Origin of the sequence: Exiguobacterium sibiricum 7-3 (genome assembly GCF_000620865.1) — a bacterium.
In the GTDB taxonomy this organism is placed as follows: domain Bacteria; phylum Bacillota; class Bacilli; order Exiguobacteriales; family Exiguobacteriaceae; genus Exiguobacterium_A; species Exiguobacterium_A sibiricum_A.
Map to the genome: position 1 here is coordinate 57672 of NZ_KK211190.1, position 57671 is coordinate 115342.

Here is a 57671-nt window from a genome sequence, read left to right on the forward strand (position 1 = left end):
GAACGCGAAGACGGAAGACTGGGATGTCGTCGTTGCCGGTCAACGGGTTCAGGTCATCAAAGATACACCGCAAGGCAAGGGGACACTTCAGTTCGGAACGGAAGTCGTCAGCGCGGCAGATGGTTCGGTTGCAGCGTTGCTCGGCGCGTCACCAGGCGCTTCAACTGCCGTACCGGTCATGCTAGAAGTGCTGGCCAAGTGTTTCCCGGATCAACTACCCGGCTGGGAAGCAAAAATCAAAGAAATGATTCCGTCGTACGGGACGTCACTCGTCGCGAATCCGGAACTCTTTGATCAAATCCACGCCGAAACAACAAAAACACTTGAATTAACGGAAGCACAGCCGATTCGTTAAACACATCATAGGAAGCAAAAAAAAGCCCCGTTCTCTTGAAGAGAACGGGGTTGTTTGTGTGAAATCAGCCGCGTTGACGGAAGAAACGTGTTTTCTTTAGGGCAATCCCGACTGGAATCGCGACGAGAATACCAACAACGTTTTGTGTGATGTTTCCCGGGATTGAACCAACTGGAGCCGCCCAACTGCTGAAGGCAATTCCTTCATGAACAAAGTAGACAAGCAACATGACCGGTACGGAAGCGATCATCCCGATCAAATTGAATGCGACATTCGTTCCTTTTCGACCACCGGACCAAGCGATGTAACCAACGATCAATCCTTGAAGTCCGCGAGCGATAATGGTACCAGGTGCCCAAATCGTATAGCCCATCAGAATATCAAATAATCCCATTCCGACAGCGCCGGCAATAAGTGCTGTACGTGGTCCGAAAAGAATCGCAATCAGGAATAACATCGCTGTTCCCATGTGGATCAGTCCACCATTCGCTGCGATTGGCAACTTGATATTGATGAACATTGTTGCGACAAGAACAAGTGCAATCGACATTGAAGTGATGACGAGTTGCCGGGTACGAGTGCTTGAATACGGTGCTGCTTTTTGCATGTGTCAGACCTTCTTTATGATAGATTTTGAATACTCTCAATCTATCAGATAGCTGGACTAGCTGAAAGTGTCAATTTCGAACAATTTATAGGGGTCAGTTCGAATTTGAATCTTTACTAATGAAAGTATCGACCTAAAAGAGGATTTTCCGTGACTTCTACGGGAAAAAGCGCGTTTACGCGCTGTCGAGGCAGGCGAGACCCGGCTTTAAGACCTGTGGTCGCAAAAGCCGCGGCTTGCGCCTCACCCGAGAAAAGCACGGGAAAAATTCTCTTTTGTTCGTAGCGATTCTGTTTATACTAGATTTTACAATCAAAAAACGCCTTGCCGAAGCAAGACGTTTCCATGATCAGTTACGAATCATATAATCGAAAGCACCGAGTGCTGCTGTAGCACCTGATCCCATCGAGATGATGATCTGTTTGTAAGCACTGTCCGTACAATCGCCGGCTGCAAAGACACCCGGGATGTTCGTTGCGCCATGACGGTCAACAAGGATTTCACCGAACTTGTTGCGTTCGATTGTTTCGCCGAGCCAGTCTGTGTTTGGCACAAGACCGATCTGGACGAAAACGCCTTCGAGCTCGACATGGTGCTCAGCACCTGTTTCGCGTTCGACATACGTGATGCCGTTCACTTTATCCGTACCCGTGATTTCCTTCGTCTGGGCGTTGGCAACGACCGTGACGTTCGGAAGACTCGCGAGACGGTCTTGTAAGACCGCATCCGCTTTCAGTTCCGGTGCAAATTCAAGCACCGTTACATGTTTGACGAGACCGGCAAGATCGATTGCGGCTTCAACACCGGAATTCCCGCCGCCGATGACCGCAACGCGTTTTCCTTCGAAGAGTGGACCGTCACAGTGAGGACAGTACGCAACCCCTTTGTTCTTGAATTCAAGTTCGCCCGGCACACCGATGTTGCGCCAGCGTGCTCCTGTTGAGAGAATCAAACTCTTTGTTTTCAAGACCGCACCGTTTTCAAGCTCCAGTTCAACGAGGTCTTTTTTCTCAAGACGTGTCGCCCGTTGAAGGTTCATGACATCAATCCCGTACTCTTTGACGTGTTCTTCAAGACTCGCCACGAGTTTCGGACCTTCCGTATACTTCATGCTGATGAAGTTCTCGATACTCATCGTATCCATGACTTGACCACCAAACCGTTCCGCGACGATTCCCGTCCGGATGCCTTTACGTGCCGCGTAAATCGCAGCACTGGCACCGGCAGGACCGCCACCGACGACAAGAACGTCGTACGGGTCTTTGTCCGCGAAGTCAGAAGCGTCGACACCTGTACCGAGTTTCGCGAGAATCTCCTCGAGGGACATCCGACCGTTTCCGAACGCTTCGCCGTTGACGAAGACTGTCGGGACAGCCATGATTTCTTTTGCTTCGACTTCTTGTTTAAAGGCACCGCCGTCAATCATCGTGTGGCTGATGTTCGGGTTCAGGACACTCATGACGTTTAGGGCTTGAACGACATCCGGGCAGTTGTGGCAGCTGAGACTGATGTACGATTCGAAATGATACGTCTCTTTGATGCCTTTGATCTGTTCGATCAGTGCGGCGTCGACTTTCGGCGCGCGACCGCTGACTTGGAGTAACGCCAAGACGAGGGACGTGAACTCGTGACCGAGTGGAATCCCGGCAAACGTAATGCCGCTCTCTTCCCCGACACGGTTGACGCTGAAGCTTGGTGTCCGCGGCAAGGCCGCCTGTTCGATGCTGATGCGTGGTGACATGCTCGCGATTTCTTCGACGAGCTCGCTCATCTCAAGAGAAACGGAGTCTGTCCCGGCGCTGACCGCGAGGACAAGATCTCCTTCCAATAAATCGAGGTATTGAGCGAGTTGTGCTTTAATATCTGCTGCTAAAGCCATCTCAAATCCGCTCCTTAAATTTTTCCGACGAGGTCAAGGCTCGGTGTAAGTGTTGCAGAACCTTCTTCCCATTTCGCTGGGCAAACTTCGCCTGGGTTGTTGCGTACATATTGTGCTGCTTTGATTTTGTTGACGAGTGTGCTTGCGTCACGGCCGATTCCTCCTGCGTTGATTTCAACAGTTTGGATGACGCCGTCCGGATCGATGATGAACGTTCCGCGGTCTGCAAGTCCGTCTTGCTCGTTTAATACTTCGAAGTTACGTGAGATGACGTGTGACGGGTCACCAATCATGACGTACTCGATTTTACCGATTGTTTCTGAAGTTTCGTGCCATGCTTTATGTGTAAAGTGCGTGTCTGTTGAAACCGAGTACACTTCAACGTCAAGCGCTTTGAGTGTTGCGTATTGGTTTTGAAGATCTTCGAGCTCAGTCGGGCAAACGAATGTAAAGTCTGCTGGGTAGAAACAAACGACACTCCATTTTCCACGAAGGTTGGCATCTGTAAGATCGACGAACTCTCCGTTGTGGAATGCTGATGCACTAAATGGTTTTACTTCACTTCCGATTAAAGACATGATAAAAATCCTCCTGTTGGGTTCTATTTAAGAATCTGTTCTAGTAGAAAGTATAAACTGTATCTATCACACTAGAATAATTCTAATCTAATACTAATTTCATATAGACGCTTAGTTTTGTCAAGACATAACCTGCAATTTCCTATTCTGATAAACAAAGTGTGAACAAAAAAAGAACTTCCATTTCCTTAAATGAAACAGGAAATGGAAGCTGTATAAGTTACTGCCAGTCCGTATGGAACGTCCCTTCGCGATCGGTCCGGGCATACGTATGGGCTCCGAAATAATCACGTTGGGCTTGCAGGATGTTCGCATTGGAGTTAGCCGTCCGGTAGCTGTCGTAATAAGTCAGCGATGTGCTGAGACACGGAGCAGCGAGTCCGGATAATGAACTTTCAGCGACCACCTGACGCAGTGCCGTTTGATAATCTTGCACTTTGTCCGCGAAGTACGGTGCAAGCATTAAGTTCGCAAGCGACTCGTCTTTCGCAAAGGCCTCACTGATGACATTGAGGAACTCGGCCCGGATGATACAGCCGCCGCGGAAAATCAATGCGATTTCTTCAAGACGTAAGTTCCAGTCATACAGCTCGGATGACGTCCGGTACTGTGTGAATCCTTGCGCGTATGCAGCGATTTTACCCATGTAGAGCGCTTGGCGGATCCGTTCGATCCAGACGTCTTTATCGAGTGTCTCACGGGCTTCCGGTCCACCGAGGACGGAAGCAGCAGCGACACGTTCTTCTTTGACAGCCGAGAGATAGCGGGCGAAGAGGGCTTCCGTGATGATGGACGAAGCGATCCCGTTATCAATCGATTGCATACTCGTCCATTTTCCTGTCCCTTTTTGACCGGCTTGATCCAAGATGACATCGATCAACGGAAGTCCTGTCTCGTCATCTTTTTTCCGGAGAATATCGGCTGTAATCTCGATCAGATAACTTTTCAGCTCGCCTTCATTCCAAGACGCGAAGACATCCGCGATTTCTTCAACGTCGAGTCCAAGACGGACCCGGAGGAAACTGTACGCTTCCGCGATCAGCTGCATGTCGGCGTATTCGATCCCGTTATGGACCATCTTGACGAAATGACCGGCACCTTTTGGTCCGATGTAGACGCAGCACGGCTCACCGTTCACTTTGGCGGCAATCTTCGTCAAAATCGGTGCGACTTGCTCGTACGCTTCTTTTGTTCCGCCCGGCATGATGGCAGGGCCGGTCCGCGCACCGACTTCACCGCCGGAGACGCCGACACCGATGTATTCGATTCCGTGTTGTTGCAACTGATCAAAGCGGCGTTCCGTATCATGGAAATGCGAATTTCCGCCGTCCATGATGATATCGCCTGCTTCAAGGTGTGGAATCAGCGACTCGATGACTGAATCAATTGCGCTTCCCGCCGTGACCATGACGAAAATTTTCCGTGGACGGGCAAGGGATTGAACAAAATCAGCCATCTCGTAATAAGGATGCACCGGCAATCCTTCGTTATGTGCCATTAAGTCATCCGTCAAATCACGTGTGTAATTGTAGACGGCGACGTCTTCCTCATGGCTTGCCATGTTCAAGGCAATGTTGCGCCCCATGACGCCGAGCCCGATGACTCCGATTGAATGTAGCATAGTGTACCGACTCCTTTTTTAGACGACGAGACTGAGCAGAAGGACGAATCCAAGTCCGAAGACGGAAATGATTGTCTCAAGCAGGGTCCACGTCGCGAAAGTTTCTTTCATGGTTAATCCGAAATACTCTTTAAACATCCAGAATCCGGCGTCGTTGACGTGTGAAGCGATCAAGCTGCCGGCTCCTGTTGCGAGGACGACAAGTGCGAGATTGACATCCGATTGACCGAGCAGCGGAATGACGAGGCCGGCTGTCGTCAGTGAAGCGACAGTCGCCGAACCGAGTGAAATCCGTAAGATGGCCGCAATGATCCAGGCCAGTAAAATCGGTGATAATGTCGTATCTTCAAACATTTGAGCGACGAATTTACCAACACCGCCGTCAATCAGGACCTGCTTGAAGGCACCGCCGCCGCCGATGATCAGTAGCATCATCCCGATTTGTGTGATGGCTGTCGTACAAGAATCCATGACGGTTTTGATCGGAATCTGACGTGCCAGTCCCATTGTGTAAATGGCGACGAGCAGGGAAATCAACATCGCTGTCGATGCATTTCCGATGAATTGAACAGCAGATAAAACAGAGTTACTTTCCCAACCAAGCGTTTTTTGCAATAACGTTAAAATCGTTGCAATCGACATCAGGAGAACCGGCAGCATCGCTGTGAAAACACTGATCCCGAATCCTGGTGTCTCGTCTAGATTAAATTCTTTTTGTTCCCCGAGTGAAGCAATGTTGCCGGTTTTTTTAAATGATTCCGGAACAATTCGTTTCGCGATTTTCGTGAAGATCGGACCGGCGATGATGACGGTCGGCACGGCAACGATAAAGCCGTATAGAAGAACTTGTCCGAGATCGGCCCCGTACTCCCCGGCGATGACGGTCGGGCCCGGGTGTGGCGGAAGAAAACCGTGTGTGACGGAAAGAGCAGCGACCATCGGAATCCCGAGATACAGGATCGAGACACGCAACTGACGTGAGATCGCGAAGACGATTGGAATCAATAAAACCAGTCCGACTTCAAAGAATAACGCGATCCCGATGATAAACGAAGCGACAACGACAGCCCATTGGATGTTCTTTTCCCCAAACTTCGCGACAAGCGTCATCGCGATTCGTTGCGCACCACCTGCGTCGGCAATCAATTTTCCCAGCATGGCACCGAGTCCGAAGATCAAGGCGAGGTGACCAAGCGTTCCGCCGAGTCCGGCTTCAATCGTCGTAACGATTTGATCAAGCGGCATTCCGAGCAGTAAAGCGACGACAAACGAGACGATGATTAATGAAACAAACGTGTTTAATTTTAACCCCATAATTAAAACGAGTAACAGAACAATCCCGATGGCAACAATGACTAATGGCATGTGACTTCCCCCAAAAACGTTAAATTAAATTTCTTTTTGAATCAAACCCCGTTGATACGTAGCGATGCGTCGGTAATCGGTTTCGAGAACGCGCGCCAAACTGATGAAGATCGGCAGTAACTGACGGTATTCGTGCATCGCTTCCTCATTCGGTACATGACGATGTGTATCGCCGATCATATCTGCTGCCACCTCGAACGAATCGACTTCCCCTGTCGCATACAATCCGAGAATACAGGCTCCAAGACATGAACTTTCAAAACTTTCCGGAATGACGACTTCTGATTCGAAGATATCCGCCATCATCTGACGCCACACTTCAGAACGGGCAAACCCCCCGGTTGCCTGAATCCGTGTGACCGGACCGTCCATACATTCGATTAATGCCAGGAAGACAGTGTACAAGTTGTAAATGACACCTTCCAGCGCTGCCCGAATCATATGTTCTTTTTTGTGCGACAGCGTCAATCCGAAGAAAGAACCGCTGACATCCGGATTCCAAAGCGGAGCCCGCTCGCCGGACAGATACGGATGGAACAGTAAACCGTCTGATCCCGGACGGACGCGTTCGGCGATCTTCGTCAAGACGGCATACGGATCAATCCCGAGTCGTTTCGCTGTCTCGACTTCCGCCGAGGCCAGTTCGTCGCGAATCCAGCGTAAGACCATGCCGCCGTTATTGACCGGTCCACCGATGACCCAATGGTTCTCGGTTAAGGCGTAACAAAAGATCCGGCCTTTTTCATCGGTTTGCGGACGGTCGATGATCGTCCGGATGGCACCGCTCGTTCCGATCGTAATCGCGATTTCTCCTTTCCGGATGGCGTTAACCCCGAGATTCGACAGAACGCCGTCACTTGCCCCGATTAAAAATGGTGTCGAAGCGCTTAATCCGATTTGTTTGGCATATTCCGGTGCCAAATCGGTAAAGGACGTCGTCGTCGAAACGGGACGCGACAGTTTTGACGCATCGATGCCTGCGACCTGCAACGCTTCCGCATCCCAGTCGAGCTCGTGGATGTTGAACAGGCCGGTTGCTGAAGCGAGAGAATGGTCGATGACATATTGTCCGAACAGACGTTGGAAAACAAATTCCTTGATCCCGATATATTTTTTCGTCCGTGCCGCAATCTCCGGATGCTCTTCGACGAGCCAACAAATCTTGCTGAGCGGCGACATCGGGTGAACCGGAGTTCCGGTCCGGTGATAAATCGAGTACCCGTACTGCTCCTTGATCCGGTTCGACCAGACTTCGCTCCGGCTGTCGGCCCACGTGATGCAGGCGGTCAACGGTTGATCGTGTTCATCCATCGCAATCAAGCTGTGCATCGCACTGCTGAAGGCGACGAACTTTGGTTGCTCCGTCGGATGTTGTTTCGTCATCAGCCGGATGCTTTCGAGCACGGCATGAAAAATTTCTTCCGGATCCTGTTCTGCCGTCGAGCGATTCGGCGTGTGGAGCGGATAACCGACATTCGTTTGTCCGATGACTTCCCCTTTTGTCGTAAAGAGCACTGCTTTTGTACTTGTCGTTCCGATATCGATTCCTAACATGTATTCAGTCATGTGGTTCTACTCCCTTCGTCATCAGTTGTTGCGATTTCCATAAATCCTCAACTTCCTGTACATCATCAAAGTTCTGATGCAGGGAAGCGATCATCCGTTTACGATCGCCGGTCTCGATGGCTTCGATATAGAGTGCATGGTTCTCGAGAATCCGTTCGAAATCTTCGATATCATCGTCCAGACGCTGACGCATCGACAATAAGATGAAGCTTTCCATGACTGGTTTGAGATTCTGCCACATCATGCTGACATATCCGTGATCAATCGATCGGATGATCGTTTCATGGAACAAGACGTCTTGATAAGAAAATTCATCCGCATCCTTATACTTGATGGCAATTTTCATCATTTCGAGCACCTTGCTCAGTTCACGAACCAGGTCCTTTCGATCCATCTTAACGATCCGCTCAAAAACGAATGTTTCGATTAACAGCCGGACGTCATAAATTTCCTGGATGTCTTGTTTGGATAGTCCGACGACGACGGCGCCCATCCGTTCCAGCCGGATGATGCGTTCTGACGCCAATACTTTCAGGGCATCCCGGACAGGAGATCGGCTGACGGAAAAATCAGCGGCTAATTTGTTTTCAGATAGGACGGTACCGCTCTCGATCTTGCCGGAAATGATCCGCATGCGCAGTTCATGGGCGACACGATCACCGGCGGATGCTTTTGATAACCATTTAATCGGGTATAAAAGATCAGACATAAAAAAACACCCTCTTTGTTAGATAAGTATACTTGTATACAAGTAGTATAAACGACGGAAAACAAAATGCAAGCGCTTTAATTAAATTGTCATCTTTCCTGAATCACAGCTTTCTGATGTGATAGGCTAAAGAACGAAAGCATGTAAAAGAGATGAATGAATCAGTCAGATGGAGGGGATGAAATGAAGATTTTAGTGGTTGGTGCCGGTGCAGTTGGTGGATATTTTGGGGGACGCCTGGCAGAAAAAGGGGAAGACGTCACATTTTTAGTCCGGGAACGAAGATTGCGGGAGCTGAAAACATCCGGACTCGTAATTAACAGTCTGCATGGTGATATCGATCTTACGCCGCGCTTAATTGAAGCAGGGGCGGATGAAACGTTCGACGTCATCATCTTGTCGACGAAAGCCTATCACCTGGAACAGGTGTTGCAAGATATCGAACCTTTTGTTTCGGAACATACATATATCCTGCCGCTTTTAAATGGCATGTCACATCTGAAACAGTTAGTGGACCGGTTCGGAGAACAGCGTGTGCTGGGCGGACTCTGCTTTATTGAATCGACACTTGATGCACAAGGGCATATCCTTCAGACAAGTCCGTCACACCATCTGTTATTTGGTCCATTGCCGGGAACACGCACAGACCGCTTGGAAGAATTGAAACAGCATTTGACCGGAACAGCAGCTCCAATCAACTATTCAGATACAATCACCCGCGATATGTGGAATAAGTATCTATTCATCACGACGTTTTCCGGTGTGACATCGCTCTTCCGCTCAGCAATTGGTCCAATTCGTTCGCGGGAGGAAGGGATGACGATGATTCGCCGCCTGGCAACGGAAGCCAAAGAAGCAATGGAACGGCAAGGCGCCGTATTCAGTGATGAGATTGAGCAGGTACAACAGCAACAGATCGCACAAATGGCTGAAACGATGAAATCCTCCTTACAACGTGACATGGAGAAAGGAAGCGAAGTCGAGTCGGCCCATCTATTCGGAACACTTCTTTCGAAAGACGGGCCGACGCAGGTGTTGTTACCGGCAATTTATGCGAATCTCGAAATTTATCGTTTATCTAGAAAAGACGTTTAACTAGTTTCTATATAGGGAATATTTATCAGGTTGTATTTAGTTTTTTATAATCCGCAATAATGTGTAATTTTCAGCTATTCGTTGACTTGCTGAATTGCATTCAACTATTCTTGAAAAGACAAGATGGTTAAAAACCAAAATATATTTTATATTTTTTAAAATGAAAACAGAAGCGAGAGGGGAATTATTTTACATGAAACGTATTATTATCCGTGCGGGTATGACACCGTTTGAACAGTTCGACGCAGAATATTTGATGAAGCATAACTCAATCGGAGGGAACGTCGGAAACCTGATTTATCAATACAGTATTTTCCGCACCTTGATGACAGAGGGCACGACGATTACACCAGATTACTACTACTATGAAGAAGAGCGTGCAGATGAGATCAACGCGAACTTCGATTTATATGTCATCCCACTCGCTGACGCATTCCGTAAAGAATTCGTTCCGACACTTCGTAAATATACAAAATTGATTAAAAAATTAAAGATTCCGGTCGTCGTCATCGGCGTCGGTTTACGCGCACCGTTTGAGGCGAATTTAAACGACGGTTTCTCATTCGATGAAGATGTTAAAGCGTTTGTCAGCGCAGTCCTAGAGCGCTCAAGCATGCTTGGACTTCGCGGCGAAATCACATCAAAATACTTGACGCGTCTTGGTTTCCGCGAAGGAATCGATCACAAAGTCATCGGTTGCCCGTCGATGTATGCCTTTGGTCGTGACTTGAAAATTCGTGAAACGAACATCACAAAAGATTCGATGATCGGTGTCAACTCGTCACGTCTCGCACCACAAAACGTCCTTAACTTCATCACACGCGGAATGGAAGAGTACCCGAACCATTACTTCATCCCGCAATGGATGAAAGAGTTACGTTTGACGTACACAGGCACACATCCGATTGCTGACTTATCTGTCACGAACTATCCGGTCAAAATGTCGGATCCGACTTACATGAACGACCGTGTCCGCTTCTTCTTGAATGCACAGACATGGATCGACTTTTTAAAAGAAGCTGACTTCAGCTTCGGAGCACGTCTTCACGGTAACATTACGGCAACACTTGCCGGAACACCAAGTATCCTGATTCCGAAAGATGCACGGATGCGTGAATTAACGGATTATCACCAATTGACACACATCTGGGCAAATGACATCACAGACAGCACACGTTTGTCAGATGTAATTGAGTCGGCTGACTTCCAGAGTCCAACACGTGTTCAAGCACGTAACTTCGATAACTTCGTTGATTTCTTGAACACAAATGATTTAGAGCACATTTATAAAGAAACGAACTACCCTGAGAACGTTCCGTTTGACCGTGAAATGGCAAAAGCAGAGTTGCTCCCAGTCGTTAAACCAATCACAGGAATTAGTATCGAAGAAGCTGTTTCACGTTTTGAATCATACTTCCCAGCAGAAGAGCAAAAAATCGTGGCAGCTCAAAAACGCGATAAAGCAAAAATGGCTGAAAAAGATAAAAAAATCAAATCGCTTCAAGGCAAGTTGAACAGTCAAACAAAAGAAATGAAGCATCAACAAGGCACATTGAACCGGAAAGCGGTTCGGATGGCATTGAAGACAGCTGATTTGTTTGCGAAGAAATAAACCACGGACGTCTTATACCATTTTGGTGTAAGGCGTTTTTTTTACATGATAAATTCTGAATTGTGTTGACAATTCAAAACAGGGTTGGTACTGTTATGAAAAATTACATTCTTATCCAGAGAGGTGGAGGGACTGGCCCTTTGAAGCCTCAGCAACAGGTCGAAAGATACTGTGCTAATTCCTGCGGGTGTCGTACCCGATCGATAAGCTTCTTTTGATTGTCGACCGACGCACCCATGTATGTGGGTGCGTTTTTTTATTTTATGAGAGAAAGAGGAGTGTGGAGGAGCAATGAAAGAAGGAACGTTTCGTCGGAAAATGGAATCCCGGCATATCGTCATGCTGTCACTTGGCGGTGTCATCGGGACGGGATTATTTTTAAGTACAGGTTATACGCTGGAGCAGGCGGGGCGTGTCGGAACGATTTTATCGTACTTGGTCGGAGCACTGGCCGTTTATCTCGTCATGCTGTGTTTGGGAGAGTTAGCAGTACATATGCCGGAAACTGGCGCCTTTCATAGTTATGCGACGAAGTACATCGGATCCGGAACCGGTTATACGGTGGCATGGCTCTATTGGTTGACGTGGACGGTCGCCCTCGGGTCGGAATTCACGGCAGCCGGCTTGTTGATGCAACGCTGGTTCCCGGACGTTCCGGTCTGGCTGTTCAGCGCGCTATTCGTCGTTATGATTTTAGGAATCAATGTCTTGACGGTTCGGTTGTTCGCAGAAGTCGAATTTTGGTTTTCCGCCGTCAAGGTGCTGACGATTTTAGTGTTCATCGTCCTGGGGACAGCGGCGATCGTCGGATTTTTACCACTTGTCGATGGATCGCAGGCTCCGATGCTTGCTCCTTTGACGGAGGGTGGACTGTTTCCAAACGGAGCATTCGCCATCCTGATGACCATGCTCGCCGTCAACTTTGCCTATTCCGGAACAGAGTTGATCGGGATTGCGGCAGGTGAAGCCGTTGATCCGAAACGAACGGTGCCGCTGGCCATTCGAACGACTGTCTTCCGGCTCGTGCTATTTTTTGTCGGAACGATCATCGTTCTTGCGATTCTGTTACCGAATGATTCAAAAGGAGTGCTTGAAAGTCCGTTTGTTGCCGTGTTTGAACGGATCGGTCTTCCGTTTGCAGCCGACATCATGAACTTCGTCATCCTGACGGCGATTTTGTCGGCAGCGAACTCCGGTCTGTATGCCGCATCACGGATGCTCTGGTCTTTATCCGATCAACGGATGATTACGCCGTTCTTTTCTAAATTAAATGCAAGCGGAGTCCCGACACGTGCCGTTCTCTTCAGTATGATCGGCGGTCTGCTTGCCCTGTTTTCCAGTGTCTATGCCCCGGGTTCCGTCTACATCGCGCTCGTCTCAATCTCGGGACTGGCAGTCGTCGTCGTCTGGATGAGCATCAGTGCCTCACAGTTCATGTTCCGCAAACGGTATCTGCAAGAGGGACATGATGTCAGCGATTTGGTCTACCGGACACCGTGGTATCCGTTTGTACCGATTTTATCCTTTTTGATGTGCCTGGCTTCTTTAATCGGCATCGCCTTTGATCCGACGCAACGGGTCGCCCTTTATTTTGGTGTTCCTTTTATCGCAGTCTGTTACATCATTCATCATCTAACGAAAACATCATGGAAACGGAGTGTGGAAGATGTCAAAGAACAACAATCCAGTTGAGGAATTATTAAAAAAACAGCCTTATATTTTATTGGACGGAGCATTAGCGACGGAACTCGAGCGTCACGGGAGTAATCTCGACGACCCGCTGTGGTCGGCACGGGTTCTGCTTGAAGAACCGGAACAGATTCACCGGGTCCATGCGGATTATTTTAAGATTGGAGCAGATTGTGCCATTACGTCGAGTTATCAAGCAAGTGTCACCGGATTCGGCAGTCGGGGAATTAAAGAAGGGGAAGCGGTTGAACTGATCAAACAAACGGTGTACTTGGCACAACAGGCGCGTGCGGAAACCGGACAGGCAGCGGATCACGCTCTGATTGCAGGATCGATTGGTCCTTATGGTGCCTACTTATCGGACGGATCTGAGTATGTCGGTCATTACGGAGTCGACGATGCGCAGCTCGAAGCATTTCACCGTCCACGGCTTGAAGCGTTGAGTGAAGCAGGGGCGGACGTGTTAGCATTTGAGACGATTCCGTCCTTGCAGGAAGCAAAAGTGCTGTTCCGACTGCTCGAAGAATTTCCGGAACAATCGGCCTGGCTCGCTTTTTCCCTGCGTGACGCAACACATATCAGTGAAGGAACGCCGTTAAGTGAGTGTATCGAGGCGTTAGGGGAGCATCCACAACTGGCAGCAATCGGCGCAAACTGTTTTCCGGCATCGATTGCGACGGAGTTCATCATGACATTAAAACAACTGACCGATGTGCCGATCATCGTTTATCCGAATTCCGGTGAACAGTATGATCCGGTCAGCAAGACCTGGTCCGGTGAAGCGGTCTGCACGGCGTTTGAAGACATTGCCCCGGAGTGGTATGCGGCAGGTGCCCGGTTGATTGGCGGATGTTGTCGCACGACACCGGAGCAGATTGAGCGGATTCAACAGAAGGTGACAATTGCTTAACGGGCAGTCATGTCTGATGAAGAACAAAAGGGATTGACTCAAAAAGGAACCACTCTTTCTTTCACGCACTTTCCTCAGGCGAGACACAAGCCAGCTTTCCTGCCCTATCCAGGCAGGGAAGCTGGTCTTGTTTCGCAAGCAGGCTTGCGCTTTTTCCTGTAGGAGTAGCATGAAACGGGTGGTTCCTTTTAAACGAGACGAGGGTGACAGAATTGTAATCTGCCACCCTCGTCTTTGTAGAGACTAACTTTTGAATCAGCCGTTATACTGATCGTTCGTATTTGCAAGAACTCACCGTTCCCGTAATGCTTGGTTAAATTGTTTCAGCAATCGGCCAAATGATTCGGCATCTTCATCCGGCCAGTCGTTTACTAGTCGTTCGATACTCGTTAAACGGGCCGTCCGGTAAATCTCGAGCTCCTGTTGACCGTAATCTGTGATGTTGTAAAAGAAGGCCCGGCCGTCTGTCGGGTCTTTTATTTTTTCAACTAATTTTTTCTGATCGAGCGCAGCCGCTTGCCGGCTGACGGTCGAGACGTCAAGTTGTAACTCACGGGCAAGGGTTTTGACACCGACTTGACCAGAATCCGATAACTGGCGTAAGAGTAAATAGGAAGCACGGTCCAAGTTCCGATTATCCGCCGTCGCCGTCGTTAGACGACGAATAAGAATCGCCAGTTCCAGTTCGATTGTTTCCAGGGATTGATTCGACATATTGTCACCTCTCATTAGCATTCATTGCCCTCATCATTACGCACAGGCTGTCCTCTGTCAATCAAAGGCAGGCTTCTTGACAGGGTTATAGTTGTATTATACAATCATAAATGTTATTTAATTGTATCGTGAAACTTATTGTTATGAACTTATTTTAATTACAGCGTCTGATGAAGGAGAATTCCGATGAAAGCTTATCAATCGATGAAAGAAACCGTCATTACAGTCAATGAAGAGGATACGATCCGGACGGTAGTGGAACGTTTTATCACTTCCGGTATCAGTGGAGTCCCGGTCGTCAACGGCCAGCAGGAAGTCGTCGGCTATATCAGTGACGGGGATATCATGCGGGCTATCGGCAAACATAAAGACATCATTGTCGATACGTTTTTATATGTCGATGTCATCAAAGGCGATGACGAAAACTATGAAGAGCGTGTCCGTCAGATCCTGACACGTCCCGTCATGGACATGGCACGCCGAAAAGTCGTGACGGCGACGACAGAAACAGAAATGGAAGAAATTGCGGCTACGCTCGGTTCAAAACGAATTAAAAAATTACCGATTCTAAAAGACGGCAAGCTCGTCGGAATCATCAGTCGCGGTGACGTCATCCGTCACTCCTTTAAACAGTTTATTTAAGAAAGAAGGATTTATATGGCTCTTGCTGAAAAAACAACGACACTTGCGCCTGAGACAGTTTTATCGGAAAGCAAACATGGTTTACTGCACCAACCGATCGCTGTTTGGGCGGTATTCTTTGCCAGTATCACGGCATTCATGGGAATGGGACTCGTCAATCCGGTCCTACCGACGATTGCCGAAAACCTTGAAGCATCAAAAAGTGAAGTTACGCTACTATTTACAAGCTATAACGCCGTCATGGCATTTGCGATGCTGATTACCGGCGCGATTTCTTCACGGATTGGTCAAAAGGGGACATTGATGCTCGGGATTGCGGTTATCGCAACCGTTGCCGGTTTTGCGTCACAGGCCGACAGTATTTGGACACTTGTCGCGTTACGCGGCGGTTGGGGACTCGGAAATGCACTGTTCGTCGCAACAGCGCTCGCAGCGATCGTTTCCCTGTCATCCGGCGGAACAGCGAAAGCAATCATCTTATATGAAGCAGCAGTCGGTCTCGGGATTTCAATCGGTCCACTGCTCGGTGGAACACTCGGTTCGATCACATGGCGCGCGCCTTTCATGGGTGTTGCGACGATCATGGTCATCGCGTTCCTCGTTTTATTATTCCTAATGCCAAAACCGGTCGCAACGGCGACGCCTGCAAAAAAGATTTCGTTGATTGCACCGTTCCAGGCCATGAAACACCGGTCTTTACTGACACTTGGAATCGTTGCAGCCTTGTATAACGTCGGCTTCTTTACGATCATGGCCTATGCACCGTTCGTCATGAAATTACCGGCAAAAGGACTAGGCTTCGTCTTCCTCGGTTGGGGGATGTTGCTTGCTCTGACATCCGTTTTAACAGCGCCAAAATTAAAACAATGGCTCGGAACAATCAAAGCAATGGTACTGATGCTGCTCTTGTTCGCCGTCTTATTGTTATTAATGGGGATCTTTACCGAAACACCAGCTGTCGTCATCGTCTGTGTTATTCTTGCCGGGGCAGTGCTCGGGAATAACAATACGTTGATTACGACGGCAGTGATGGATGCAGCACCGGTCGAACGTTCGACGGCATCCGCTGCATACAGTTTCTTACGTTTTCTCGGGGCAGCCATCGCGCCATTCATGGCCGGTAAATTGGCTGAAATCTATAATGCTAACCTGCCGTTTTATGTCGGCAGTGCGTTCGTCTTACTGTCTGTCGTCATCATCGGGGTCAATCTCAAACACATTCGTCACATCGACACAGCAGATAGTGGACATTGATTTAAACAGCAAACGTCCCTTCTTTCGCCAAATCAGCGGAAGAAGGGACGTTTTTTTAGTGGTCTCAGGGTTTTGGATACGTCGTTTCCAGAAAAGCGACGGAATGGACGATCAGTTCCCTTAAGACAAGCAGGTCGACATCTGCTAGTTTATTGATATAGACACAGCTTTTTCCGCTCTTGTGTTTACCGAGACGCACCAGGAACTGCTCGCGCTCCGGACCTGTTGCGAAGTATAGACTGATGTTCGCTTTGCGGGGCGAGAATCCGACAAGAAATGAATCGCCTTCATGTCCGGAAGAATACCGATAATGATAGTGACCAAATCCGATCATCGTGTCCCCCCACATAACGGCCGGATACCCGGTCATCTCTTCAAAAATCTGTCGTAATTGCTCGCAGTCTGTCCGTTTTGACAATGGTGTGATCGTATTCAAAAAGCCATCGACGCTTTGATCCGTCGGTAACGTCTTTTGCTGATTAGTCATAAGAAAACCCCTTTCGCGAGTGGGCGACAGTCATTTCGATTCGATACAAACCCATTCCCTGTCTAACGGGGATTCATTCAAAAAGAGGTGATTCTATTGAAACATATAATCTCGTTTGCAGGATATGATGAGACGATTGACTGGCACATCGTCGAAGTGAATCAAGCTTTGGCTACATTGCAACTGGAAGTATGGCATCAAGAAATCAAGCTGCATCAAATGACGTTACCCTTTTCGGAGTATGACCGATTTGCCCGTGAATTTCGGATCGTTCATGAACAGTTACCGGGAATCGTTTTTTTTGAAAAAGGTGATTTTACATTTGAGCTGATCTACGACCGACTCGGACACGTCCGGATTGAATGGCGTCTTGTCGGTGAACCGAAACACGTCCTGCCGTCTGATCAGAGTTATATTGGGCAAGCACTCGCTCTAATTGGTGTCTACACTTAAAAATCCTCCATCTGTCCCTGAAACAGATGGAGGATTTTTTCAGTCATAGGAATGTAGTGCAAGGCGCATACACAACTCGATCGTTTCCGCATATTCCGACAGGGGAATCGACTCATCGATTTGATGGGCCAGCCGGAAATCGTGGAACGAAGCCACCGCGATCGGGAAGCTTCGTGCCGCCTGGCTGAACATGGCACCGTCTGTCCCGCCAGGAATCGCGACGCGCTGTGTCGGCTGCTGTCGGATTGATTCCATCGTGTCCGCGACAATTTTTAAGAACGGATTGTTCCGGTCCGTCTCACAGGAGGGGATGTCCTTGATGACCGTGACTTCCATCGAGAAGCTGTCGTCCTGTTGACGCAGGCGTTGGTTGACTTCTTCGAGCGCCTGCAAGACCTGCTCCCGTCCGAATCCCGGAATCGTCCGGATGTCCATATAAAATGCAGCCCGGCTCGGAATGACGTTTGGTCCTTCACCGCCTGTGATTGATGTGATGGAAGCGACGACCGGACCAAGGTCCGGGTGACTGTGATTGGTGATTGTAAATCGGTCGGATTTCACTTCGCGGATAACCCGATATAAATCATCGATGGCATTTTTACCAAGTTGGGGCGAAGAGCTGTGAGCACTTTTTCCCGTACACGATACCTCAACACCGACGACACCTTTTTGGGCATAGCCGAGATAACCGCTCGTTGGTTCCGTGATCAAGAGGGCGTCTAAATCATCGGCGTCACCACGTTCCGTTAAATGGCGGGCTCCGGTCATGCCGTTTTCTTCATCGGATGTAATCAACAATTTCAGATGGTTCGGCAAGTCATCGCGTTGATTTAATTCAATCATCATACTGACCATCGCCATGACGCCGGACTTCATGTCGGAAGCACCGCGTCCGTAAATCCGTCCCTCCTCGATTGCACCGCCGAACGGATCTTTTGTCCATTCACTAATTTTAACCGGCACCGTATCCAGGTGACCGGAGAAACCAATCGTTTTCGGATGAGTGGCGGAAGCACCGGCTTGAATCGTGGCGACGAGACAAATCCGTTTCGGTGATACTTCAATCCAGTCGGTTTTGATGCCGTGGGATGTCAATAACTCATAGACATAGGTTGCGACGTTCTCTTCCCCGTCGAGTGGATTGGTACTTGGGATTTGTAAACAGCGTTGCAAATAAGTAATCGGTTCTGTAAGCATATTTTCTCCTCCTTTACTGTTCTGTTCCCGTTTCCAGGCAGTTGCGTGAGGTAAACGAATGCCCAAAATATTTAAAAGAACTGAATTTCTTAAACTTCAATCGTTTGAAAATGAACAAAAAAAACACGATTCCTGATTCAGGAACCGTGCTGAACAGAAAACCGAAGCCGTTTATTCCGCGTCTGTTTTCCATTTGTCGTCGATTAACATTTCACCCGGCCACGTATAGGCCATGATGCCGCCGTCAGCCGTGATGTCTTCACCCGTGACGTAAGAACTGTCATCTGACGCCAGGAACAGGGCAACCGTCGCCATCTCACGCGGTTTACCGAGACGCCCGAGTGGTGTAATCCAAGCATTGGCGTCGCGGAACTGTTTTCCTTGTTCTTCTTCTTTTCCGCCAACAAGCGTATCGATGAGCGGTGTTTCGATCGTTCCCGGTGAAAGCGAGTTGACGCGGATGCCGTCGCGGGCATAATCAATCGCCATCGCGCGTGTGAAGTTGGCGATACCGCCTTTTGCCGCGTTGTAGCCTGAACGATTCAAATCGGCTGCACGTCCCGACATCGATGATGTATTGATGATCGATCCGCCGTTTTTCAGCATCAATGGAATGACGAATTTACTCGTTAAGAACGTCCCGCGTAAATCGACTGCAATGATTTGATCAAACAGTTCGATTGGATATTCATGGACTTTCCCGCCTTGTTGGTCAATCCCGGCATTGTTGAACAGAACATCAACCGTTCCGTATGTAGATTGTAGGTGGTCTGCGAGTTGCTTCACGCTGTCGACTTGTGAGACATCGACATGAACTGCTTCTGCTTTTCCGCCTGCTTGCTCAATTTGTTCAACAGTTCCTTGTACTTTTTCAAGATTGACGTCCGCACAGACGACGGTCGCTCCTTGTTCTGCAAAGACAAGTGCTGTCGCTTGACCGATTCCTGTGGCTGAGCCGGTAATGACGGCTACTTTGTTTTCAAGTCGTTTCATAAAAAATCTCCTCCTAAAAATAATATCCGATGTTGTGCTTCACCTTATGAAATATTCCCTACGTCAATCGGACTAAACCCATTAAACTGTCTAACGTTTTGGAGGAACGGGAACAACTCAAACAGGAAAGCGCAACACGAAAGGAATGAGAACGCTGACATCAGAACAACTCAAACTAGCAAAAAAACTCTTAACAGAAGCCGTTCAGCATCAAATCGAGTTAGCAAATGGACCGATGAAAGAGGAATTAATTGAAGGAACGACACCCGTCTTATGGTTCGGTGATGCAACAAAAAAGAGTTGGTTGACGGTTGCGACGAATCCGTCAGCGGGACAGTTTTTAAAGAAGGATGGAACGCTGCGTTTTGATTCGACGGGTCCATTCTTTTTACTCGAGTCGGATATGTCTTTAGAGACCTATCTAACGGAGCAACACGTTGAACAAACAATCCACAAGTTTAAGCACTATTTTCAACAAAAGGATGTCTATAAGACATGGTTCGGAAAAGAACAGGGTGGAAAACTGGAAGGGTTCCTAAATGGATTCGGTGCGTCCTTTTATGATGACGCTCTCCTTCCGGTCATTCATACGGATTTTTTTCCGTTTCCGACCAGACGCTACATGGGGACAATTGCGATGCGACAGGATCTCGAACAGACGGACTTTGGACAAACTTTCTTGAAAAAGCTGCTGCCGTTGTTTTCCCTGCATGGCATCATTTTGCTCGGACGCGAGCACACGGACCGTTTTCGGAAACTGGATCCAAGCATCACGTGGCAAGACCCCGTCGCTTTGACCGATTATCCGGATGCCTTCGTCGAAATTGGTTACTCCGCTGAATTCGGGATTCCGGTCATCGGACTTCACTTTAAACCAAGCGAACAGTTCCTTGGTCTCGGCAGTCGTCCTGACGAAAAGGGCAGGAGTCACGGGACATACGGTTCGACAAAAGGATTGCGTGATATCGGGCGGCAGGTGCGGCAAAAACTTGATGCACTATATGAATTGGAGGATTGACAGCCGTTTTTGTATCCGTAATAATGGAAATGAATTAGCACTCTATCTTATAGAGTGCTAAAAAACAGGGGGTATCGAAAATGGAAACGAAACAATTCAAAGCAGAATCAAAACGATTGCTCGAAATGATGATTCATTCCATCTACACACATAAGGAAATCTTTTTACGTGAGTTGATTTCGAACGCCAGTGACGCCATGGATAAGATTTACTACAAAGCGTTGACGGACGAGACGATTACGTTCGACAAAGAAGCCTACAAAATTACGATTGAACCAAATAAAGAAACACGCCAGCTGATTCTACGGGATACGGGAATCGGGATGACAAAGGACGAGCTGGAAGAAAACCTTGGAACCATCGCGAAAAGCGGATCGCTCGCTTTTAAAGCAGAAAATGAATCAAAGGACGGTCATGACATCATCGGACAATTCGGTGTCGGTTTCTATTCCGCGTTTATGGTCGCCGACACCGTGACAGTCGTGACGAAACCGTTCGGCAGTGACGTCGCCTACAAGTGGGAGTCGCGCGGAGTCGACGGCTATACGATTGAAGAGGTTGAAAAAGAGACGGTCGGAACAGACATCACCCTTCACATCAAAGCAAACGAAGAGGACGAGAACTACGATGAGTACTTAGAACCGTCTCGTCTCCGGAGTATCGTCAAGAAATACTCGGACTTCATCCGGTATCCGATTGAGATGGCGGAAACAGAACAGCGTCCGGTTGACGGATCAGACGAAACAGAGACGGTCACGGTCATGAAAACGGTCAATAGCATGGTGCCGATCTGGCGGAAAAATAAGCGGGAGCTGACGGATGAAGATTACCGTAACTTCTACCAGGAGAAACGTTACGGATTCGATGCACCGATCAAACACATTCACATCAGTGCCGACGGAGCCGTCCGCTACCAGTCGATCCTGTTTATTCCGGAGCAACCGTCGTTTGATTATTATTCAAAAGAGTTCGAGAAAGGACTTGAACTGTATGCGAACGGTGTATTGATCATGGAAAAATGCAGTGATCTGCTACCGGATCATTTCAGCTTCGTCAAAGGAATGGTTGATTCAGAAGACTTGTCGCTCAACATCTCGCGTGAAATGCTGCAACACGACCGCCAGTTGAAATTGATTGCGAAGAATATTCAAAGCAAAATCAAGACACAGCTGGAAGCATTACTGCGTGACGACCGGGAAAAATACGAGACGTTTTACCAAGCGTTTGGCCGTCAATTAAAGTTCGGCATCTACAACGATTACGGCATGCAAAAAGATACGGTAAAAGATCTTGTTCTGTTCCATTCGGCAAAAGAGAAAAAACTAGTGACACTCGAAGAGTACGTCGCTGCCATGCCGGAAGAGCAGAAATACATCTATTACGCGTCAGGTGAAAGCACAGACCGTTTGGATAAGTTACCGCAATCCGAGCTCGTCAAAGATAAAGGATTCGATATCCTCTATTTCACGGAAGAAATTGATGAGTTTGCGATTCAAATGCTTCTCAACTATGACGGAAAAGAGTTTAAGTCCGTCACGAGCAGTGACCTTGGCATCGAGCAGACGGAACAGGCGGAAACGACCGAGACACAAGTCGAGATGTTTAAAGCGATGCAGGAGGTACTCGCGGGAAAAGTCAAAGAAGTCAAAGCCTCGACCCGCTTAAAATCACATCCGGTCTGCTTTGCAACGGATGGTGCGGTCTCAATCGAAATGGAGAAAATCCTCAAAGCGATGCCAAATAACCAGGACATCGCAGCCGTCAAAATCCTGGAATTGAATACATCGCATGATGTGTTCCAGGCAATTGAGACGGCTTATGCAGAAGACCGTCCGAAATTCGAACGGTACACGAAGTTGATGTATCAACAAGCCTTGTTGATGGAAGGTTTACCGATTGAAGACCCGGTTGCGTTTGCGAACGAAGTCTGCGCATTGATGGTCTGATCTTTCATAAAATGAAGAAATCCCAGTGCATCAATTGTGCACTAGGATTTTTTTAGCTACCGAAATAGGAGGACAACTGCTTCATCAAATAATCTTTATTTTCTTCAAACTGTCGCTTCCGATGTCCATTTGCACCAGAAGGATGCGGGAAACCGAACAATACGGTATGTTTTTTGATCCGTCCCTGATGAAGCAATGTCCGGACAGTTGACTCGACGACACGTCCGAATGGGACAAGAATGACAGGGGCGGTTAACTGATTCAATTCCGCTGCGAAATGCTCATAAGCGTAATGTTGCAACAGCGGTGTCCGGTCAATTTTTGGTTGATGTCCCGTATAGTTTTTATCCCGGTAAAAAACAGGATGTCTCAGAATTGAAGTGGTGTGCAACAGTTCCTGATTTGTATGAAATAACGTGGCGGTTGAAGCAATATTCAGCAGACGATGTAGTTCAAGTTCATCTAACATCGCTGTCAAATTACGCCGCATGGGACCGGCGAAACTGGCACTGTATTTGACGAGTTTTGATGTTTCTTCGATTGTGGCACCATGGTGGAAGGCATCAGCCGCTTCTTCATAAGCAAGCCGCATCTGTTCAAATCCTGGTGTGATACCAATGAAGACTATTTTGGCAGAGCGATTGATATATTCTCCGATCGGTGAATAGTAAACGGATAATTCCTGCTCCTGTTGTAATAGGAAACCGTCTATGAACAAGTCCTGGCGCGTCAAGGATCGATCAATCGGTAAGGCCCGGATGGCCTGTTCAAAAATCGATAATGAATTCAGCATGATAAGTCCTCTCTCTTTCTGTATTGGACCTATGATAACAAATAATGGTATTATATACAATTTCAACCCATATCAATATAGTAAGGGGTCTCTTAAGGTTTAAAAAAACCTTGCGACCAAATTGGAGGCAAGGCTGTTCTAAAATGAGTTATGAAGAAGTGCGTTCTTTGACAGAAGCTACTTCATACGTGATGATTTCACTGCCGAGCATCGGTGATTCCTCTTGTTTACCGTCTTTTTGTTCCGGACGTTTGTGAGAAGCTTTAAAGTCATCGCTGTTGCGCCAAGCTTCAAAATGCTTCATGTCTTCCCAGTACATGTTGACGTTCATTTCATCATGTTCGTCGAGTCCTTGCGTCAAGAGAACCTCGACACGGACAAACCCCTCCATCGTATCAAGACCACTTGGACGAGTGAAACGTGGTGCGAGTGCTGCTGCCATTCCTTTTTTGACTTTAATCCGATTCGTAACGACGATCATTGGATAGTCCCCCTTTAGAATGAAATGCGTACATCCATAGTATAGTACGATGAAACCAACAATGCTTGAAAGAAGGAATCAAATATGAATGAAAAAGAGTACGAAGAACGGTTACGCATCGAGACGATTGATATTCAGCACCTTTACAATGCGTTCAGCCATTACAACCGGTATGAACCGACACCTTATGCGGCGCTAGAAGAATTGTGTGCTGTCTATCCATTCGATTATACGGATACGGTAATTGATTTTGGATGCGGAAAAGGGCGATTGAACTTTTATCTGCATGACCGGTTTGATTGTTCCGTCATCGGTGTTGAGATGAACGGACAATTTTATGAAGATGCCCTTATGAATCAAGTCACCTACATGAAAAAGATGAAGAGACGGCGGGGAAGTATCCGTTTTGAACATACGTATGCGGAAGCCTATCCGATTCCGGATGATGTCACGAAATGTTACTTTTTTAATCCGTTTTCCGTCCAGATCTTTATGAAGGTCGTTGATCAAATCTTAGCATCCGTTGAACGGCATCCGCGTCCGGTGGATTTGATTCTCTATTACCCGGCAGACGAATACCGATATTATTTAGAGAATCAAACGATTTTTGAACAGGTGGAAGAAGTCCGTCTGAAAGAACTTTTTGAAAAAAATCATGACGAACGATTCGTGATTTATCGGGTGGATCTGTCCCAAGAAGTACCAAAACGGGTATAAGGTACTAACGGCAAGCACCCCAAAAAGTGAGGCGATTCGGATGATTCATTTACAGCACGTGACGAAAGAATTTGCGCCGAAACGAGGTTTATTTGATGTCAGTTTCACGGTCGAACCGGGTATGGTGTTTGGTTTTATCGGACCGAACGGAGCCGGGAAATCAACGGCAATCCGTCAATTGATGGGCCTGATTCAAGCAGATTCCGGTCATGCGACCATCGGTGGATATGACTGTTGGAACCAATCACAGGATGTAAAACGAATTGTCGGCTATTTACCGGGGGAGATTAATTTGCCGGGTGATTTTACAGGCGAACAGGTCCTGCATTTGATGCAACAACTCCATCAAAGCAAACCGGAACGTCAATCGGCGTTGCTGGAACAGTTTCCCTTCGAGACGAAAACGAAAATTCGGAAGATGTCGAAAGGAATGAAACAAAAGTTGGCCTTAGTGGGCTGCTTCATGAAGGATGCTCCGGTCTATCTGCTTGATGAACCGACCAGTGGACTCGATCCCTTGATGCAGGAACATTTTTTAAGCTTGATTGACAACGAACGGCAGCGCGGAAAAGCGATTTTGATGAGTTCACATCATTTTCCGGAGATGGAAAAATCGTGTGATCGGGCAGCATTGATTAAAGAAGGGCGAATCATCATCGAGTCAGACATCCATGAGTTGGTCCGTTCGAGCCGGAAACAGTACACGATTGAATTTGGTCTGGAAGCACATGCGGAACGGTTTGCACTTCAAATCGGAAGTCAACGCGTTCAAAATCATGTTTCTTTTTTCACGAGCAACGAACAGACGCTGAATCAAATCATCCGTCTTTTAACCGAATATGATGTACGGGCGATTCAAACTTCAGCAGATGATTTAGAACATGTCTTCTTACATTATTATAGTGAGGAGGAACCATCATGATGACGATCGTTTGGTCCTTACTCAAGCATAACGGGAAACCAATCACCGCATACGCGGTCGGGACGAGTCTGTATCTATTGATGCTTGCCGCACTTTATCCCTCGATGATGAAGACGGGATTGCTGGAAGCAAAGCTCCAAGCACTGCCACCGGAAGTTTTAAAAGCCTTCCAATACGATAAAGTGACAGGTTTTAATAACGTGCTCGATTTACTGGGCGGGAATTATTACGGACTGATTTTTCAAATCATCGCGTCCCTGTTCTTATTATCGCTTGCTGCACGACTGCTCGCACGGCCGATTGATAACGGAGAATTGATTTTATACCTCGCAGCTCCGATTACGCGTCACCAATATACAGCATCGGCGATGATTGTGATGCTCGTCGCGAGTACATGCCTAGTGTTATGCAATACGTTCGTTTTACTGCTCGCTGACTGGTTTGTTTCCGGGGTTTCAATTGACGGTATGACGCTGGTCCGCTTTCAAGTAAACGCACTCTTCCTACTGTATGCCATCGGAGGGTTCACGTTGTGTATCGCCACGTTATTTGATGATGAACGACGTGCCTTTTCGATTGCCGGCAGTGTACTCGTGCTGTCGATTGTCCTGACGATCGGAGCCGGTCTCAGTGAAAAAACGGACTGGATGCGTTACGGCTCGATTTTCAGCCTGTTTAATACACAGCAATTATTAGAAGGAACCGAGCACTTCTTTTTACATCTCCTGCTGTTAGCGAGTATCAGTGTGTTGTTCCATCTCGGAGCCTTTGTCAGTTTTCGGAAACGAAGTTTGTCGATTTGACACGACTAGACCAAAAAATAAGCCAAAGTGGACAAGAAAATTTACAGAAAGTGAACATTTAGGATTTGAACGTTGCGTAAGCGGCTGATTTTTACTAAGATAAAGGAATGTTATAGTTCTGGAAAAAGAAATGAGGTCTCACTAATGAATAAACCATCCATTTATGGATTAACACTTGAGCAGATGACTGAATGGTTATCGCATCAAGGTCACAAACCGTTCCGAGCAAAACAAGTCTGGGATTGGTTGTATCGTAAACGTGTCACTACTTTCGCAGAAATGACGAATGTCAACAAGGATTGCCTTGAGTTGTTAGATCAGAGTTTTGCGATTAATTCAATGACGGAAGCCGTCAAGCAAGAATCAGCAGATGGAACAATCAAGTTCCTCTTCAAATTATATGACGGCAGCTTGATCGAAACGGTCTTGATGCGTCATAAGTACGGTTTGTCTGTCTGTGTCACGACACAAGTCGGCTGTAACATCGGCTGTAGCTTCTGCGCAAGTGGCTTGATCAAGAAGAGCCGTGATCTCTCGGCTGGAGAAATCGTCGAGCAAATCATGAACGTTCAGCATCACCTCGATGCTGTCGGTAAAGAAGAGCGTGTCAGCCACGTCGTCGTCATGGGTATCGGTGAGCCGTTTGATAACTTCGACAACATGGTCGATTTCTTGAACGTCATCAAAGATCATAACGGTCTTGCGATCGGTGCGCGTCACATCACGGTTTCGACAAGTGGACTCGCAGACAAAATCTACAAATTCGCAGATTTAAAACTTCAAGTCAACTTGGCGATTTCATTACATGCGCCAAACAACGAACTTCGGACACAAATCATGAAAATCAACCGTGCAATTCCGCTCGAGAAATTGATGCCTGCCATCGATTACTACGTTAAGACGACGAACCGGAAAATCACGATTGAGTACATCCTTTTACGTGGTGTCAACGACCAGAAAGCCCAAGCAATCGAGCTTGCGAAATTGTTCGAAGACAAACGTCATTTGACGTACGTCAACTTGATTCCGTATAACCCGGTTGACGAGCACGGTCAATACCAACGCAGTACGTCAGAAGATATTTCAGCATTCTACGACACGTTGAAAAAGAACGGTCTCAACTGTGGTGTCCGTCTTGAACACGGTACGGATATCGATGCGGCATGTGGTCAGCTCCGCAGTAAACAAATCAAAAAAGATACAGTCGCAGCAAAATAAGCAAGTGGAGCTTCCTGTCACTCTGACGGGAAGCTCTTTTGACGTTCTGTCGAAAGTAGCGCATAATGAGAGGTCACGTCTGATTCATTCATCGAACCAACACATAAACTATAAAATAAATGAGGTATTCTTATGTCTAAAAAACCATTCACTGATTTTCAGCTCAGTACACCGATTCTAGAAGCAATCGAACAGCTCGGCTACCATACACCGACCGATGTCCAACAAGCAGTCATTCCGGTCGCTTTGTCGGAAAAAGATATCATCGTCAAATCACGGACCGGCAGCGGGAAGACGGCATCGTTCGGGATTCCGCTCTGTGAGCTCGTCGAGTGGGAAGAAAACAAACCACAGGCGTTGATCTTGACACCGACGCGCGAACTGGCCCTGCAAGTCACGGAAGATGTCATGAACATCGGTCGTTATAAACGAATTAAAGCGACAGCTGTGTTCGGGAAACAACCATTCCGCGGACAAGTCGCAGAATTAAAACAGAAGACACACATCGTTGTCGGAACGCCGGGACGTGTGCTCGATCACTTGGAGCGGGGCACGTTGTCGCTTGAAAAAGTGAAATATCTGGTCCTTGACGAGGCGGACGAGATGCTGAACATGGGCTTCCTCGATCAGGTCGATACGATTTTAAAACAATTGCCGAAACAGCGGACGACGATGCTGTTTTCGGCAACGTTCCCGCAGGACATCCATCAGTTGAGTGACCGTTACATGCAGTCACCGAAGGAAGTCGAAATCATGACAAAGGCAACGGAAATCGCAGAAATTGAACACAGTTACATTACGGTAACCGATAAAACGAAGTTTGCGGTCCTCAAAGACGTTACGGTCGTCGAAAATCCAGACCGATGCATGATTTTCTGCCGGACGAAAGAACACGTCGATTTCGTCGCACAAGGGTTGGCCTCGATGGATTATCCGGTTGAAAAAATTCACGGTGGCATGGAACAGGATGAGCGTCTCGCCGTCATGAAAGCCTTCCGTGCCGGTGAGTTCCGTTACCTCGTCGCGACAGACGTCGCAGCACGGGGCATCGATATTGAAAACATCACACACGTCATCCAGTATGACATGCCGGTCGAAAAGGAAAGTTATGTCCACCGGACAGGCCGGACGGGACGTGCCGGAGCACTCGGAAAAGCAATCAGTTTAGTGACGGAGTCGGATATGCGTCGTCTGCGTGAAGTCGAACAGTACCGCGGTGAGGCCATTGAAAGACGCCAAGCACCGACTGAAAAGGAACTGATTCGGACAGCGGATGCGTTTGAAGAGAAAATAACGACAGCTGACGTCCGGGCTTCGAAAACGGAACAGCTCAATGCCGGCATCATGAAATTGTATTTTAACGGCGGGAAGAAAAAGAAACTGCGTGCCGTTGATTTCGTCGGAACGATTGCGAAAATCGAAGGCATGACCGCGCAAGATATCGGAATCATCACGATTCAGGATACCGTCACGTACGTGGAAATCCTGAATGGAAAAGGTCCGCTTGTCTTACGCGCGATGAAGACGACAAAAGTCAAAGGCAAACAGTTGAAAGTGTACGAAGCGTTCAAAAAATAAATGGCAGCAGCCGTCTAAAGAGATATCACTCTCTTAAGACGGCTGTTTTTGTGTCAGGTGCTGTCCGAGATGAAGTCCGCTCGCAGCTGCTTGCGACAGCGAGTGTGTCACACCGGAGCAATCACCGATCGCATACAATCCTCGGATATCCGTTTCAAAGACAGGAGACGTCGACAACACCGGGGCATAAAATTTTCCATCCATACCGTACAGTAACGTATCCGGAGAGAGTGGCGTCTCGAGAAGGTGTTCAAGTCGGTCCAGAAATTCCAACAAGACCGTGATGTCGGTATCGGGCACTTCCTCGATCAGATTTCCGGGTGTCGCTTCCAGGGTCGGTCTGACTTTATTTTCAACGAGAGCATGTGGCTGTGTAGAGTGACCGGCACGCAAATCATCAAGCCGTTGCACGACAATCCGGTCCGTCCCTTGGTTGATGCGTCCGATGACGGAAGCGGCATAGTGATTCGCTTCTCCGAGTGTCGCAAAATAACGCGGTAAAAACAGCGTGAAGTTCAAGTTGGTCGTTCCGGACTCCTGTTCGCGAAAATTCTGACCGTCCGGCATGACGAGACCCTCCTGATGTTTGCGTATGATTCGTCCTTTCGGATTCATGCAGTACGTGACCGCCGTTCCGGCTGCTGACGCATAGGCCAATTTTGTTTCGAATGTATCCTGTAACAGTGTCCGGAATGCCGTTTCCTCCATCTCGATCCGGATGCCGAGGTCGAGACGGGTTTTATTTTGAACTAATCCAAGCGTTTGCAGTTGTTGCTGCATCCAGGTCGTACCGGAACGTCCGGTCGCGAAGACGACGCGTTGACTCGAAAATGTTTCGTGTTCAGTCGTGAGCAGAAATCCGTCCGCTTGCTGTTCGATTGTCGCAACAGCCGTCTCAAAACGAAAGGTAACGTATTGGTGAAGTGCGGCTTCGAGCTGTCTTAAAATCCGTTCCGATAGTGATGTCCCTAAATGCCGGACCGTCGTTTCGATTGTCTCAAGACCGGCAACTTTTGCCCGATTAGCTAAAACGGGATTAGACGTGGAGTACGACTCGACTTCATCTGCTCCGTAGCGGCAAAGGAGCGCATCGACTTGTTGCATCAGGCGGAGCGTCGTCTCTGCTCCAAGTTTCTCGGCGAGTTCACCTCCGAATCCGGCAGAATAGTTGTATTTTCCTTCTGATTTACCGAGTCCGCCAAAACCGAGGTAGGCTTCCTGTTTCGTCCGTTGCGCAAGTGGTTTTCCGGCATCAATCAATAGAACCGTCTGTCCCTGTTCCATCAGTTCATGGGCTAAAAAGATTCCAGCGATACCGGCACCGATAATCGTGACATCATACATCATTTGACCAGCTCCTTTTGGTCAGTATACAAAAAAACCGAATTCCTGTTGAGGAATCCGGTCGGTTGCTTGTGATTATTTCCAGTCTGTGATGTCGTTGATTGGCAGACGAACCGATGGGTAACCAGCGTCAACTGCTTTCCCGATGGAAAGAAGCATGACAGGAAGGTAACGGTCTTTATCCATACCGAAGGCTTCGGCGATTTGATCTTTTTCATAGCCGCCGATTGGGTTTGTATCATAACCGTGCGCACGTGCCACAAGCATCAATTGCATTGAGACGAGACCTGAATCGATCAAGATGCTGTCACGAAGTGTATCTGTATCTTCCGGGCTGTAGAAACCTTTGATGGCAGGGACTTGGCGGTCACGGACTTCTTGCGGCATCAAGCCTTTTTCAACAGCCATATCATAGATTGTATCGATGCTGTCGACTGCATTCATATCACCGAAGACAGCGATGACAGCAGATGATGTCTCGACTTGGACTTGGTTGAATTTAGCGAGTGGAGCAAGCGTCGCTTTTCCTTCTGCACTGTCGATGACAAGGAAACGCCATGGTTGCATGTTGACAGAAGACGGAGCAAGTGTTGCTTCTTCAAGGATTTGTGTCATTTCTTCTTTTGAAATCTTGACGTTTGTGTCGTAGTTGCGGATTGAGCGGCGTCCTTTAACGATTTCCATAAAGTCTGTAGTTGTTTGAGTTGTCATAGTAATAATCTCCCTTTTTGTTTGTTCTCTATTTTTGGTTAGTACGGGTACTGCTTATTTCCAGTCTGTGATGTCGTTGATCGGCAGGCGAACCGACGGGTATCCTGTGTCGACTGCTTTTCCGATTGATAACAGCATAACTGGTACGTAACGGTCTTTTTCCATGCCGAATGCTTCCGCGATTTGATCTTTTTCATAACCACCGATTGGGTTTGTATCATAACCGTGTGCACGGGCAACAAGCATCAATTGCATCGAGACAAGACCTGAATCAATCAAGATACTGTCTTTGAGTGCGCTAGCTGGTACGCTTTCGTACATGCCTTGAATCGCCGGTACTTGACGATCACGGACTTCTTGCGGCATGAGCCCTTGTGCGACTGCTGTATCATAAATATTTTCGAGTTGATCAATCGCGTTCATGTCACCGAAGACCGCGATGACAGCAGATGATGTCTCGACTTGGACTTGGTTGAATTTAGCGAGTGGAGCAAGCGTCGCTTTTCCTTCTGCACTGTCGATGACGAGGAAACGCCATGGTTGCATGTTGACAGAAGACGGGGCAAGTGTTGCTTCTTTAAGGATCTGTGTCATTTCTTCTTTTGAAATCTTAACGTTTGTGTCATAGTTACGGATCGAGCGGCGTCCTTTAACGATTTCCATGAAATCAGTTGTAGTTTGTGTAGTCATTTGAAAGTCTCCTTTTTAGTTAACGGTTGTTTTAGGTAAGGTGAGGGCATTCGTTTCAATTCGTTGCATCATCTGTGCCAACTGGTGTTGTTCGTCTGTCGTGAATCCTTCAAGCAACTGCTCGAGGAATTCGTCTTTTTGTTCGCGTAACCGTGTAATCCGGGTTGCACCTTCTGGCGTCAGTGAAACGAGAATGACGCGGTTATCTGTTGCGGAACGGACACGTTCAATCATACCGTTCGTTTCAAGATGTTTTAAATGTCGTGTCACAGCTGCATTATCAACATTGACCCGTTGTTGCAACTCTTTTTGACTGATTGTCGTATCGACCTCGAGTTGGGCTAATAAGTCCATCCGGGTTTGACTGAAGCCGTCCGTACAAAGATCAAATTTTTGAGCAATCGTCTTATTGACGGAGACGAGTGCATAAATCAGTCGTCCCTTTTCAGTACAGGAAATACTCAATTCATCACATCCTTCCCTTCGTTCGAAAAATCCTTGACGTATCAAAGATTGATATGTAAACGAATATAACGTGTCTACTTTCATGCTGCAACTAATATGCTTCATCTGTACAAAAAAGATACCATTTCGCGTGAAATGGTATCGAGTCAGACGACTTAACTGATTTTTTGTTGTTTGCGGGGAATCGTTCCGGCATCAATCGCAGCAATCATCCGACGGAAATGACCCAGCCAAAACTGAAGGAACGGACCAATCAAGAAAATCGATAAAATCGTTCCGAAGAATACCGGTCCTCCGAGCAGCCAACCGATGCCGCAAGCGGTGATCTCCATAAATGTCCGCATCATCCGGATGGACGTACCGAACCGTTCAGCGAGCGTCAGGGTCAGTCCGTCCCTTGGTCCGGCTCCGTAGCCGACAGCGACGTACAGTCCTGCGCCCATCCCGATGATGAAGATGCCGGCAATCAGCCAAAGCGTATTCTGCCACAGGGAAGAAAATGAGGGCAGGAGGCCTGAACCGAGAACGAGGTTCATGAAAACCCCGACAAAAATCGCGTTGACGAGTGTGCCGACCTGCGGTGTAATCCGGTCGATTAAATATTTGACAAACACCAACAACAGACCGACGAGAAGGATAATCGTCCCGACGGAAAACGGCGTTTTATTTTGAAGACCAAGGTGAAGAACGTCCCAAGTCGAAACGCCGAGTTGTGCCGTGATCATCATCGATGAACCGACAGCGAGTAAAAAAAGACCGAATAAAAATAATGCCCATTTCAGGACAGAACGTAACAGCCAAGATGTGTGAATGGTCTGCTTCATGAATGGAAGACACCTCGTTTCAAAATCAAATTGATTCATTAACTGTACCATGTTTGATGGATGAAACTAAAGCGAATCCGCTATTTTCCATCCTGAGATGGAGGGAATCCGTCCTGCTTATTCGTATACTAATGAAAAGGAGGTCAGTCGATGCGAAAAATCCGCCATTTGATCCGTTTTACATATCTTGAAGCCATCTGTTGCGTGTTCCCGGTCGCGATTTTCCTGGCACTTGCTGCATCCCGTTATTTACCGGCGGAACCGATTGCCCGCTATGATCTGCTTTTAATCTGGTGTCTCCTCGTGCAAATCGTCCTACTTGTCACGCATTATGAATCAAAGGAAGAGTTTAAATTGATTTTAATTTTTCATGCGATTGGACTCGGACTTGAGCTATTTAAAGTCCAGGTTGGGTCCTGGAGTTATCCGGAAGCTGCCTTCAGCAAAGTATTTGGTGTTCCGCTCTATGCCGGCTTCATGTATGCGAGTGTCGCTAGCTACATCTGTCAGGCATTCCGTCGGTTTGATCTCCGTATCACACAGTTTCCCCGGCCTCTGTTTGCTTTAGCGACCGGTCTGCTCGTGTACGCCAACTTCTTTACCCATCATTGGTTGTTTGATTTCCGTTGGATTTTGATGGGACTTGTCGCTCTCGTCTTTTATAAGTCCTGGGTCTATTTCCGTCTGGATGAGACTGTCTACCGAATGCCGCTCGTTCTTTCGTTTGGTTTAATTGCCTGGTTCATCTGGCTGGCGGAAAACATCGTGACCTTTTTTAAGGGATGGGTGTATCCGAATCAGCAGGATGGATGGGAGCTGGTCGACTTCGGGAAATTATCGTCCTGGTTTTTACTGGTCATCATCACGATTTTGATTGTCTCCGTCGAAAAGTACCGGTTGGGTGACCGGTCAATCGAAATAAAATCCTAACCATATACAAAAAATAACCCGGTCTTTTTTTGAGCAACCTAACCGACAGCCCCTTGCTATAGTTGAAAAAAAGCAAAGGGGTTGTTGAAGATGATGCAACAAATCGTGGAACGGGCGAAGACGCTAATCGCCGGTAAAATGCAAGTAGTCGAAACGGTGGAAGAATGGGACTTACTGCTCGAGGAAATCCGAGGAATCGATGAATGGGTGCAGTTATCGCGTTACTATACACATTCCGTAAAATCAGACATCGCGTGGAGCGAACCAAAAGAAGACGTATCATTCGAGCAACCTGTCGTTCCGCCGGTGAAAATCACTCCTGTCATCGAACAACGTTACGCCTATACGTTTGTGCGTGAACTAAAAGGTGGTTCTTTACGGGAATGGCCGAACAGTCATATTTCGGAAACAGAAATCCGGCAATGGAACCTCGAACATGGAATGGAAATCCGTGTCCAAGTCGTACAGCAAGATGCACGCCGGACGACACTAGAAGTGATGGCCGTTGTCGCGACCGACCAGATGAAGCCACTGGCCGAACGAATCGTTTTTGAAAGATGTATCGTTAAAAATCATGGCATCATTGAATCGACGGTCGAAGGACCATTAAAGGATGAGACGGGTAAACCCTTTTACTATGCGACACCGGTTGAAGACATGCGCTTCTTCCATTTAAAAGAAGGGCAGCTCGTCGATCTCGTCATGTGGAAAGGTCGTCCGGAAACACTGACGATTGCCTGGAAATATGCGTTCCAATATCAAGAGCCGACAGTACAGCTGTTAGAGACGTCAAACGATCCAACAGCACCAGTGCCTTCGTCAGTTGAATCGACTCAAGGATCAGCCGTCAAAAAATCTGGCCGTTACCTGAAGCAAATGAAACGAAAGTCGAAAGTAAAACAGGAACAGAAAACACGCCGAATTCGTGAAAAGAAATCTCAAGCGATGGCACCACTCGTCACGACATCCGTACCGGGGCAGCCAATCGACTTCCTTGATATGAAGCCCCTCGATTTTGCGTCATTCGTCGGCATGCGACTCGTCATCGTCGGTAATGAACAGCAATCACCGGTCTATCGGACATTTTTCGCGGAAACGGGTATCGAACTGATTCATCTGTCGGGAGACGCCCAATCAGCGAAAAAGATTGCCGGTCTCGCGAAAAAGACCGATGCGATCGTCGTCATCACGAGCCGTGTGTCCCACGCTGCTTCAGCACACGTCATCGCGCAGGCGAAAAAACATGATATTCCGTTTGCGATGGAACGACTGGATGGACGACGTTCTTTGTATACGGCATGCCAGCGCCAACTTGAAAAAGCACGCTTAAATCAGTTGAAAACAGGAAAATCCTGAAAAAAGATGAAACTCCTCTCTTAATTAGCCGTAAATAGAGATAGAACTTATTTTGAGGAGGATCTCCATGATTAAAGAATTAAAATTATCCGCCCGTGAAGCGCTCAGTGGTCGCTGGGTCTTCATGGCACTTATGTTTTTACTGTTTCTCATCATTCAAAGTATTCCAACGATGTTTTCTTCTGATGCGAATGAAGATATTCAAGCGATTGATTTCATCGGTTTCTTACTGAACATTCTCTTGCTTCCACTTGCGATTGGTTGGACATGGCTTGCGATGTCTGTCGCTCGGAAAGAACAGGCAAAAATCGTTGATTTATTTGAGCCATACAAAATTTTCTTAAAGGCAGTCGGTCTTTCGATTGTCCAAAGTATTTTCCTTGGTTTATGGTTCTTACTATTTATCATCCCGGGTATCATCAAGTCATTTTCGTATCTAATGACGTTTTATATTTTACGAGATGAACCTTCAATCGGCATTTTGGATGCGATTACACGTTCGCGCCAAATGATGGACGGACATAAGATGGAAGCGTTCATGCTCGTCCTCTCATTCATTGGTTGGTTCCTGCTCGGTTTGATTACCATCGGAATCGCCTTCTTGTGGGTTGGCCCATATTTCAGCGTCACGCTTGCAAAATTCTATGACCGCATCCGCGGTGAAGAAGCACCTGTCGAAGAGTCGACGTTTGTTGCCCCATATTAAGACAACGAGGATGAGAGCCCAGCTCTCATCCTTTTTTTATTGCTGTTTTTAATTCCGATTGGAAAACAAGGTTTAATGGTTGCTTTACTCTGCTAAAAAGTGTACGATAATTCCAATAATTCTTATCAAGAGAAGTCGAGGGAATGGCCCGAAGACACTTCAGCAACCCCGCGCGCAGCGGAAGGTGCTACTTCCTAAAGGGGGCAATCCCTTTACAGATAAGAGCAGACATGATTAATCCGTCGCTCTTTTCGATTTTCGAGAAGAGCGATTTTTTTTATAAGGGGGACATAACGGATGGAGTATGGATTTTGGTTACCGATTTTTGGCGGGTGGTTACGAAATGTCGAGGACGAACAGATGCCGGCGACGTTCGACTATGCGAAACAGGTCGCGCAAACGGCAGAACGAATCGGTTTTTCGACGACACTGATTGCGGAGTTGAATTTAAATGACATCAAAGGACTCGAAGCACCAAGTCTTGAAGCCTGGACGACGGCAGCGGCGATTGCCGCGACGACGGAGCGTCTCGAAATCATGACAGCTGTCCGTCCGGGGTTCCATAATCCTGCGACGACCGCGAAGATGGCAGCAAACATTGATCAACTCAGCAACGGGCGCTTTACACTGAACGTCGTCTCTGCCTGGTGGGAAGAAGAAGCGCGGCAATACAATGGCATCTTCACGGCCCACGACGAACGCTACGCGCGGACGGAAGAGTTTGTCACGATCATGAAAGGATTATGGGCAGATGCTTCGCCGTACAGCTTCGACGGGAACTATTATACGCTCGAGCAGACACAACTGCATCCGAAACCGGTTCAACGACCGGGCATCAAGTTGTACGCAGGCGGGGAAAGTGAAGCCGGGAAACAGACCATCGTCAATCATTGTGACGCCTATGTCATGCACGGGGGAACGGTGGAAGAAGTGTCCGTCAAGATTGAGGATATGAAGGCACGTCGACAAGCAACTGGGCAACCGCCGCTTGAAAGCTTTGGACTGGCTGCCTATATCATCTGCCGCGATACGGAAGAAGAGGCCATTCAAGAATGGCAACGAATTACGGACGTCAAGGAAGACAGTGCCGGATACGCCGGGTACGACGACTTCGTCAGCAAATCACAACTCGAACAGCAGGTAAAACGGAACGATTATTCGGTCTCGAACCGCGGACTCCGTCCTGATTTGATTGGAACACCGGAACAGATTGCCGAACGGATTCTTGCGTTTGAGCAGGTGGGTGTCTCCTTATTATTACTTCAATTTTCACCACAACTGGAAGAGATGGAACGCTTCGCGCGCGACGTCATGCCGCTTGTCGAAGAAAAACGAAAGGTAGGTCAAACCAAATGACAAAAATTCATATCTTACACGAAAACCAAGAATGGACGGACCATTTAATTAAACGACTCGAAGAACTGGAGTTGCCATATGAACAGTGGCATCTCGACGAAGGGCAAGTTCCGCTTGATGAACTTCCACCGGAAGGCGTCTTTTACAGCCGGATGAGTGCATCTTCGCATACGCGCGGTCACCGTTACGCACCGGAACTGACAGAAGGTGTACTTGCTTGGCTTGAAGAACATGATCGGACCGTCTTTAACGGGACCCGTGCCTTACGTCTTGAAGTGAGTAAAATCAATCAGTATACGGCTCTTCGAAAAGCCGGGATCCGGGTTCCGAAGACGACGGCTGCCGTCGGACGTGATCAGATTGTCGAAGCGGCGAAAAATATTGGCGTATCTTCGTTCATCACAAAACACAACCGTGCCGGAAAAGGACTCGGCGTTCAGTTGTTCCACTCGATTGAAGCACTCGAGACGTATCTCGACGGTCCGACGTTTGATGAACCGGTCGACGGGATCACGTTGATTCAAGAATATATCCAAGCACCGGAACCGTATATCACACGCTGTGAATTCGTCGGCGGAAAGTTCGTTTATGCTGTTCAGGTCGACACGTCAGAAGGATTTGAACTGTGCCCGGCAGATGCGTGTGTCATTGACGATTTGTTCTGCCCGGTCGGTGAAGAGGCCCCGCAAACACCGATGAAGTTTAAAATCGTCGATGGATTTGATGATCCAATCATTCAAAAATATGAAGCATTCCTGCAGGCGAACCAGATCGCGGTCGCCGGAATCGAATTCATCAAGGATGCGAACGGAACCATTTATACGTATGACGTCAATACGAATACGAACTACAATTCAGATGCGGAAGCGGCTGCCGGTAAGTTCGGGATGCTCGAACTGGCGAAGTTCCTCGGTGCCGCACTGGAACTTCAAACTGTGAAATAACCATCACTAACCAATCCAAGCAAGCCGAATACCCTGTATGTGTGTAGTTTGAAGTTAGAACTGCACACATCAGGGTATTTTTCAGTAAAGGGAGGGGTTCGGATGGTAACGTGGCACGAAGAAAAGAGATTGGATGTTCCGATCGAGAAAGCCTGGCATATCTTTGATCATGATCGGTTACAACGTCTGATTCCGGGTGTCGTCCAGCACGAGGTGATTGAACGGAAACCGGGTGTCGTCGGCTCGACGTACCGGCAAACGTATATGCAGGGGAATCGATTAGAGACGTATATCGTGACGGATCTTGCCTATACGAATCAACCGGATTTTAAGCAAAATACGATTGGTTTTACGCTTGCTAAAATCTTTAAGCTCGAGATGACATTTACCTTAAAGCGGCTTGACGAAACAAGCTGTCAGCTGATTTATACCGGGAAAAACGAAGGCGCTAATTTCGTCGGACGAAGCCTGTTGTCACTTGGCGGCGAACGGGAAACAGAAAAAATCGTGCAGGAATTGCTCCGACGTGTGGAGCAGGAAGCCGGTCAGCTGCGCACATAATCGAAAAACCGTCTTGAATCGCAAGACTAAAAAAGCAGGGAGCGGATTAAAACATCCACTGCCTGCTTTTTGCTAAGCTCTTATGCGATTTAACGGTGAGAATACGATTTCTGACCTGTCGGGAGACCGGACAAGTAACCGACACCGCCTGTTTTTTGAATGCCGATGCCGTCTTGCATCGCTTGCTCCAGTTTCTTCGGATCAACGGCTGTAATCTGCTTGCCGTTGAGTCCTTCACCCGGATGCTGGTAGTTGCTGAGCAGATAGCTGTATCCGCCGACACGATCGAGTGACCGGAGTCCTGTCGCTTCCGCACCAACCGGAACAGAGAGAATTCGTGACAGTTTTTTCGTCTTTAAGTTGTATGCCCAGACGAAGTTGTTTGTATGCAACGAGCTGTCTTCACCGATGAAGAGTGTGTTTGATGTTGCAGAATAGGCCAGGTTATCCGGATTTGAAACAAGATTCGGATTCGCTGTGTTGCCGTAGGCATCCGGCTTCGCTAAATCCTCACCGATGACGAGGGCCTGCATATTCGTCGGGACATAACGGCTGTCGATACCTTTTGCACGACCGAGGTCGATTTCAAACGTCGCACCGGATTCGCGTTTTTCCAGCTGAATATCGTCCTGAACGGCACCGTCTTGTTTTTCCGTACTACCGGAAACATACGAAAGCGCGATATAAGCTTTTTTGTCCTCCGCATTGACGGTAATCCCTTCCATCTTGTTGAACTCTGACGTTGCCCCGAGTAACGCGCCGTAACGACGGGATTCGAGGAAGGCCGCTTCTTTTTCCTTGCCTGGTTTTAACTTCAGATATTCGACCTTTTTGCTGGCGGCCGTCTTGACTGCTTTAAAGCCGGGCGTTGGAACGTCAGCGGTCTCAAAGATGTCACTAAACTTGGTTCCTTTGTCGATTAAGCGCTTCACTTCTTTATCGGATGCATGGCCGAGTTTGATCCATTCGAGATCCCCGGCGCCGCCTTCTGTTGCTTTCGTTTGATTGAACTTGGCAGCATACAGCGTTCCTTGTGAGAAGTCTTTCTTTTTATCGGCGACGTACATGAACATCATCGTATTATTGCCGTCATCTCCGAAGATGGCCGTTTTTTGGTCAGGAAGAATCTGCATCATCTCGTGTGAGAAACGACCGGTGCTGTAGTGCTTGACGACCGATGATTTTCCTTTGCGGTCGACAGAGATTTCCGGTGTGAAACCGTAGAAATAAGGATTTGCTTTTTCTTTTGTTCCAAAGTATCGTTCGGCGAAAGCGTTGACTTCTTTATAAGCGGAAGAGGCTGGATCTGATTCAAATGCCCGTGCATCCGGCTCATATTCTTCCGAACCGAGATGCGTCCCCCATGGTGTCGTCGAACCGTTACATGGTGTCCAGAGACCGTTGACGTTCTTGAAGTCGATTTTGCTTGCTTTCTTGACCGCCAGTTTCCCCGTCTTTTTATCCTGCACGACTTCGGTCAATGTCATCGAAGCGGGCAGTCCTTTGACCTCATTCCCGGCATTATCGATTGAATCGTACTCGAAGTGGGAGACCATATACTTTTTCCCGTGGACTTCAAGCAGACTGTTTGAGTCCGGTGCATCCGAGACGAAGGCTTCCGGCTTGTCCGGGACGCTGCGGTCGATGATCGGATCTCCATTGACGTCAATCGGTGTTCCGGCAGCAATCATCGCGCCTTTATTCTCGACGATTTTATCTTGTGATAAGAACAATTGGTTGTAATCGAGCGGTTTGATTTCGGTTTTGCCGTTTTGATACGTGACTTTGACCTTGGCTTCCGTATACGTTTTGACCATTTGATTGACGGTGCTTGGTGCATCCATCGATAGAAACTCGACTTTCTTGATATCGCGTGCTGCACGTGATGTATGGGCATCAGCGAATGTTGGAATCAGACTCGATGACAGGACAGCTGCGGATAGACCGACGATAAGTGTTCGTTTCATGATAAATTCCCCCAAGTTGTTTGTTATCTTGCTACTTCCTCATTTAATCAATTGATTGTGAAGGATGTGTAAACATAACAGGACAGTTTCATTTCACTTGGTTAATTTTTCATTTACAAAAGGAGAGACGGTGTCTTGTTCAAAGCAGTCAATACTTCGGAAACTTGTATATCCTCTTTCATCTCAGCAAGAGGATGCCAGTCAATCCCGGATAGGACTTGTTGATCAAGTGGTCGTTCCGGATCGTGGCCGAGTAAAGGAATCGTTGCATCGACACGTTTGACGAGGAAGCAGACTTCTTTTCCGGACGAATCGGTTTTCGTATACAACGGTCGGATGACACGGACTGTCAGACGAACTTCTTCCGCGACTTCCCGAACGACCGCCTGTTCGAACGTTTCATCGGTGTTGAGACCACCGCCGGGTAAGGTCCAAAAACTTTGGTTTTCCGTTATGATCCGGACCATTAAAATCCGACCGTTCTCAATCAAAGCTGCACAGGCACGATGACGCAAATGATTTCCTCCTCTGTTCGGACTGATACATCTAGTGTACAAAAAAAGAGACCCGATCCGCTAGGACAGGTCTCTCGTTTCATTGCTTAGTTCGTCGCATACAACGTTGATAATTGTTGTTGAACAGACTCGTTGTTGAGGTATTCATCGTATGTCGTTTCTTTATCGACGATACCGTTTGGTGTCAATTCGATGATCCGGTTTGCAATCGTTTCGACGAACTGATGGTCATGCGAGCTGAACAGCATCGCACCTTTGTAAGCAATCAAACCATCGTTGAGTGCCGTGATTGATTCGAGATCCAAGTGGTTCGTCGGATCATCGAGGACAAGAACGTTCGAGCCGCTGAGCATCGCTTTTGATAACATACAACGGACTTTCTCTCCCCCTGATAAGACAGACGCTTTTTTCATGACTTCTTCACCGGAGAAGAGCATCCGACCGAGGAACCCACGAAGGAACGTGTCGCTCTCATCAGCTGGCGAATACTGGCGCAACCAATCGAGAATCGTTTTCTCCGAGCCTTCGAAGAAAGCAGAGTTGTCTTTTGGCAGATATGATTGTGACGTCGTGACACCCCATTTGAATGTTCCGCTGTCTGCTTCCATCTCACCCATCAGAATTTTAAAGAGTGTCGTGATTGCAATATCATTTTGACTGATGAAGACGGCTTTATCCGTTTTATTTAATGAGAAACGGACATTATCAAGGACTTTGACACCATCGATTGTTTTCGAAATTCCATCAACGATCAACAGATCATTTCCGATTTCACGTTCCGGTGTGAAGCCGACGAACGGATAACGGCGTGAAGACGGACGGATGTCGTCGAGTGTGATTTTATCAAGCAGCTTTTTCCGTGACGTCGCTTGCTTCGCTTTGGAAGCGTTTGAGCTGAAACGGGCGATGAAGGCTTGAAGTTCTTTAATTTTTTCTTCTTTTTTCTTGTTTTGGTCGCCTGCCATACGTGAAGCAAGCTGACTTGATTCGTACCAGAAATCATAGTTTCCGATATACAGTTGGATTTTCCCGTAGTCGAGATCGGCCATATGCGTACAAACGTTGTTGAGGAAGTGACGGTCGTGGGAAATGACGATGACCGTATTTTCAAACCCGATCAAGAATTCTTCAAGCCATTTGACGGCTTTCAAGTCAAGACCGTTGGTAGGCTCATCGAGTAACAGAATGTCTGGCTTACCAAACAATGCTTGAGCAAGCAGGACTTTGACTTTCTCTCCGCCCGTCAGTTCAGCCATTGTTTTCGTATGCAGATTTTCTTTGATACCAAGACCTTGTAAGAGCATCGCCGCTTCCGACTCTGCTTCCCATCCGTTCATTTCTGCGAACTCACCTTCGAGCTCAGCAGCACGCATGCCGTCTTCATCCGAGAAGTTTTCTTTCATATAGATAGCATCTTTTTCTTTCATGACTTCATAAAGACGTTTATGGCCCATCATGACCGTTTCGATGACTTGGAACTCTTCATATTCATAATGGTTCTGGCGAAGGACACCAAGACGTTCGCCCGGCGTGATGATGACGTCTCCTTGTTGCGCTTCGATATCACCGGCAAGAATTTTAAGGAATGTGGATTTACCGGCACCGTTTGCACCGATGAGACCGTAGCAGTTGCCCGGTGTGAACTTGATGTTGACGTCTTCGAATAATTTACGGTCCGCAAAGCGGAGACCGACGTTTTGTACTGTAATCATATAGAGATGAACCCTCGTTTCTAGTGTGTGATGTGCTGTTACGAGTGTACCACAAAATGATACGTCTCGTTTCAAGGACAAAGTTCTTTACATCTTAGACCGGATTGCACAATTTAGCAACCGTGGTTTTAAACAGAATGAAACATTTTCCAGTCTGAAGCGTAAGAGTAGTTAGAACATTCATGAAGGAGGAGGACGGCGTGGCAACACTTTTTACGTTATTATTTTTTGCACTGATCGTCTTGCTGGCCATTGAACTGTATAAGTATATCCAAGATAAAATTGATAAAGGAGACTCAAAATGAGAGAAATCAAACCGAAAAAACGTATCAGGCCGTCGATGATCATCGCCGGTGTGATTGTCGTAGCACTTCTTGCGATGACGCCATTCATCGTCGAACAAATCGAACCCGGACAGGTCGGGGTCGTCTATAAACCGTCAAGCGGTGTCCAGGACGAGACCCTGTCGCAAGGCTGGCATATCGTTTCGCCGATCACACGCGTCACCGAATATCCGATCCGGACACAGACGAAATCGCTCGACAATATGACACTGGCAACAAAAGACGGGAAAAACATCGTCGTCGACTTTACGTACAGTTTTTCGGTATCACCCGATCAGGTGACGGAAGTCTTTAATAAGTTTGGTCCGATTGAAATTGATGAGATTGCAGCGGGTTACTTAAAACAACGTCTCTATGACGCATCACGCGAACAGATTTCAAAAGTCACCGTCCTTGAGTTATTCGGGGAGCAGTCCGGAAACGTCTCAACGAGCATTCAGACGCAGTTTGCTGAAGATGTCAAAAAGATTGGATTTATCATCGAGGACGTCGCACTCGGTGCACCGAAACCGGATGCTAAAACACAGGAAGCGATTGATGCGCGGGTGAAAGCTTCACAAGAACTCGATAAAAAGAAGACGGATCTTGCGATTGCGAAAGCGGAAGCAGAACGGCTACGGGTAGAAGCGAAAGGTGCAGCAGATGCCCGATTGATTGAAGCACAAGGACTTGCGAAGGCCCAAAAAGAACTACAAAAAACATTGACGGAAGAGATGATTCAGTACGAAGCCGTTAAGAAGTGGGACGGGAAATCACCACTCGTCAGCGGATCTGGTAGCATGGTCCAATTGCCGATTCCAGATCAACAAACCACAACAGAAGAAAAGTAATAAGTGGGTACGTCTTTCAATCGAAAGGCGTATTTTTTTGCAGGAAATTTATTTAGGGAACTGTAATTCTAAAAAAGTAAAATAAAGTAAAAAGTTAAGTGAAGACGCGTAAAATCATATTTCAAGAAAAAAAAATCTGTAAAGCACCTTTTTAAAATGCCCATTAATTGGTTTATTTACTTTTTCAAAGGATATTATTGATAATATGAGTAGGTCTAATGAAATAGGTCAATGGGAGGGAAAAAGATGCATGTTTGAACTACCTCCACCTACGCTTCGCTAAGAGGTGGAGGATTCCTGAGTTATTCAACCTAGCGGTCAAAAATTTATCAGGCTAACCCCGTCGTCCCGACGGTTGAACGTTGATATGGTCCGTTTCTTTTATGCGGATGCCTACTCTGCTTGGTTTTCGCTACTTCGGTCATCCGCAAGGTGAACGTTGAAGATTTTACGTGACAGACGAACTTCCTGTCACAACCCTATATCTTCAGTTTTCAAAGAACATGACTCTTTTTTTATTCCTGATTTTAATTGTTTTCAAACCAAGAGTGTCGGACAATTGACGTGTCGCAAGACACGCCTTGCCCGAAGACGATTCATCTCCTACTTGCACTAGGGCTTCGCCCTGAACGTTTAGAAGTGGGAGTATTCTCGTCTAATTTTGATGAAAAAATGATCATTCGAAAAAAGATGAACGCTCAATTCGCCCCGACGATCTATATGACGATTCCGCTCGCGTCAACGGGAATCCTGACACCGGGAACGTATCAACTGGATGTCAAACTGACCGGCGACACACAGGAATGGTCGTTTGAGGATGATTTTACAATCAGTGAAAATCAGGTAAAGGAAATGAAGAAAACCGTTCCAGACGTTGAAGAACATCCGAACTCCTTTTTGGGAGAAAACTCCAAAGCATTGATGATTGGTTCTTTTCTGATTATCATTCTTTTGCTTGGCTATATTTATCGTTTAAAACGAAGCGTATCTTCATGACAAACAAACTGTCCTACTGAATCAGCAGGACAGTTTGTTTATGTTCAGATTTCTTTTTCTTTCGCAAAGCGTTCCGCAATTGCCACAACAACTTCCGTTGCTTTCACCATATTGTCGACGGAAATGAATTCAAACTTTCCGTGGTAATTTTCGCCACCTGTAAAGATGTTTGGTGTCGGAAGTCCCATGTACGACAGTTGCGAACCGTCCGTCCCGCCACGAATCGGTTTGATAATAGGGGTGATACCACGTGACTCCATCGCCGCATGCGCGATATCAACGATTTCCATATGTGGCTCGATTTTCTCACGCATGTTGTAATATTGATCATTTAGTTTGATTTCGACACTGCCTGCCCCGTATTTCTTGTTCCATTCTTCGACCAAAGCCGTCAGGAAGTGTTTCCGGGCTTCGAACTTAGTCCGGTCAAAATCACGGATGATGTACTGGACCGTCGTTTTTTCGACCGAACCTTCAAACGAAATCAAATGGTAGAATCCTTCGAAACCGTCTGTAAATTCAGGTGCTTCATCACCCGGTAACCGGTTCTGGAAAGCCATCGCATGTTTTTGCGAGTTGACCATCTTGTCTTTCGCCGTCCCTGGGTGGACGTTTGTTCCGTGGAAGACGATTTCTGCAGCAGCTGCGTTGAAACTTTCATATTCAAGTTCACCGAGCGGACCGCCGTCAACCGTATAAGCGAATTTCGCATCAAAAGCAGCGACGTCAAAATGATGCGGACCACGTCCGATTTCTTCATCAGGTGTGAAGGCGACACGAATCCGGCCATGTTTGATTTCAGGGTGCGTGAGGAGATGATGCATCGCGGTCATGATTTCGGCGATTCCGGCCTTATTGTCTGCGCCGAGCAATGTCGTGCCATCTGTTGTCATCAACGTATGCCCGACGTAGTTTTTAAGTGCAGGAAAATCCTTTGGTGACAGGATGACAGGAATCGTTGGGTTAAGCACCAGGTCTTCTCCATCATATCCTTCGACGATTTGCGGATTGACGTTTGTCCCTGTAAAATCAGTCGCCGTATCCAAGTGTGCTAAAAATCCGATTGTCGGAATGTCCGCATCGGTATTAGCAGGAAGAGTCGCCATGACATATCCGTTTGCATCGACGGTCACATCACTCATGCCAATTTCCTTCAGTTCGTCAACAAGGAGACGGGCGAGCGTCCATTGTCCGTCTGTTGTCGGAACGGTCGTACTTGCGTAGTCAGACTGTGTATCGATCTTCGCATATGTAGTCAAACGACGAATCAAATCATGTTTCAAAGAAAAAACGTCCTTTCTGAGTTAAGGTAGCTTCATCATAGCATGAAGTAGGAATGTTAGAGTATTCTGAAACAAGATAAGCTGATTTGAAAAAAGGGGGATTTTTTATGAAAGCATATGTCGTGGAACAGTACGGAAAAGACGCTACGTTAACAGAAAAAGACGTCACACTCGAACAAACAGGAAATTATGATTTAAAAATTAAAGTGGAAGGGACGAGCTTGAATCCACTGGACACCAAAATGTTTTTTGGTCATGTGGCGGCAGCTCCTGCAACTGGAATTCTCCAGGGAGATGTTACGGGGAAAATCATTGAAATCGGAGAGAGTGTGACGTCTTTTTCTATCGGCGATCACGTCATCGCATTTGGCGGCGGACTCGGTAACCGGTCCGGGGCACTGGCGGAGCAGATGTTGGTTCCTGAAAAGATGGCCGTACTCAGACCGGAGAATTTGGATATTGCAACAGCAGGTTGTCTGCCGGTCATCAGTCTGACAGCGATGGAAGTGTTGAAGGAACGGGCAGCTGTTCATCCGGGGATGCGCTTATATGTAGCAGGTGGAACGGGTGGAGTCGGACACCTTGTCGGACAACTGGCTAAACATTATGGATGTGATGTGACAGCGAGTGCTTCAAATGATCATAAAGCAATGTGGTTAGAACAACACGGTATTCGTCCGCACCGGTACCAGGATGAATCAGCCGAACAGTTATTAGCGCGTCTCGGTCATGATGGATTCGATGTCATCGTTGATACCGTCGGCGGAGATCATTTGCAAGAGTCTTTCATCCTTGCGAAGGAGCGCGGAAAAATCATTTCCATCGCCACCCGAACGACACAGGATTTGACGATGATGCACAGTAAGGCATTGACGCTCGAAGCCGTCTTCGTTGCCCTTCCATTGTTGAAAGGGAAAGAGCAGGAGATGTTACGTCAACAAGCGCATTTGGCAGAAGTGGCACGACTCGTCGCGGATGGAGTCGTCGATCTCGTCATCGAAGAGCAGGTGCCGCGTCAGCTTGATGCATTGAATGCAGCCTACCAAATCTTTGATCAGCAATCACATTTTGGAAAAGTAAGCATCATTTGAGGTGAAAGCTCATTTTCCTAAGAATAATGATTCGCTATTCATTTTACTTTTCCTTTTAATCCCAAAAAAATTCTGCTGATGAAAAAATCATCAGCAGATTCGTGAATTATTTGTTTATTTACGACGGATTAATACGGATTTTGAAGCCGTTTCTTTTAAAGAAGCATGTTCCGGGAAGTCTTCTAAAGGAGTACTTTCCCAAACGATTTCGTACGTTTGACGTAATTTTTTAAATGCTTGATCGACCATCTTCATAAAGCGGACCTGGTCAAACAAAGGACAGTCTGTCGTAATCAGCAATAAACCGCCACGATGCGTCATGTGGATGGTTTGTTGAATCAAAGCGGGTAAGTCGACTTCCGCCCGGAAATGGCGTGCCTGTGTTTTGACAAGAGTCGGCGGATGAACGATGACGAAATCAAAGCGTGTTTTTTTGTCGGCTTGATCGATATAGTCAAACGCGTCCTGGACAAGAATCGTCTGTGTCGTTGAATCGAATTGATGCAGTTCCAACTGCTCAATTGTTTTATTACGGCTTCGTGTCGAGAAATCGACGCTTGTCGTCTCGACTGCACCACCAAGTAAGGCAGCTGCCGTTAACGTGCCTGTGTCAGAAAACAGATTCAAGACACGTCGATCTGAAGCATGTTGTTTGACGACGGAACGGAGTTCACGCTGATGGATATCAAGCCCGGTGCGCATACCGGCATCGAGATGGTACAACAGGGGGATGCCGTTTTCTTGCAAGACTTCTGGGAAATCACCGCGTTCACCAGCTAAGAAATCGTCACCTTTGACCGGTTGTCCATCGATCTGGAAAGTCCGTTTTTCATAAATGCTCTTAAAGTGGATAAGTGATTCGAGCGCTGATACGATATCGGCTTTAAAAGAGTAGATGCCTTCGTTTTCAAACGTAATCAGATAATGGTGATCAAAACAATCGATGGTCAATCCGCCGATGCCGTCTCCTGAACCGTTAAAGACCCGGAACGTATCAATCAAATCATTCTCAAAAAAATCATTTCGACGATCGAGGGCAACCTCGATTTTTTCTTTGAAGAAAGTTTCGTCGATGTCTTGCAGTTCATCAGTCGACAGTAACCAACCAATCCCTTTTTCCTGCTTGCCAAAATAACCCGTTGCAAGGTATTCTTTATCTTCTGTCATCAGCCGGAGTAAGGCACCAGCTTCTTTGAGATGACTGGTTTTTTGAAACAATTCTTTGTACAAAAACGGTTGTCCGTCTTTGATTTGTTCGATGGCTGTCGTTTTGACGACAACCGGATAAATTTCACGTGGCACACGAGTTCCTCATTTCTGGTTGTGGATAAGTAGTAAAAGTATAGCATATGGAAAGTTATCCACATGTGGATAATTTTAATTAAATCAGATTAAGCAAAATAGTTGTTCGTGTGTGGATAACTTTTGATAAATGAAAGACACGAAAAAGAATCACATCTTCTTCCTGCGCTTTCCTCAGGCGAGACACAAGCCAGAACTCTCTATTCAATGGAATCGAGAGTCGGGTCTTGTCTGTCTCTGACATCGCAGAATCCTGCGCTTTTTCCTGTAGGAGTCGCATGAGAGAAGTGATTCTTTTTCATGAGTCATCGTGCATAGTAGCAATATGTGATTGATTAAAGAGAGGATGAATATAATGTCCAAGAAGACAGTTCAGGTTGTAGGTGCAGTTATAACTAACTCAAGTCATGAAGTGCTGTGTGCTCTTCGAAGTCCTGTCATGTCATTACCGAACTTATGGGAGTTTCCGGGCGGGAAAATCGAACCGGGTGAACGTCCGGAAGAGTCTCTCCTCCGCGAAATTCAGGAAGAATTAAATTGTACGATTCAAGTGGACGATCATATCGAAACAACACGATATGAATACGACAAAGTATTTGTTGAGTTATCGACTTTTCAATCAACGATTGTATCAGGTGAACCTCAAGCATTGGAACATGCGGAATTACGATGGGTACCCGTCAAACAGTTGGATTCTTTAGATTGGGCTCCGGCAGATATTCCGTCTGTAAAAAAAATCATGAAAGCTTTTTCCACGAAATAAATTCTTCACTTGTTAAGGGCTCTTTTAAAATCCACTCCACATTAATCGGTTTTGATCCATGACTGCTTTTGTGAATCAATTCACCGAAGTACGTAAAGGGCAGAGAGCGACCTTGTTCCTTTTCAGCTTTTCGAATAAAGAGATGAATTTTGATTCCCTGTGCTTCATGATGGCGGTAAAGTTCACCGATTTTGCTTAAGTCAGTAGTCCGATTTTGTGATTGCCAGTGGAAATGGTGTTTATCGATAAAGTAGTCTTGATAATTCAATTGATCTTCAATCGATTCATTTTTGTGTAAATTAACGAATAATACATAATCATTTCCGGCTTGAGCAACCCCTTCGCGCCACGATCCTTCCTGGCTTGAAGATTGTAACAATCGTTGGATGACAGAGCGACTGTATGTCATTCTTGAAATCAATGATTGAGGACTAGTCAACCAATTTTCTCCACCTGAAAGTTGTTCAAATGAGTGGAGGCCTGCCTGGATTAGCTCATGCAAATAGTCGACTAATGCTGGCGACGAAGCTAAAATCCGTGTCATTTCTTCCGAGAAGGTATATTCACCAGCAGCAGATTCAACAAGCAACACAATCCGATCATGTTTTAAAGAAGTAGACCAGCGATTAAATAGATGCTGAATCAAAGACAAACGATGAGTTAAGGCTTCCGGTGAAACGGCAAAGCGGGTTGCGGTTGATTGAATGACATCATCAGCGGAAATCGTCCGTTGATTGAACAGCGATTGCACCATCAATAAGCTGAATGGTTCGCGGATCGGGAACCAACTTTCGATATGTTGGAGCACGCGTCGTGTATCCGGATTAAGCAACAAAGCCACTTCTTCATCGGTTGCTACTTTTTCCAGTTGTTTTAGCTTTAGAACACTTTTCCACTGTTGAATAATCGTTTCGATTGCGGGGGCGTCCGGATGTGTCACCAAATCATTTAATGATGGTGTGTCGCCGATCATAGTCATCAGACGCTGGTAGCTTTCACGTAATTGTTTACTGGCCGAAAACTCGATTTTTTTCATTTGTTCAATGATAAATGTCTCTGTCACACGATCCAAAATTGCCAAGGAACCTTCAGGCAAAATTGGAAAATGATTTTGAACCGCATTGGCGATATGATAGCGATCGATCGAATGAAAAGATTGCTGACCAGATAAGACAAGCGGTGCCACAAAAGCGCGTTGACTGTTGCCGATAAAGTCTAAAATCGTGACGTACTCTTTTGACTCATGTTTCCGTAAACCGCGACCAAGTTGTTGAATAAAAATCGTTGGTGACTCCGTAGGACGTAAAAACAGCATGACGTTAATTTTAGGAATGTCGACACCTTCATTAAAGAGATCGACTGTAAAGATAAACGATAGCGGATCCTGATCATCTTCCAGCCGTTGAATGGCGTGTTCCCGTTCTGCTTCCGTTTGTTTACTCGTGATGGCCAGTGACTCGATCTGGTGCTTGTTAAACTCAGCAGCCATGTATTCGGCATGATCAATATTGACACAAAAACCGAGTCCGACCCGAGCCGTACCGCTGTGACCAAATTTAGTCATCATCTCGAGGATATAGTCCGTCCGGGAAGAACGTTCGAGTGCTTCCACTAAATCTTTTTCAATGTACAATCCATTTTTTTGCGGAATGACTTCGTAATCAATGGCTTCATCATCTTGAATACCAAAGTAATGGAACGGTGTTAACAAGTCTTGGGCCAGAGCATCATATAATCGAATTTCGTATGCAATATTGTGGTCCACTAACTTAAAGATATTTAATCCGTCCATTCGTTCCGGTGTTGCCGTAATTCCGAGTAAAAATTGCGGTGTAAAGTAGTTGAGGATTTTTTGGTAAGACTCGGAAGCAGCATGGTGAAACTCATCGATGATGATGTAATCAAAAGTGTTTGGATCGAATTGTTCCAAATGAACTTCTTTTGAGAACGTTTGAATGGTCGCAAAAGTAAATTGCTTATCAAGATCTTTTTGATTTGCCTGGTACCGTCCGAATGTGGCATGGATATCTGTGAAAATTTTCTTAAATGTTTCTTCCGCTTGAGATAAAAGTTTTCCGCGGTGAGCGACAAACAGAACACGTTTAGCTGCAAATTGTTTGACGTCGAAAGCCGCCAAATAGGTTTTTCCTGTTCCCGTTGCTGCAATGACCATTGCTTTTGTTTGTTGTTTTAACCGTAAACGGTGTAATTGTTCCAAAGCCGGAAGCTGCATTTCATTTGGTTGAATCACTTCGTATTCAACAGAGGGTTCTGCGACTCGATCATTCACAACAAACTGTTTGATCTTCGGAGAGTCTAAATGATGTTGTTCATATTGATCTAAAATAGCTGATGTGCAGGAAATCGCTTCTTCACTGTTCCAGAGATTATTAAATAATGTTTGTGCTTGAGAAACTAAAGAGGTGAGAGGAGAATGGGGAATTCGAACATTCCATTCTAATCCATTTGTTAAAGCAGACTTTGATAAATTAGATGAACCGATAATCGTACTGTGTAAATCAGTTTCCCGTGTAAATAAATACGCTTTTGGATGGAAGGCTTGATTTTTTTTGATCGGTTCGTAAATTTTAATCTCGATATTTTTAAATTGCATCAGAGTCCGTAATGCTTTGGCTTCTGTAATGTTCATATAAAATGAAGTTAAAATACGAATCGGTTTATTGATTCGTTCCGCTTCTTGAAATGAAGGGACGAGTGCTTGGATTCCGGAATGGCGTGTAAAGCTGACCATCCAGTCGGCGGATTGGGCTGTTGATAATTCATTGATCAAGTGATGCAACAGTTTTTCCTGATTTTCTTGACCCGGTGCAATTAAGTCCCATGCTCTTAATGATTTTTCATATTGTACGGGTGTCGTAGTAGAGGATGTTAGTTCACGATGCAAGGGTGCAACCAAAAGCGGCTCATCTAATGCAGAGAGCCAACGGTTTGTGGTTTCAATCATTTCCCCGGTCAGTTGATTTTGTTGAAGTTCAACAATCGATTTATAGAAGAGCTCGTTTAAGTGTGTCAGTAATTCGGCGGTATAATCTGCTGGTTGAATCGGAGAGCTTTTTTCAAAAGGATGAGATTCAGTATTTTGACTGCGTAATTTTTCTTGAAACGATGACATCTGATGACCTCCAATAAATTCCAAACTAAGTTCAGTATACGAAGGAACTGAAAATTGTGCAGCAAGAATCTAATCAAAAATAAAAGACCTCATTTCAATAAAGAAATGAAGTCGTACTGTATCAGCATACATCGAAAAGAATCCTCAGCCTTCCAACTCCACAACCGCCTCTAACGAAACCTTCACATTACCAGCCAGTGCCCGCGTAATCATACACGATCCTTCTGCTTTTTCAGCCAGGCGGCGTGCTTTCGTCAGGTTCGCTTCTGTCGTCTCTACCGGTAGAATCAAGGTCGGTCGGTGAATGATCGCGTCATAGGTGAAGACGCCGTTCGTGACATCGACGATTCCTTCCGATTCCATCGTGAGGGACACTTTCGGGATGTTGTTTCGTTCGAGCATCGCGGCCAGCGTGATGATGTAACATGTCGCGGCTGCACCGAGCAACATCTCGTCCGGATTGGTACCGACACCGGGGCCGTCCATTGCGTCCGGAATCGAAATCTTTGTTTTCAATTCGCCGGTCTCGATTTGACCGACATCATTGCGGTTGCCGGGCCAGTCTGCTGTCAGGTGAAAATGATGTTTCATAGTAATCGCCTCCTGTTTCTTCATCATACGAGCCATTCTTCAATTTTTCGCCTAATCTGCTCAAAGCAAAACCACGCCAAGTCGAACTGGCGTGGTTTTGTTGTGTCAGCTGAAGATGTGATCGATTTGACGAATCTCGTCTTCCGTTAATTCGACATCAAGTGTCCGGATGGTATCCGTGACTTGATCAGCCCGTTTCGCACCCGGGATGATGGCGTCGATGCCGTCCTGTGCTAAATACCAGGCGAGAACGATGTGCGCGACTTCGGCATCTTTCGCTTCCGCAATCGGACGCAACAAGTCGACTTTTGCCAGATTGTCTTTGAATACATCCTCCTGGAACAACGGATCGTTTTTCCGAAGATCATCAAACTTCGTATCTGCATCATATTTTCCGGCAAGCAGACCGGCAGCAAGCGGGAAGTACGGTACGAATGAAATGCCGTGTTCCCGAATATACGGTAAAATCTCTTTTTCGGCATCACGTTTAAAGAGATTGTACTCACCTTGGTAGACGTCGACATGACCGTCCTTATTGGCTTTTTTTAACTGCTCGAGCGAGAAGTTCGAGACACCGATCGCCCGAATTTTTCCTGCGGCTTTTAGCTCAGCAAGAGCTGCGACGGCTTCGTCTTTTGGTGTCGTCTCGTCCGGGAAGTGAATGTAATACAAATCAATGTAATCTGTCCGCAGACGCTTCAGACTATCTTCGACCGCTTGTTTCAAAAATTCAGGTGAGTTGTTCATGACGGCCTTACCGTCGATGAGTTGGTGTGCCCCTTTTGTCGCAAGAATAACTTCATCACGTTCCACTGTTTCACTCCACACTTCTCCGACCAGTTCTTCCGAACGTTCCGGACCATAAATGTAGGCGGTATCCAAGAAGTTAATACCGTTCATCAAAGCGACGCGGACAAGATCCCGACCTGCCTGTTCATCGAGATTTGGATAAAGGTTGTGTCCTCCGACCGCATTCGTTCCAAGACCGATTGGATTGACGGTAAGATTAGATTTTCCAAGAGTGACTGATTTGTTCATGACTTTTTCCTCCTTAAACGATATCGAGTGGTTCTTTTTTAGTTGGTGCCGGGAATGCTTCATCGAGTGCTGTATATTCTTCGTCGGTTAACTCGACGAGCGCCGCTTTCCCGTTTTCTTCCACGTGTTGTGCCTGTCCGGCTTTCGGGATTGCGATGACGTCACCGCTGCGAATCGCCCAGGCAAGTAGAATTTGTGCCGGTTTGACGCCATGCTCTTCCGCAAGACGTTCGACAGTCGGATGATCAAGCAATTGGTCCCGTAAGCTGCCGCCTTCTGCGAGTGGGCAATAGGCCATGACCGGAATCCCGTGTTGTTTTAAGAGCGGCATCAACTCATACTCGATACCACGCGAACCAAGATGATACAGCACTTGGTTGACAGCACATTGATCGCCGTTACGAAGTGATAAAAGTTCGTTCATGTCAGAGACATCAAAGTTAGAGACACCCCAACGGCGGATTTTACCTTCTGCCTTTAATTGCTCGAGACCGTCGACCGTTTCCTGAAGCGGAATGCTGCCGCGCCAGTGCAACAAGTAGAGATCTAAATAATCAGTACCGAGATTTTCAAGTGTCTGCTCACAGGCTGCGCGCAGTTTTTCGCCGCCAGCATTATGGGGATAGACTTTTGAGACGAGGAACACGTCGTCACGTCGTTTTTTCAGTACCTCGCGAATCAGTTGTTCGGAGGCTCCTTCCCCGTACATTTCCGCGGTATCGATCAGTTCCATCCCGCTGTCGAGTCCGACGTGCAAGGCTTCGATTTCAGCCTGATGCTTACTTTGGTCTTCTCCCATACGCCATGTCCCTTGGCCAAGTGCACGAACATGCGTCTGATCCGGAAGTGTAACGGTCTTTTGTTTCAGTGCCGCCAGTATGACGGTCCGTTCTGTCTCATTCATCTCAGTTCCTCCTTTAAAAAGCACAATAGTAGGGTTTACCACGGATAGAGCAGAAAAAAACGTCCGCCTTCCGGGCAAACGGAAGACGGACGAGATTACCAGTGCTCAAGTAACGGTCCTTGTTGTCCATAAACGGGATCTGTTTGCGGCCGTTCCACTTGGGCAATCCGCTTCAGGTTATCCGGGCGTTCACACGGATCACCGGTCAATGTATCGTAGTCTTGCCCTTTCGGATAGGCGCCGACGACCTGAAACCGTCGACTCGTGTGTAAAGCCTTGTGACCCGTGCCAGCAGGAAGGATGACAACATCACCAGCCGTCAACGTGAAGGTCTTCCCAAGTGGTCCACCGAGTTGGATACTGGCATGCCCCTCAAGAATACCGATGACCTCATGGGCGACGCTGTGATAATGATGGAAATCAAAAATCCCATCCACCCAACTGTTTCGCCAATTGTGCGTATTGAAGGTCTGTTCGATGGAAGAGGGATCTTCAAAGGCGTGCCGATAAATAAGTACAGGCAAATCAGGATTGTTGGGAATCTCGCCATCATCATCGAAATAAAAAGTCTCGACGTTCATAAGGTGAACTCCTCTCTGATGTCAAAATGATACATTTTTTTACCCGAAATATAACTTCCCTAATCGTCTAAGCATCTTAATGGAGAATGGAGAAGGAAGGTGCTACGATACTTGAGTTAATGAAATTTTAGAGGAGGCTTTCCAATGATCGCCATTGAAGCAAAATTAGAAGTACAACCAGCAAAACGTCAAGAGTTTTTAGAAGCTACTAAAACGTTGATCGAAGGATCACGCTTGGAAGCGGGCAACATCAGCTATGACCTGTTCCAAAGCACGGAAGATGAAAATGTCTTCATGATGATTGAGAAATGGGAAGATCAAGCTGCCATTGAAACGCACAACACGAGTGCGCATTTCGGTCAGTTCGTGGCGTTTGCGCAAACAGCGCTTGCGAAACCACTTGATGTTCAATCATTTAACGCGTAAATCACACCCGAAAAACCTGACTGCGGTCGGGTTTTTTTGTTTTTCTTACAGATTTAATATATTACAAAAAAATTAAATGACGAAATAGACTGTTATTTTTTCCATAAATAGGGCATTATCTCTTGAGAGAGTCAAAATTTAAAGGTAGGTCAGGAGGCAAATGAATGAATGAACGGAAACCACAGGCAAATGCTTCGGAGCGCTCTTTCTTCAAGATGCCTCACACGTACGCGATTATCATGGGGATTTTACTGATTGCTGTCATCTTGACGTATACATTACGGGCAGGTCAGTTTGACCGGGAAAAGCAGGACGGACAAACGGTTGTCATCGATGGTACGTATCGTGCCGTTGAATCCGCACCCGTTAACTTATTTGGTTTGTTTGAAGCCATTCCAAAAGGGATGGAGGCAGGTGCTGCCATTATCTTTTATATCTTTTTGGTCGGTGGTGTATTTGGAATCATCCGGCAAACGGGTGCCATCGAGTCAGGCATCAATCAACTGATTAATCGGTTTGGCCAAAAAGGACACATCATGATCCCGATGACGATGTTTGTCTTTTCCGTGGCTGGAGCGACAATCGGAATGGCGGAAGAAACGATCATCTTCGTTCCGATCGGCATCATGTTAGCACGTGCCCTTGGTTACGATGCGATGACGGGTGCAGCGATCGTCAGTCTCGGAGCAGCCGTCGGTTTTGCCGGAGGTATGCTGAACCCATTTACGGTCGGCGTCGCGCAGTCAATTGCTGAAGTGCCGCTGTTCAGTGGACTCGGTTACCGGACTGCAGTCTATCTCGTCTTTTTAATTGTTACGATTCTTTATGTCATGAACTATGCACAGAAGGTCAAAAAAAATCCGGAACAGAGTCTTGTACATGATCTGGAGAAACACCGAAAACAGGAAACAGCAACAACTTTTTCTCAATTTTCGAAAAAACATCTTTTTGTTCTAGTTGTGCTTGTCGGCGGAATCACGCTGAACGTCATCGGTATTTTTGAGTGGGGTTGGTATTTGACGGAACTGACAGCTTCGTTCCTGATTATCGGCTTACTCGCTGGTATCGTGACAATGGGCGTCAACCGGACATTCGAAAGTTTAATT

General features: G+C 46.9%; 56 protein-coding genes and 2 riboswitches (2 of these 58 cut by a window edge). Of the genes, 28 read left to right on the forward strand and 28 right to left on the reverse strand.

Annotation, left to right across the window (positions count from 1 at the left end):
- On the forward strand, positions 1 to 355 hold the 3' end of the coding sequence (locus tag P402_RS0101295) for a malate:quinone oxidoreductase (protein ID WP_026827066.1). Its footprint begins 1139 nt before the window's first position; 355 of the gene's 1494 nt are visible here — the last part of the coding sequence; its start codon lies beyond the left edge, outside the window; it ends in the stop codon at positions 353 to 355.
- A gap of 64 nt (positions 356 to 419) precedes the next feature.
- Here the strand turns inward: P402_RS0101295 and P402_RS0101300 are convergent, their stop codons facing one another.
- The 7 genes from P402_RS0101300 to P402_RS0101330 all read right to left on the reverse strand — a co-directional run bounded on the left by P402_RS0101300 (position 420) and on the right by P402_RS0101330 (position 8680).
- A complete protein-coding gene (locus P402_RS0101300) occupies positions 420 to 962 on the reverse strand; it encodes an ECF transporter S component (RefSeq protein WP_026827067.1) in 543 nt (180 codons plus the stop codon).
- Between the two features lie 349 nt (positions 963 to 1311).
- Positions 1312 to 2841 (reverse strand): alkyl hydroperoxide reductase subunit F, encoded by a 1530-nt coding sequence (ahpF, locus tag P402_RS0101305; RefSeq protein WP_026827068.1) that lies wholly within the window; start codon positions 2839 to 2841, stop codon positions 1312 to 1314.
- A gap of 14 nt (positions 2842 to 2855) precedes the next feature.
- Entirely contained in the window at positions 2856 to 3419 is a 564-nt protein-coding gene (gene ahpC / locus P402_RS0101310) for an alkyl hydroperoxide reductase subunit C (RefSeq protein ID WP_012371860.1), read from the reverse strand.
- A gap of 220 nt (positions 3420 to 3639) precedes the next feature.
- Positions 3640 to 5040 carry a decarboxylating NADP(+)-dependent phosphogluconate dehydrogenase gene (gene gnd / locus P402_RS0101315; protein WP_026827069.1) on the reverse strand — a complete coding sequence of 467 codons (1401 nt, stop codon included), beginning with the start codon at positions 5038 to 5040 and terminating at the stop codon, positions 3640 to 3642.
- An 18-nt stretch (positions 5041 to 5058) separates the two neighbouring features.
- Positions 5059 to 6405, reverse strand: a complete 1347-nt coding sequence (locus P402_RS0101320; protein WP_026827070.1) for a GntP family permease — start codon at positions 6403 to 6405, stop codon at positions 5059 to 5061.
- A gap of 24 nt (positions 6406 to 6429) precedes the next feature.
- Positions 6430 to 7971, reverse strand: coding sequence for a gluconokinase (gene gntK, locus P402_RS0101325; RefSeq protein ID WP_026827071.1), 1542 nt, complete (start codon positions 7969 to 7971; stop codon positions 6430 to 6432).
- Positions 7964 to 8680, reverse strand: coding sequence for a GntR family transcriptional regulator (locus P402_RS0101330; protein WP_026827072.1), 717 nt, complete (start codon positions 8678 to 8680; stop codon positions 7964 to 7966). The genes gntK and P402_RS0101330 overlap by 8 nt, the downstream gene beginning before the upstream one ends.
- Before the next feature lie 183 nt (positions 8681 to 8863).
- Between P402_RS0101330 and P402_RS0101335 the strand changes: the two genes are divergently transcribed.
- The 5 genes from P402_RS0101335 to P402_RS17120 all read left to right on the forward strand — a co-directional run bounded on the left by P402_RS0101335 (position 8864) and on the right by P402_RS17120 (position 14148).
- The gene (locus P402_RS0101335) at positions 8864 to 9775 is read left to right on the forward strand and encodes a ketopantoate reductase family protein (RefSeq protein WP_026827073.1); all 912 of its coding nucleotides are present in this window, start codon (positions 8864 to 8866) and stop codon (positions 9773 to 9775) included.
- A 193-nt stretch (positions 9776 to 9968) separates the two neighbouring features.
- On the forward strand, positions 9969 to 11387 hold the full coding sequence (locus P402_RS0101340; protein WP_026827074.1) for a polysaccharide pyruvyl transferase family protein: 1419 nt from the start codon (positions 9969 to 9971) through the stop codon (positions 11385 to 11387).
- Positions 11388 to 11495: 108 nt separating this feature from the next.
- Positions 11496 to 11597: riboswitch (SAM riboswitch) on the forward strand.
- An 81-nt stretch (positions 11598 to 11678) separates the two neighbouring features.
- Entirely contained in the window at positions 11679 to 13079 is a 1401-nt protein-coding gene (locus P402_RS0101345) for an amino acid permease (protein WP_026827075.1), read from the forward strand.
- Positions 13054 to 13986, forward strand: coding sequence for a homocysteine S-methyltransferase (mmuM, locus tag P402_RS0101350; RefSeq protein ID WP_026827076.1), 933 nt, complete (start codon positions 13054 to 13056; stop codon positions 13984 to 13986). The genes P402_RS0101345 and mmuM overlap by 26 nt, the downstream gene beginning before the upstream one ends.
- Positions 13987 to 13995: 9 nt before the next feature.
- Positions 13996 to 14148 (forward strand): hypothetical protein, encoded by a 153-nt coding sequence (locus P402_RS17120; RefSeq protein ID WP_235188799.1) that lies wholly within the window; start codon positions 13996 to 13998, stop codon positions 14146 to 14148.
- A gap of 129 nt (positions 14149 to 14277) precedes the next feature.
- Here the strand turns inward: P402_RS17120 and P402_RS0101355 are convergent, their stop codons facing one another.
- Positions 14278 to 14700 carry a MarR family winged helix-turn-helix transcriptional regulator gene (locus tag P402_RS0101355; RefSeq protein WP_026827077.1) on the reverse strand — a complete coding sequence of 141 codons (423 nt, stop codon included), beginning with the start codon at positions 14698 to 14700 and terminating at the stop codon, positions 14278 to 14280.
- A 186-nt stretch (positions 14701 to 14886) separates the two neighbouring features.
- Between P402_RS0101355 and P402_RS0101360 the strand changes: the two genes are divergently transcribed.
- On the forward strand, positions 14887 to 15342 hold the full coding sequence (locus tag P402_RS0101360; protein ID WP_026827078.1) for a CBS domain-containing protein: 456 nt from the start codon (positions 14887 to 14889) through the stop codon (positions 15340 to 15342).
- 15 nt (positions 15343 to 15357) lie between these two features.
- Positions 15358 to 16596, forward strand: a complete 1239-nt coding sequence (locus tag P402_RS0101365; RefSeq protein WP_026827079.1) for an MFS transporter — start codon at positions 15358 to 15360, stop codon at positions 16594 to 16596.
- A 64-nt stretch (positions 16597 to 16660) separates the two neighbouring features.
- Here P402_RS0101365 and P402_RS0101370 read toward each other — a convergent pair whose 3' ends face one another.
- Positions 16661 to 17083, reverse strand: coding sequence for a DUF1801 domain-containing protein (locus P402_RS0101370; RefSeq protein ID WP_026827080.1), 423 nt, complete (start codon positions 17081 to 17083; stop codon positions 16661 to 16663).
- A 96-nt stretch (positions 17084 to 17179) separates the two neighbouring features.
- On the opposite strand from P402_RS0101370, the gene P402_RS0101375 reads away from it, so the two are divergent.
- The gene (locus P402_RS0101375; protein WP_026827081.1) at positions 17180 to 17536 is read left to right on the forward strand and encodes a hypothetical protein; all 357 of its coding nucleotides are present in this window, start codon (positions 17180 to 17182) and stop codon (positions 17534 to 17536) included.
- A 39-nt stretch (positions 17537 to 17575) separates the two neighbouring features.
- On the opposite strand, the gene P402_RS0101380 is transcribed toward P402_RS0101375, so the two are convergent.
- Both P402_RS0101380 and P402_RS0101385 read right to left on the reverse strand, forming a co-directional pair.
- Positions 17576 to 18733, reverse strand: coding sequence for an ArgE/DapE family deacylase (locus P402_RS0101380; RefSeq protein WP_026827082.1), 1158 nt, complete (start codon positions 18731 to 18733; stop codon positions 17576 to 17578).
- 171 nt (positions 18734 to 18904) lie between these two features.
- Positions 18905 to 19726: an SDR family oxidoreductase gene (locus P402_RS0101385; RefSeq protein ID WP_026827083.1), complete on the reverse strand. Its 822-nt coding sequence runs from the start codon at positions 19724 to 19726 to the stop codon at positions 18905 to 18907.
- A 145-nt stretch (positions 19727 to 19871) separates the two neighbouring features.
- On the opposite strand from P402_RS0101385, the gene P402_RS0101390 reads away from it, so the two are divergent.
- Both P402_RS0101390 and htpG read left to right on the forward strand, forming a co-directional pair.
- On the forward strand, positions 19872 to 20744 hold the full coding sequence (locus P402_RS0101390) for a hypothetical protein (protein ID WP_026827084.1): 873 nt from the start codon (positions 19872 to 19874) through the stop codon (positions 20742 to 20744).
- A gap of 80 nt (positions 20745 to 20824) precedes the next feature.
- Entirely contained in the window at positions 20825 to 22690 is a 1866-nt protein-coding gene (gene htpG, locus P402_RS0101395) for a molecular chaperone HtpG (protein ID WP_026827085.1), read from the forward strand.
- Positions 22691 to 22742: 52 nt separating this feature from the next.
- Here the strand turns inward: htpG and P402_RS0101400 are convergent, their stop codons facing one another.
- Together P402_RS0101400 and P402_RS0101405 are read right to left on the reverse strand one after the other, a co-directional pair.
- Positions 22743 to 23483, reverse strand: coding sequence for a uracil-DNA glycosylase family protein (locus P402_RS0101400; RefSeq protein WP_026827086.1), 741 nt, complete (start codon positions 23481 to 23483; stop codon positions 22743 to 22745).
- A 148-nt stretch (positions 23484 to 23631) separates the two neighbouring features.
- On the reverse strand, positions 23632 to 23964 hold the full coding sequence (locus P402_RS0101405; RefSeq protein WP_012371839.1) for a heme oxygenase: 333 nt from the start codon (positions 23962 to 23964) through the stop codon (positions 23632 to 23634).
- Positions 23965 to 24048: 84 nt separating this feature from the next.
- On the opposite strand from P402_RS0101405, the gene P402_RS0101410 reads away from it, so the two are divergent.
- From P402_RS0101410 to P402_RS0101430, 5 genes are all read left to right on the forward strand, one after another.
- Entirely contained in the window at positions 24049 to 24681 is a 633-nt protein-coding gene (locus tag P402_RS0101410; RefSeq protein ID WP_026827087.1) for a methyltransferase, read from the forward strand.
- Positions 24682 to 24721: 40 nt separating this feature from the next.
- Positions 24722 to 25603: an ABC transporter ATP-binding protein gene (locus tag P402_RS0101415; protein ID WP_026827088.1), complete on the forward strand. Its 882-nt coding sequence runs from the start codon at positions 24722 to 24724 to the stop codon at positions 25601 to 25603.
- Positions 25600 to 26406, forward strand: coding sequence for an ABC transporter permease subunit (locus P402_RS0101420; protein WP_026827089.1), 807 nt, complete (start codon positions 25600 to 25602; stop codon positions 26404 to 26406). The genes P402_RS0101415 and P402_RS0101420 overlap by 4 nt, the downstream gene beginning before the upstream one ends.
- A 144-nt stretch (positions 26407 to 26550) precedes the next feature.
- Positions 26551 to 27624 carry a 23S rRNA (adenine(2503)-C(2))-methyltransferase RlmN gene (gene rlmN / locus P402_RS0101425; protein WP_026827090.1) on the forward strand — a complete coding sequence of 358 codons (1074 nt, stop codon included), beginning with the start codon at positions 26551 to 26553 and terminating at the stop codon, positions 27622 to 27624.
- A gap of 132 nt (positions 27625 to 27756) precedes the next feature.
- Positions 27757 to 29202 (forward strand): DEAD/DEAH box helicase, encoded by a 1446-nt coding sequence (locus tag P402_RS0101430; protein WP_026827091.1) that lies wholly within the window; start codon positions 27757 to 27759, stop codon positions 29200 to 29202.
- Between the two features lie 33 nt (positions 29203 to 29235).
- Here P402_RS0101430 and P402_RS0101435 read toward each other — a convergent pair whose 3' ends face one another.
- The 5 genes from P402_RS0101435 to P402_RS0101455 form a co-directional block, all read right to left on the reverse strand.
- Entirely contained in the window at positions 29236 to 30546 is a 1311-nt protein-coding gene (locus P402_RS0101435) for an NAD(P)/FAD-dependent oxidoreductase (RefSeq protein ID WP_026827092.1), read from the reverse strand.
- 75 nt (positions 30547 to 30621) lie between these two features.
- A complete protein-coding gene (locus P402_RS0101440; protein WP_026827093.1) occupies positions 30622 to 31257 on the reverse strand; it encodes a nitroreductase family protein in 636 nt (211 codons plus the stop codon).
- 54 nt (positions 31258 to 31311) lie between these two features.
- Entirely contained in the window at positions 31312 to 31947 is a 636-nt protein-coding gene (locus P402_RS0101445) for a nitroreductase family protein (protein ID WP_026827094.1), read from the reverse strand.
- Positions 31948 to 31962: 15 nt separating this feature from the next.
- Positions 31963 to 32412, reverse strand: a complete 450-nt coding sequence (locus P402_RS0101450) for a MarR family winged helix-turn-helix transcriptional regulator (protein WP_026827095.1) — start codon at positions 32410 to 32412, stop codon at positions 31963 to 31965.
- A 155-nt stretch (positions 32413 to 32567) separates the two neighbouring features.
- Positions 32568 to 33287 carry a YczE/YyaS/YitT family protein gene (locus P402_RS0101455; protein ID WP_235188800.1) on the reverse strand — a complete coding sequence of 240 codons (720 nt, stop codon included), beginning with the start codon at positions 33285 to 33287 and terminating at the stop codon, positions 32568 to 32570.
- A gap of 99 nt (positions 33288 to 33386) precedes the next feature.
- On the opposite strand from P402_RS0101455, the gene P402_RS0101460 reads away from it, so the two are divergent.
- From P402_RS0101460 to P402_RS0101485, 6 genes are all read left to right on the forward strand, one after another.
- Positions 33387 to 34166: a DUF817 domain-containing protein gene (locus P402_RS0101460; protein ID WP_026827097.1), complete on the forward strand. Its 780-nt coding sequence runs from the start codon at positions 33387 to 33389 to the stop codon at positions 34164 to 34166.
- A 90-nt stretch (positions 34167 to 34256) separates the two neighbouring features.
- A complete protein-coding gene (locus P402_RS0101465; RefSeq protein WP_026827098.1) occupies positions 34257 to 35522 on the forward strand; it encodes a DUF2325 domain-containing protein in 1266 nt (421 codons plus the stop codon).
- Positions 35523 to 35589: 67 nt separating this feature from the next.
- Positions 35590 to 36228, forward strand: coding sequence for a DUF975 family protein (locus P402_RS0101470; RefSeq protein ID WP_026827099.1), 639 nt, complete (start codon positions 35590 to 35592; stop codon positions 36226 to 36228).
- Between the two features lie 119 nt (positions 36229 to 36347).
- Positions 36348 to 36453: riboswitch (SAM riboswitch) on the forward strand.
- Positions 36454 to 36525: 72 nt separating this feature from the next.
- Positions 36526 to 37584, forward strand: a complete 1059-nt coding sequence (locus P402_RS0101475; protein ID WP_026827100.1) for an LLM class flavin-dependent oxidoreductase — start codon at positions 36526 to 36528, stop codon at positions 37582 to 37584.
- A complete protein-coding gene (locus P402_RS0101480; protein ID WP_026827101.1) occupies positions 37581 to 38528 on the forward strand; it encodes an ATP-grasp domain-containing protein in 948 nt (315 codons plus the stop codon). The genes P402_RS0101475 and P402_RS0101480 overlap by 4 nt, the downstream gene beginning before the upstream one ends.
- Before the next feature lie 102 nt (positions 38529 to 38630).
- Positions 38631 to 39089, forward strand: coding sequence for a hypothetical protein (locus P402_RS0101485; RefSeq protein ID WP_026827102.1), 459 nt, complete (start codon positions 38631 to 38633; stop codon positions 39087 to 39089).
- A gap of 89 nt (positions 39090 to 39178) precedes the next feature.
- Here P402_RS0101485 and P402_RS0101490 read toward each other — a convergent pair whose 3' ends face one another.
- From P402_RS0101490 to P402_RS0101500, 3 genes are all read right to left on the reverse strand, one after another.
- Complete coding sequence (locus P402_RS0101490) at positions 39179 to 41056, reverse strand: PhoX family protein (RefSeq protein WP_026827103.1); 1878 nt, start codon at positions 41054 to 41056, stop codon at positions 39179 to 39181.
- A 113-nt stretch (positions 41057 to 41169) separates the two neighbouring features.
- Positions 41170 to 41571, reverse strand: a complete 402-nt coding sequence (locus P402_RS16120) for an NUDIX domain-containing protein (RefSeq protein WP_051525105.1) — start codon at positions 41569 to 41571, stop codon at positions 41170 to 41172.
- An 86-nt stretch (positions 41572 to 41657) separates the two neighbouring features.
- Complete coding sequence (locus P402_RS0101500) at positions 41658 to 43283, reverse strand: ABC-F family ATP-binding cassette domain-containing protein (protein ID WP_026827104.1); 1626 nt, start codon at positions 43281 to 43283, stop codon at positions 41658 to 41660.
- A gap of 301 nt (positions 43284 to 43584) precedes the next feature.
- Here P402_RS0101500 and P402_RS0101510 point away from each other — a divergent pair, with 301 nt between their 5' ends.
- Positions 43585 to 44457: a prohibitin family protein gene (locus P402_RS0101510; RefSeq protein ID WP_012371819.1), complete on the forward strand. Its 873-nt coding sequence runs from the start codon at positions 43585 to 43587 to the stop codon at positions 44455 to 44457.
- A 672-nt stretch (positions 44458 to 45129) separates the two neighbouring features.
- On the forward strand, positions 45130 to 45453 hold the full coding sequence (locus tag P402_RS0101515; RefSeq protein WP_026827106.1) for a WxL protein host-binding domain-containing protein: 324 nt from the start codon (positions 45130 to 45132) through the stop codon (positions 45451 to 45453).
- Between the two features lie 44 nt (positions 45454 to 45497).
- Here P402_RS0101515 and pepT read toward each other — a convergent pair whose 3' ends face one another.
- A complete protein-coding gene (gene pepT, locus P402_RS0101520; protein ID WP_026827107.1) occupies positions 45498 to 46736 on the reverse strand; it encodes a peptidase T in 1239 nt (412 codons plus the stop codon).
- Positions 46737 to 46843: 107 nt separating this feature from the next.
- Here pepT and P402_RS0101525 point away from each other — a divergent pair, with 107 nt between their 5' ends.
- Entirely contained in the window at positions 46844 to 47827 is a 984-nt protein-coding gene (locus P402_RS0101525) for a zinc-binding dehydrogenase (protein WP_026827108.1), read from the forward strand.
- Positions 47828 to 47941: 114 nt separating this feature from the next.
- On the opposite strand, the gene P402_RS0101530 is transcribed toward P402_RS0101525, so the two are convergent.
- Positions 47942 to 49129: a class I SAM-dependent rRNA methyltransferase gene (locus P402_RS0101530; protein ID WP_026827109.1), complete on the reverse strand. Its 1188-nt coding sequence runs from the start codon at positions 49127 to 49129 to the stop codon at positions 47942 to 47944.
- A gap of 355 nt (positions 49130 to 49484) precedes the next feature.
- On the opposite strand from P402_RS0101530, the gene P402_RS0101535 reads away from it, so the two are divergent.
- On the forward strand, positions 49485 to 49892 hold the full coding sequence (locus P402_RS0101535) for a (deoxy)nucleoside triphosphate pyrophosphohydrolase (RefSeq protein WP_034769577.1): 408 nt from the start codon (positions 49485 to 49487) through the stop codon (positions 49890 to 49892).
- On the opposite strand, the gene P402_RS16125 is transcribed toward P402_RS0101535, so the two are convergent.
- The 5 genes from P402_RS16125 to P402_RS0101560 all read right to left on the reverse strand — a co-directional run bounded on the left by P402_RS16125 (position 49867) and on the right by P402_RS0101560 (position 56139).
- Positions 49867 to 53025, reverse strand: a complete 3159-nt coding sequence (locus P402_RS16125; RefSeq protein ID WP_051525106.1) for a DUF3427 domain-containing protein — start codon at positions 53023 to 53025, stop codon at positions 49867 to 49869. The two genes, P402_RS0101535 and P402_RS16125, sit on opposite strands and share 26 nt — an antisense overlap.
- A 144-nt stretch (positions 53026 to 53169) precedes the next feature.
- Entirely contained in the window at positions 53170 to 53616 is a 447-nt protein-coding gene (locus P402_RS0101545) for an OsmC family protein (RefSeq protein ID WP_026827111.1), read from the reverse strand.
- A gap of 105 nt (positions 53617 to 53721) precedes the next feature.
- Positions 53722 to 54654: an aldo/keto reductase gene (locus P402_RS0101550; protein WP_026827112.1), complete on the reverse strand. Its 933-nt coding sequence runs from the start codon at positions 54652 to 54654 to the stop codon at positions 53722 to 53724.
- A 13-nt stretch (positions 54655 to 54667) separates the two neighbouring features.
- Positions 54668 to 55558 (reverse strand): aldo/keto reductase, encoded by an 891-nt coding sequence (locus tag P402_RS0101555; RefSeq protein WP_026827113.1) that lies wholly within the window; start codon positions 55556 to 55558, stop codon positions 54668 to 54670.
- A 95-nt stretch (positions 55559 to 55653) separates the two neighbouring features.
- Positions 55654 to 56139 (reverse strand): cupin domain-containing protein, encoded by a 486-nt coding sequence (locus tag P402_RS0101560; protein ID WP_026827114.1) that lies wholly within the window; start codon positions 56137 to 56139, stop codon positions 55654 to 55656.
- Positions 56140 to 56283: 144 nt separating this feature from the next.
- Here P402_RS0101560 and P402_RS0101565 point away from each other — a divergent pair, with 144 nt between their 5' ends.
- Positions 56284 to 56565 (forward strand): putative quinol monooxygenase, encoded by a 282-nt coding sequence (locus P402_RS0101565; protein ID WP_026827115.1) that lies wholly within the window; start codon positions 56284 to 56286, stop codon positions 56563 to 56565.
- 164 nt (positions 56566 to 56729) lie between these two features.
- On the forward strand, positions 56730 to 57671 hold the 5' portion of the coding sequence (locus P402_RS0101570) for a YfcC family protein (RefSeq protein ID WP_026827116.1). 465 nt of this gene lie beyond the right edge of the window; only the first 942 of its 1407 coding nucleotides appear in the window; it begins with the start codon at positions 56730 to 56732; the stop codon falls past the right edge of the window.

Bases quoted from the DNA above. Each gene is read 5' to 3' on its own strand.
- P402_RS0101340 (WP_026827074.1), top strand. From the start codon at position 9,969: ATGAAACGTATTATTATCCGTGCGGGTATGACACCGTTTGAACAGTTC.
- P402_RS0101345 (WP_026827075.1), top strand. From the start codon at position 11,679: ATGAAAGAAGGAACGTTTCGTCGGAAAATGGAATCCCGGCATATCGTC.
- P402_RS17120 (WP_235188799.1), top strand. From the start codon at position 13,996: ATGTCTGATGAAGAACAAAAGGGATTGACTCAAAAAGGAACCACTCTT.
- P402_RS0101460 (WP_026827097.1), top strand. From the start codon at position 33,387: ATGCGAAAAATCCGCCATTTGATCCGTTTTACATATCTTGAAGCCATC.
- P402_RS0101370 (WP_026827080.1), bottom strand. From the start codon at position 17,083: ATGACTAATCAGCAAAAGACGTTACCGACGGATCAAAGCGTCGATGGC.
- P402_RS0101475 (WP_026827100.1), top strand. From the start codon at position 36,526: ATGGAGTATGGATTTTGGTTACCGATTTTTGGCGGGTGGTTACGAAAT.
- P402_RS0101550 (WP_026827112.1), bottom strand. From the start codon at position 54,654: ATGAACAAATCAGTCACTCTTGGAAAATCTAATCTTACCGTCAATCCA.
- P402_RS0101300 (WP_026827067.1), bottom strand. From the start codon at position 962: ATGCAAAAAGCAGCACCGTATTCAAGCACTCGTACCCGGCAACTCGTC.
- P402_RS0101430 (WP_026827091.1), top strand. From the start codon at position 27,757: ATGTCTAAAAAACCATTCACTGATTTTCAGCTCAGTACACCGATTCTA.
- P402_RS0101525 (WP_026827108.1), top strand. From the start codon at position 46,844: ATGAAAGCATATGTCGTGGAACAGTACGGAAAAGACGCTACGTTAACA.
- P402_RS0101535 (WP_034769577.1), top strand. From the start codon at position 49,485: ATGTCCAAGAAGACAGTTCAGGTTGTAGGTGCAGTTATAACTAACTCA.
- P402_RS0101480 (WP_026827101.1), top strand. From the start codon at position 37,581: ATGACAAAAATTCATATCTTACACGAAAACCAAGAATGGACGGACCAT.
- gntK (WP_026827071.1), bottom strand. From the start codon at position 7,971: ATGACTGAATACATGTTAGGAATCGATATCGGAACGACAAGTACAAAA.
- P402_RS16125 (WP_051525106.1), bottom strand. From the start codon at position 53,025: ATGTCATCGTTTCAAGAAAAATTACGCAGTCAAAATACTGAATCTCAT.
- P402_RS0101415 (WP_026827088.1), top strand. From the start codon at position 24,722: ATGATTCATTTACAGCACGTGACGAAAGAATTTGCGCCGAAACGAGGT.
- P402_RS0101335 (WP_026827073.1), top strand. From the start codon at position 8,864: ATGAAGATTTTAGTGGTTGGTGCCGGTGCAGTTGGTGGATATTTTGGG.
- P402_RS0101420 (WP_026827089.1), top strand. From the start codon at position 25,600: ATGATGACGATCGTTTGGTCCTTACTCAAGCATAACGGGAAACCAATC.
- P402_RS0101355 (WP_026827077.1), bottom strand. From the start codon at position 14,700: ATGTCGAATCAATCCCTGGAAACAATCGAACTGGAACTGGCGATTCTT.
- P402_RS0101385 (WP_026827083.1), bottom strand. From the start codon at position 19,726: ATGAAACGACTTGAAAACAAAGTAGCCGTCATTACCGGCTCAGCCACA.
- P402_RS0101390 (WP_026827084.1), top strand. From the start codon at position 19,872: ATGAGAACGCTGACATCAGAACAACTCAAACTAGCAAAAAAACTCTTA.
- P402_RS0101545 (WP_026827111.1), bottom strand. From the start codon at position 53,616: ATGAAACATCATTTTCACCTGACAGCAGACTGGCCCGGCAACCGCAAT.
- P402_RS0101380 (WP_026827082.1), bottom strand. From the start codon at position 18,733: ATGCTTACAGAACCGATTACTTATTTGCAACGCTGTTTACAAATCCCA.
- P402_RS0101565 (WP_026827115.1), top strand. From the start codon at position 56,284: ATGATCGCCATTGAAGCAAAATTAGAAGTACAACCAGCAAAACGTCAA.
- P402_RS0101320 (WP_026827070.1), bottom strand. From the start codon at position 6,405: ATGCCATTAGTCATTGTTGCCATCGGGATTGTTCTGTTACTCGTTTTA.
- P402_RS0101515 (WP_026827106.1), top strand. From the start codon at position 45,130: ATGATCATTCGAAAAAAGATGAACGCTCAATTCGCCCCGACGATCTAT.
- P402_RS0101555 (WP_026827113.1), bottom strand. From the start codon at position 55,558: ATGAATGAGACAGAACGGACCGTCATACTGGCGGCACTGAAACAAAAG.
- P402_RS0101560 (WP_026827114.1), bottom strand. From the start codon at position 56,139: ATGAACGTCGAGACTTTTTATTTCGATGATGATGGCGAGATTCCCAAC.
- P402_RS0101330 (WP_026827072.1), bottom strand. From the start codon at position 8,680: ATGTCTGATCTTTTATACCCGATTAAATGGTTATCAAAAGCATCCGCC.
- P402_RS0101510 (WP_012371819.1), top strand. From the start codon at position 43,585: ATGAGAGAAATCAAACCGAAAAAACGTATCAGGCCGTCGATGATCATC.
- ahpF (WP_026827068.1), bottom strand. From the start codon at position 2,841: ATGGCTTTAGCAGCAGATATTAAAGCACAACTCGCTCAATACCTCGAT.
- P402_RS0101490 (WP_026827103.1), bottom strand. From the start codon at position 41,056: ATGAAACGAACACTTATCGTCGGTCTATCCGCAGCTGTCCTGTCATCG.
- P402_RS0101365 (WP_026827079.1), top strand. From the start codon at position 15,358: ATGGCTCTTGCTGAAAAAACAACGACACTTGCGCCTGAGACAGTTTTA.
- P402_RS0101465 (WP_026827098.1), top strand. From the start codon at position 34,257: ATGATGCAACAAATCGTGGAACGGGCGAAGACGCTAATCGCCGGTAAA.
- ahpC (WP_012371860.1), bottom strand. From the start codon at position 3,419: ATGTCTTTAATCGGAAGTGAAGTAAAACCATTTAGTGCATCAGCATTC.
- rlmN (WP_026827090.1), top strand. From the start codon at position 26,551: ATGAATAAACCATCCATTTATGGATTAACACTTGAGCAGATGACTGAA.
- P402_RS0101405 (WP_012371839.1), bottom strand. From the start codon at position 23,964: ATGATCGTCGTTACGAATCGGATTAAAGTCAAAAAAGGAATGGCAGCA.
- gnd (WP_026827069.1), bottom strand. From the start codon at position 5,040: ATGCTACATTCAATCGGAGTCATCGGGCTCGGCGTCATGGGGCGCAAC.
- mmuM (WP_026827076.1), top strand. From the start codon at position 13,054: ATGTCAAAGAACAACAATCCAGTTGAGGAATTATTAAAAAAACAGCCT.
- P402_RS0101455 (WP_235188800.1), bottom strand. From the start codon at position 33,287: ATGGTACAGTTAATGAATCAATTTGATTTTGAAACGAGGTGTCTTCCA.
- P402_RS0101440 (WP_026827093.1), bottom strand. From the start codon at position 31,257: ATGACAACTCAAACAACTACAGACTTTATGGAAATCGTTAAAGGACGC.
- P402_RS0101400 (WP_026827086.1), bottom strand. From the start codon at position 23,483: ATGCTGAATTCATTATCGATTTTTGAACAGGCCATCCGGGCCTTACCG.
- P402_RS0101360 (WP_026827078.1), top strand. From the start codon at position 14,887: ATGAAAGCTTATCAATCGATGAAAGAAACCGTCATTACAGTCAATGAA.
- P402_RS0101410 (WP_026827087.1), top strand. From the start codon at position 24,049: ATGAATGAAAAAGAGTACGAAGAACGGTTACGCATCGAGACGATTGAT.
- htpG (WP_026827085.1), top strand. From the start codon at position 20,825: ATGGAAACGAAACAATTCAAAGCAGAATCAAAACGATTGCTCGAAATG.
- P402_RS0101485 (WP_026827102.1), top strand. From the start codon at position 38,631: ATGGTAACGTGGCACGAAGAAAAGAGATTGGATGTTCCGATCGAGAAA.
- P402_RS0101445 (WP_026827094.1), bottom strand. From the start codon at position 31,947: ATGACTACACAAACTACAACTGATTTCATGGAAATCGTTAAAGGACGC.
- P402_RS0101500 (WP_026827104.1), bottom strand. From the start codon at position 43,283: ATGATTACAGTACAAAACGTCGGTCTCCGCTTTGCGGACCGTAAATTA.
- P402_RS0101470 (WP_026827099.1), top strand. From the start codon at position 35,590: ATGATTAAAGAATTAAAATTATCCGCCCGTGAAGCGCTCAGTGGTCGC.
- P402_RS0101435 (WP_026827092.1), bottom strand. From the start codon at position 30,546: ATGTATGATGTCACGATTATCGGTGCCGGTATCGCTGGAATCTTTTTA.